The sequence below is a fragment of the Nonomuraea deserti genome (assembly GCF_004348685.1).
Classification (GTDB): Bacteria; Actinomycetota; Actinomycetes; order Streptosporangiales; family Streptosporangiaceae; genus Nonomuraea; species Nonomuraea deserti.
In genome coordinates, this window is the sequence record NZ_SMKO01000059.1 from 1 (window position 1) to 49,132 (window position 49,132).

General features: G+C 69.2%; 51 protein-coding genes and 4 pseudogenes. 23 read left to right on the forward strand and 32 right to left on the reverse strand.

The genetic code is table 11. From position 1 onward, the window contains the following. Positions 1 to 281: pseudogene (locus E1292_RS52770) on the forward strand (hypothetical protein); the annotation flags it as partial. Here the strand turns inward: E1292_RS52770 and E1292_RS51260 are convergent. Continuing rightward, on the reverse strand, positions 214 to 699 hold the full coding sequence (locus E1292_RS51260; protein ID WP_165974669.1) for a hypothetical protein: 486 nt from the start codon (positions 697 to 699) through the stop codon (positions 214 to 216). The pseudogene E1292_RS52770 and the gene E1292_RS51260 overlap by 68 nt on opposite strands. Positions 700 to 745: 46 nt before the next feature. On the opposite strand from E1292_RS51260, the gene E1292_RS22105 reads away from it, so the two are divergent. Further along, on the forward strand, positions 746 to 1,501 hold the full coding sequence (locus tag E1292_RS22105) for a Tn3 family transposase (protein ID WP_342775680.1): 756 nt from the start codon (positions 746 to 748) through the stop codon (positions 1,499 to 1,501). A 170-nt stretch (positions 1,502 to 1,671) separates the two neighbouring features. Here E1292_RS22105 and E1292_RS22110 read toward each other — a convergent pair whose 3' ends face one another. Continuing rightward, positions 1,672 to 2,322 (reverse strand): TetR family transcriptional regulator, encoded by a 651-nt coding sequence (locus E1292_RS22110; RefSeq protein ID WP_132597128.1) that lies wholly within the window; start codon positions 2,320 to 2,322, stop codon positions 1,672 to 1,674. Positions 2,323 to 2,389: 67 nt separating this feature from the next. Between E1292_RS22110 and E1292_RS22115 the strand changes: the two genes are divergently transcribed. The 3 genes from E1292_RS22115 (at position 2,390) to E1292_RS22125 (ending at position 5,198) form a co-directional block, all read left to right on the forward strand. Further along, positions 2,390 to 3,340 (forward strand): zinc-binding dehydrogenase, encoded by a 951-nt coding sequence (locus E1292_RS22115; protein ID WP_246090263.1) that lies wholly within the window; start codon positions 2,390 to 2,392, stop codon positions 3,338 to 3,340. A 634-nt stretch (positions 3,341 to 3,974) separates the two neighbouring features. After that, on the forward strand, positions 3,975 to 4,691 hold the full coding sequence (locus E1292_RS22120) for a tyrosine-type recombinase/integrase (protein WP_132597129.1): 717 nt from the start codon (positions 3,975 to 3,977) through the stop codon (positions 4,689 to 4,691). A 168-nt stretch (positions 4,692 to 4,859) separates the two neighbouring features. Beyond that, positions 4,860 to 5,198: a hypothetical protein gene (locus E1292_RS22125; protein WP_132597130.1), complete on the forward strand. Its 339-nt coding sequence runs from the start codon at positions 4,860 to 4,862 to the stop codon at positions 5,196 to 5,198. A 248-nt stretch (positions 5,199 to 5,446) separates the two neighbouring features. On the opposite strand, the gene E1292_RS52775 is transcribed toward E1292_RS22125, so the two are convergent. From E1292_RS52775 to E1292_RS22155, 6 genes are all read right to left on the reverse strand, one after another. Beyond that, positions 5,447 to 5,614, reverse strand: a complete 168-nt coding sequence (locus E1292_RS52775) for a hypothetical protein (RefSeq protein WP_220446993.1) — start codon at positions 5,612 to 5,614, stop codon at positions 5,447 to 5,449. Positions 5,615 to 5,758: 144 nt separating this feature from the next. After that, entirely contained in the window at positions 5,759 to 6,181 is a 423-nt protein-coding gene (locus tag E1292_RS22135; protein WP_132597131.1) for a YybH family protein, read from the reverse strand. Between the two features lie 29 nt (positions 6,182 to 6,210). After that, positions 6,211 to 6,675 (reverse strand): multicopper oxidase domain-containing protein, encoded by a 465-nt coding sequence (locus E1292_RS22140; RefSeq protein ID WP_246090268.1) that lies wholly within the window; start codon positions 6,673 to 6,675, stop codon positions 6,211 to 6,213. Between the two features lie 72 nt (positions 6,676 to 6,747). Continuing rightward, positions 6,748 to 8,223, reverse strand: a complete 1,476-nt coding sequence (locus tag E1292_RS22145; protein ID WP_132597132.1) for an FAD-dependent monooxygenase — start codon at positions 8,221 to 8,223, stop codon at positions 6,748 to 6,750. Positions 8,224 to 8,376: 153 nt separating this feature from the next. Continuing rightward, the gene (gene sigJ / locus E1292_RS22150; RefSeq protein WP_132597133.1) at positions 8,377 to 9,270 is read right to left on the reverse strand and encodes an RNA polymerase sigma factor SigJ; all 894 of its coding nucleotides are present in this window, start codon (positions 9,268 to 9,270) and stop codon (positions 8,377 to 8,379) included. After that, positions 9,267 to 10,430, reverse strand: a complete 1,164-nt coding sequence (locus E1292_RS22155; protein ID WP_132597134.1) for an NAD(P)/FAD-dependent oxidoreductase — start codon at positions 10,428 to 10,430, stop codon at positions 9,267 to 9,269. The genes sigJ and E1292_RS22155 overlap by 4 nt, the downstream gene beginning before the upstream one ends. A 237-nt stretch (positions 10,431 to 10,667) precedes the next feature. Between E1292_RS22155 and E1292_RS54985 the strand changes: the two genes are divergently transcribed. The 3 genes from E1292_RS54985 (at position 10,668) to E1292_RS51265 (ending at position 13,958) form a co-directional block, all read left to right on the forward strand. Continuing rightward, positions 10,668 to 11,624, forward strand: coding sequence for a tyrosine-type recombinase/integrase (locus tag E1292_RS54985; RefSeq protein ID WP_132597135.1), 957 nt, complete (start codon positions 10,668 to 10,670; stop codon positions 11,622 to 11,624). A 633-nt stretch (positions 11,625 to 12,257) separates the two neighbouring features. After that, a complete protein-coding gene (locus E1292_RS22165; protein ID WP_132597136.1) occupies positions 12,258 to 12,515 on the forward strand; it encodes a hypothetical protein in 258 nt (85 codons plus the stop codon). Between the two features lie 243 nt (positions 12,516 to 12,758). Next, complete coding sequence (locus E1292_RS51265) at positions 12,759 to 13,958, forward strand: coiled-coil domain-containing protein (RefSeq protein WP_165974670.1); 1,200 nt, start codon at positions 12,759 to 12,761, stop codon at positions 13,956 to 13,958. Positions 13,959 to 14,489: 531 nt separating this feature from the next. Here the strand turns inward: E1292_RS51265 and E1292_RS22180 are convergent. The 3 genes from E1292_RS22180 to E1292_RS22190 all read right to left on the reverse strand — a co-directional run bounded on the left by E1292_RS22180 (position 14,490) and on the right by E1292_RS22190 (position 16,959). Then, positions 14,490 to 15,767 carry a retropepsin-like aspartic protease gene (locus E1292_RS22180; RefSeq protein ID WP_132597138.1) on the reverse strand — a complete coding sequence of 426 codons (1,278 nt, stop codon included), beginning with the start codon at positions 15,765 to 15,767 and terminating at the stop codon, positions 14,490 to 14,492. Positions 15,768 to 15,984: 217 nt separating this feature from the next. Then, positions 15,985 to 16,491 carry a DUF488 domain-containing protein gene (locus tag E1292_RS22185; RefSeq protein WP_132597139.1) on the reverse strand — a complete coding sequence of 169 codons (507 nt, stop codon included), beginning with the start codon at positions 16,489 to 16,491 and terminating at the stop codon, positions 15,985 to 15,987. Positions 16,492 to 16,563: 72 nt separating this feature from the next. Continuing rightward, a complete protein-coding gene (locus E1292_RS22190; protein WP_132597170.1) occupies positions 16,564 to 16,959 on the reverse strand; it encodes a RidA family protein in 396 nt (131 codons plus the stop codon). Positions 16,960 to 17,092: 133 nt separating this feature from the next. On the opposite strand from E1292_RS22190, the gene E1292_RS22195 reads away from it, so the two are divergent. Next, a complete protein-coding gene (locus tag E1292_RS22195) occupies positions 17,093 to 18,067 on the forward strand; it encodes a helix-turn-helix transcriptional regulator (RefSeq protein ID WP_132597140.1) in 975 nt (324 codons plus the stop codon). Positions 18,068 to 18,208: 141 nt separating this feature from the next. Here the strand turns inward: E1292_RS22195 and E1292_RS22200 are convergent, their stop codons facing one another. Continuing rightward, a complete protein-coding gene (locus E1292_RS22200) occupies positions 18,209 to 18,946 on the reverse strand; it encodes an SDR family oxidoreductase (RefSeq protein WP_132597141.1) in 738 nt (245 codons plus the stop codon). A gap of 145 nt (positions 18,947 to 19,091) precedes the next feature. On the opposite strand from E1292_RS22200, the gene E1292_RS22205 reads away from it, so the two are divergent. Then, the gene (locus E1292_RS22205) at positions 19,092 to 19,664 is read left to right on the forward strand and encodes a TetR/AcrR family transcriptional regulator (protein WP_132597142.1); all 573 of its coding nucleotides are present in this window, start codon (positions 19,092 to 19,094) and stop codon (positions 19,662 to 19,664) included. A gap of 88 nt (positions 19,665 to 19,752) precedes the next feature. Here the strand turns inward: E1292_RS22205 and E1292_RS22210 are convergent, their stop codons facing one another. The 4 genes from E1292_RS22210 to E1292_RS22225 form a co-directional block, all read right to left on the reverse strand. Further along, positions 19,753 to 20,601 carry an ABC transporter permease gene (locus tag E1292_RS22210; RefSeq protein WP_132597143.1) on the reverse strand — a complete coding sequence of 283 codons (849 nt, stop codon included), beginning with the start codon at positions 20,599 to 20,601 and terminating at the stop codon, positions 19,753 to 19,755. Beyond that, positions 20,598 to 21,614 (reverse strand): ATP-binding cassette domain-containing protein, encoded by a 1,017-nt coding sequence (locus E1292_RS22215; protein ID WP_220446995.1) that lies wholly within the window; start codon positions 21,612 to 21,614, stop codon positions 20,598 to 20,600. The genes E1292_RS22210 and E1292_RS22215 overlap by 4 nt, the downstream gene beginning before the upstream one ends. Before the next feature lie 101 nt (positions 21,615 to 21,715). After that, positions 21,716 to 22,570 (reverse strand): AraC family transcriptional regulator, encoded by an 855-nt coding sequence (locus E1292_RS22220; protein ID WP_132597145.1) that lies wholly within the window; start codon positions 22,568 to 22,570, stop codon positions 21,716 to 21,718. A 114-nt stretch (positions 22,571 to 22,684) separates the two neighbouring features. Then, entirely contained in the window at positions 22,685 to 24,175 is a 1,491-nt protein-coding gene (locus E1292_RS22225) for a carboxylesterase/lipase family protein (RefSeq protein WP_220446996.1), read from the reverse strand. A 402-nt stretch (positions 24,176 to 24,577) separates the two neighbouring features. Here E1292_RS22225 and E1292_RS55840 point away from each other — a divergent pair, with 402 nt between their 5' ends. Further along, on the forward strand, positions 24,578 to 24,763 hold the full coding sequence (locus tag E1292_RS55840; protein ID WP_132597147.1) for a DUF4158 domain-containing protein: 186 nt from the start codon (positions 24,578 to 24,580) through the stop codon (positions 24,761 to 24,763). Beyond that, entirely contained in the window at positions 24,732 to 25,976 is a 1,245-nt protein-coding gene (locus tag E1292_RS54990) for a DUF4158 domain-containing protein (RefSeq protein ID WP_132597148.1), read from the forward strand. Before E1292_RS55840 ends, E1292_RS54990 begins: the two co-directional genes overlap by 32 nt. Positions 25,977 to 26,067: 91 nt before the next feature. Here E1292_RS54990 and E1292_RS22240 read toward each other — a convergent pair. Continuing rightward, positions 26,068 to 26,444, reverse strand: a pseudogene (locus tag E1292_RS22240) (M55 family metallopeptidase). A gap of 89 nt (positions 26,445 to 26,533) precedes the next feature. Here E1292_RS22240 and E1292_RS51270 point away from each other — a divergent pair. After that, positions 26,534 to 26,935, forward strand: coding sequence for a site-specific integrase (locus tag E1292_RS51270; protein ID WP_165974668.1), 402 nt, complete (start codon positions 26,534 to 26,536; stop codon positions 26,933 to 26,935). 92 nt (positions 26,936 to 27,027) lie between these two features. Here E1292_RS51270 and E1292_RS22255 read toward each other — a convergent pair whose 3' ends face one another. Beyond that, positions 27,028 to 28,272 (reverse strand): FAD-dependent oxidoreductase, encoded by a 1,245-nt coding sequence (locus E1292_RS22255; RefSeq protein ID WP_132597151.1) that lies wholly within the window; start codon positions 28,270 to 28,272, stop codon positions 27,028 to 27,030. A 101-nt stretch (positions 28,273 to 28,373) separates the two neighbouring features. Here E1292_RS22255 and E1292_RS22260 point away from each other — a divergent pair, with 101 nt between their 5' ends. Further along, positions 28,374 to 29,384, forward strand: a complete 1,011-nt coding sequence (locus tag E1292_RS22260) for a helix-turn-helix transcriptional regulator (protein WP_132597152.1) — start codon at positions 28,374 to 28,376, stop codon at positions 29,382 to 29,384. A gap of 41 nt (positions 29,385 to 29,425) precedes the next feature. Here the strand turns inward: E1292_RS22260 and E1292_RS22265 are convergent, their stop codons facing one another. From E1292_RS22265 to E1292_RS22320, 12 genes are all read right to left on the reverse strand, one after another. Next, complete coding sequence (locus tag E1292_RS22265; protein WP_132597153.1) at positions 29,426 to 30,253, reverse strand: DUF305 domain-containing protein; 828 nt, start codon at positions 30,251 to 30,253, stop codon at positions 29,426 to 29,428. A 110-nt stretch (positions 30,254 to 30,363) separates the two neighbouring features. Beyond that, positions 30,364 to 30,714 (reverse strand): DUF3703 domain-containing protein, encoded by a 351-nt coding sequence (locus E1292_RS22270; RefSeq protein ID WP_246090264.1) that lies wholly within the window; start codon positions 30,712 to 30,714, stop codon positions 30,364 to 30,366. 65 nt (positions 30,715 to 30,779) lie between these two features. Beyond that, complete coding sequence (locus tag E1292_RS22275; protein ID WP_132597154.1) at positions 30,780 to 32,168, reverse strand: phenylacetate--CoA ligase family protein; 1,389 nt, start codon at positions 32,166 to 32,168, stop codon at positions 30,780 to 30,782. A 76-nt stretch (positions 32,169 to 32,244) separates the two neighbouring features. Then, positions 32,245 to 32,982, reverse strand: a complete 738-nt coding sequence (locus E1292_RS22280; RefSeq protein WP_246090265.1) for a cation efflux transmembrane domain-containing protein — start codon at positions 32,980 to 32,982, stop codon at positions 32,245 to 32,247. After that, positions 32,979 to 33,449 carry an ArsR/SmtB family transcription factor gene (locus E1292_RS22285; protein WP_246090266.1) on the reverse strand — a complete coding sequence of 157 codons (471 nt, stop codon included), beginning with the start codon at positions 33,447 to 33,449 and terminating at the stop codon, positions 32,979 to 32,981. The genes E1292_RS22280 and E1292_RS22285 overlap by 4 nt, the downstream gene beginning before the upstream one ends. A 74-nt stretch (positions 33,450 to 33,523) precedes the next feature. After that, positions 33,524 to 33,781: a hypothetical protein gene (locus E1292_RS22290; RefSeq protein ID WP_132597155.1), complete on the reverse strand. Its 258-nt coding sequence runs from the start codon at positions 33,779 to 33,781 to the stop codon at positions 33,524 to 33,526. Between the two features lie 43 nt (positions 33,782 to 33,824). Further along, entirely contained in the window at positions 33,825 to 34,370 is a 546-nt protein-coding gene (locus E1292_RS22295; RefSeq protein WP_132597156.1) for a hypothetical protein, read from the reverse strand. 53 nt (positions 34,371 to 34,423) lie between these two features. Then, positions 34,424 to 35,470, reverse strand: a complete 1,047-nt coding sequence (locus E1292_RS22300) for a hypothetical protein (protein ID WP_220446997.1) — start codon at positions 35,468 to 35,470, stop codon at positions 34,424 to 34,426. Next, positions 35,467 to 36,090: a hypothetical protein gene (locus E1292_RS22305; protein WP_132597157.1), complete on the reverse strand. Its 624-nt coding sequence runs from the start codon at positions 36,088 to 36,090 to the stop codon at positions 35,467 to 35,469. The genes E1292_RS22300 and E1292_RS22305 overlap by 4 nt, the downstream gene beginning before the upstream one ends. A gap of 11 nt (positions 36,091 to 36,101) precedes the next feature. Next, positions 36,102 to 36,317: a hypothetical protein gene (locus E1292_RS22310; RefSeq protein ID WP_132597158.1), complete on the reverse strand. Its 216-nt coding sequence runs from the start codon at positions 36,315 to 36,317 to the stop codon at positions 36,102 to 36,104. A 117-nt stretch (positions 36,318 to 36,434) separates the two neighbouring features. Beyond that, positions 36,435 to 37,010 (reverse strand): DUF6262 family protein, encoded by a 576-nt coding sequence (locus E1292_RS22315; RefSeq protein ID WP_132597159.1) that lies wholly within the window; start codon positions 37,008 to 37,010, stop codon positions 36,435 to 36,437. Next, a complete protein-coding gene (locus tag E1292_RS22320; protein WP_165974673.1) occupies positions 37,007 to 37,957 on the reverse strand; it encodes a site-specific integrase in 951 nt (316 codons plus the stop codon). The genes E1292_RS22315 and E1292_RS22320 overlap by 4 nt, the downstream gene beginning before the upstream one ends. 306 nt (positions 37,958 to 38,263) lie before the next feature. Here E1292_RS22320 and E1292_RS22325 point away from each other — a divergent pair, with 306 nt between their 5' ends. The 3 genes and pseudogenes from E1292_RS22325 to E1292_RS22335 all read left to right on the forward strand — a co-directional run bounded on the left by E1292_RS22325 (position 38,264) and on the right by E1292_RS22335 (position 43,204). Next, positions 38,264 to 39,022: a reverse transcriptase N-terminal domain-containing protein gene (locus E1292_RS22325; protein WP_220446998.1), complete on the forward strand. Its 759-nt coding sequence runs from the start codon at positions 38,264 to 38,266 to the stop codon at positions 39,020 to 39,022. A 219-nt stretch (positions 39,023 to 39,241) separates the two neighbouring features. Beyond that, positions 39,242 to 39,880: pseudogene (locus tag E1292_RS22330) on the forward strand (transposase); the annotation flags it as partial. Positions 39,881 to 40,047: 167 nt separating this feature from the next. After that, a pseudogene (locus tag E1292_RS22335) lies at positions 40,048 to 43,204 on the forward strand (Tn3 family transposase). A gap of 243 nt (positions 43,205 to 43,447) precedes the next feature. On the opposite strand, the gene E1292_RS22340 reads toward E1292_RS22335, so the two are convergent. Next, complete coding sequence (locus tag E1292_RS22340) at positions 43,448 to 44,287, reverse strand: NAD(P)H-binding protein (protein WP_132597162.1); 840 nt, start codon at positions 44,285 to 44,287, stop codon at positions 43,448 to 43,450. Positions 44,288 to 44,560: 273 nt separating this feature from the next. Between E1292_RS22340 and E1292_RS22345 the strand changes: the two genes are divergently transcribed. The 5 genes from E1292_RS22345 (at position 44,561) to E1292_RS22365 (ending at position 48,482) form a co-directional block, all read left to right on the forward strand. Then, positions 44,561 to 45,442, forward strand: a complete 882-nt coding sequence (locus E1292_RS22345) for a sigma-70 family RNA polymerase sigma factor (RefSeq protein WP_132597163.1) — start codon at positions 44,561 to 44,563, stop codon at positions 45,440 to 45,442. A gap of 85 nt (positions 45,443 to 45,527) precedes the next feature. After that, entirely contained in the window at positions 45,528 to 46,001 is a 474-nt protein-coding gene (locus tag E1292_RS22350; RefSeq protein ID WP_132597164.1) for a carboxymuconolactone decarboxylase family protein, read from the forward strand. Positions 46,002 to 46,096: 95 nt separating this feature from the next. Then, entirely contained in the window at positions 46,097 to 46,483 is a 387-nt protein-coding gene (locus tag E1292_RS22355) for a DoxX family protein (RefSeq protein ID WP_132597165.1), read from the forward strand. Positions 46,484 to 46,837: 354 nt separating this feature from the next. After that, complete coding sequence (locus E1292_RS22360) at positions 46,838 to 47,800, forward strand: NADP-dependent oxidoreductase (protein ID WP_132597166.1); 963 nt, start codon at positions 46,838 to 46,840, stop codon at positions 47,798 to 47,800. A gap of 100 nt (positions 47,801 to 47,900) precedes the next feature. Next, positions 47,901 to 48,482 carry a hypothetical protein gene (locus E1292_RS22365; protein ID WP_132597167.1) on the forward strand — a complete coding sequence of 194 codons (582 nt, stop codon included), beginning with the start codon at positions 47,901 to 47,903 and terminating at the stop codon, positions 48,480 to 48,482. Positions 48,483 to 48,487: 5 nt separating this feature from the next. Here the strand turns inward: E1292_RS22365 and E1292_RS51275 are convergent, their stop codons facing one another. Beyond that, positions 48,488 to 48,655 (reverse strand): hypothetical protein, encoded by a 168-nt coding sequence (locus E1292_RS51275; RefSeq protein WP_165974674.1) that lies wholly within the window; start codon positions 48,653 to 48,655, stop codon positions 48,488 to 48,490. A gap of 104 nt (positions 48,656 to 48,759) precedes the next feature. Here E1292_RS51275 and E1292_RS22370 point away from each other — a divergent pair, with 104 nt between their 5' ends. Then, positions 48,760 to 48,999, forward strand: a complete 240-nt coding sequence (locus E1292_RS22370; protein ID WP_132597168.1) for a hypothetical protein — start codon at positions 48,760 to 48,762, stop codon at positions 48,997 to 48,999. Positions 49,000 to 49,132: the final 133 nt, after the last annotated feature.

Sequence of the window (49,132 nt, forward strand, 5' to 3'; positions counted from 1 at the left end):
AGTCGATCGAGAAGCTGGAGGAGCTGATCGTCCCCGACGACCCGGGTGCCGATGACGAGGACGAGGCAGACACGGGCGAGGCCAGCTCTTCGGCAGAGCGCGCCGCCGAGGAGGATACCGATTCCGGTGCCGGCGATGCCCAGGAGGAGGACACCGCCGACGAGGGCGACAAGGCCGAAGGCGTTGGGGGTGCGCGAGCGTTCCTGCAGGAGCTCAAGTCCGATCCCGACCCTTGCAGCTGGACACGCTGCTGGCCGAGATCGTCAAGCTGGAGCGCGTGAAGGCGATCGGGTTGCCGGAGGGCTTGTTCGAGGGAGTGTCGGAGAAGATCGTGGCCGGGTGGCGGGCGCGGGCGATGAAGATGTACCCCCCGACTTCGATGCCGCCCCCGACAGGGTGCGGCTCACGTTGCTGGCCGCGCTGTGCTGGACGCGCAAGGCGGAGATGATCGACGGCCTGGTCGAGCTGCTGATCCAGCTCGTGCACAAGATCAGCATGCGGGCGGAGAAGAAGGTCGAAAACGAGATCAGCACCGAGTTCCGCAGGGTGCATGGCAAAAACGGCATCCTGGTCAAGCTCGCCGAGGCGGCGCTGAAGCTGCCGGAGGAGATCGTGCGCAAGGCGCTGTATCCGGTGGTCGGCAAGCGCACGCTGGAGGACATCATCGGGTCCAGCCGAGATACGGGTAAAACCGGCCATGAGTCGATCTTGAGAACGTCAGGCGTGCCTACCGTGCGAAGGGCTGCTGGAGCAGGAGAGCGAGGCAGCCCCCAAGGAGATCCACGCCGATACCCAAGGCCAGTCGTTCCCCGTCTTCGGGCTGGCGCACCTGTTCGGGTTCGAGCTGCTGCCGCGCATCCGCAACTTCCGGGACCTGACCTTCCACCGGCCCGAGCCCGGCGTCCGCTATCGGCATATCGACGCGCTGTTCGGCGAGCCGATCAACTGGCAGCTGATCGAGAACCACTGGCAGGACCTGATGAAGGTGGCCATCTCCATCCGCGAAGGCGAGCTGTCGTCGATCACGCTGCTGCGGCGGCTGCGGCACGACTCCAAACGCAACAAGATCTACCGCGCCTTCCGCGAGCTGGGCCGCGTGATCCGCACCATGGTGCTGTTGCGGTACGTCTCCGACGCCACGCTGCGGGAGAACATCACCCGGGCCACCAACATGGTCGAGTCCTGCAACAACTTCTCAAAGTGGATCGGGTTCGGCAACAACGGGGTGATCGCCGAGAACGACCCGGAGGAACAGGAAAAGGCGATCAAGTTCAATACCCTGGTCGCCGACCTGGTCATGTACCAGACCACGCTGGACATGTCGCTGGTGCTCAACCAGCTGCGCAGCGAGGGCGAGGCGGTCCATCGCACCGACGTGGCCATCATGTCCCCCTACCAGGAAGACAACGTACGCCGCTTCGGCGACTACATCTACGATCTGAACGCGCCGCTGGAGGACATGGAGGTCCACTTGCACCTTGGCGAGGAGACTGCGGCGTAGATCTGTGCCGCGGGCTCGGTTGCAGCCTGCGGAGCCGAGGTTTGGGCTCTCATTGGGGCGGTGGGACTACGAGAGTCGCGGGTCTCGCCGCCGGCCAGGGGATCTGGCCTGAACCTCCTTTAGCTACGGTGAGCCGCCCCCTATCGTGGATTTCGCGTTGCACCCGCTTGTCAGGCCATGCTGAAGGTGAGTGCACCGGGGAGGGCCGCGAAGACCGACCGCAGTTCGGCCGCGAGGCCCGCGTGGGTAGGCGCGCCGGGTTTGGCTGTCCAGGCCCGCAGCGCGGCGTGGAACGATGCGACCACCAGGTCCAGTGCCAGCCTCGGCCGTGGGTCAGCAGGGTCCAGGCCCAGCCTGCGCTGCAGGGCCTCCTCGATGGCCGCGCTGGTGTCGTCGCAGTACTGAAGCCCGTACGCGGCGATCGACGGCGTGCGCTCGGCCAGTTCCCGGCTCCGCCGTACGTGGGTCACCCAGGCTCCGCCATCGTCCATGCGCGCGAGCGCCACGAGCAACGCCTCCTGCAGCACCTCCAAGACGGGCACGTGGCCGAATGCCAGGTGCTCGACGTCGTCCCGCAGGCCGTTCCACAGTGCCTCCAGCGGAGCAGAGGCGACCTGTTCCTTGCTGGCGAAATTCCGGAAGAAGGTGCGCTTGGAGACCTCGACGGCTTCGCACAACTCGTCGAGGGTCACCCCGTCGAAGCCGCGCTCGGTGAAGAGCGCGAGGGCCGTATCGACCAGCGCAGCCCTGGTCCTGAGCTTCTTACGCTCCCGCAGCGAGAGCGTTCCCGGCACGGAGGTGGAGGAGATGTCGGCAGCCATCCTCCAAGTGTAACGGGAACGCAAACGCCTTCCATAGGCTTATGCTCCTGAGTAGCACTTTGAGTGGATGTCTGAGGAAAGGATCGCCATGCGCGCCCTGATCGTTGATCGTTCCGTCCCCGGTGGCCTGCGGGTGGGGGAAGTGTCCGCGCCTGTGCCCGCCCCCAACCAGGCGCTGGTCCGAGTCACGGCCACCTCGCTCAACTACGGCGAGGTCAAACACGGCATCGAGACAGCCATGGAGGGGACGGTGCTCGGCTGGGACGCCGCCGGAGTCGTCGTCCAGGCGGCGGCGGATGGGTCAGGGCCGGCCGTGGGGACTCCCGTCGTGACCCTCGATGAGAGCGGCGGCTGGGCCGAGGTCCGCGCCGTGCGTACCGACTGGATCGGCGTGGCGCCCGAGCGCGCGGAGCCGGGCGCGATCAGCACCATCCCGGTCGCGGCCGGCACCGCGCTGCGCGCGCTCCACCGGATCGGGCCCATCTTGGGACGCCGGATCCTCGTGACCGGCGCCACCGGAGGCGTCGGCCGCTACGCCGTCCAACTCGCCCGGCTCGGCGGCGCACAGGTGATCGCCTCCACCGGTGACCCCGCCAAGCATGGCAAGGCGTTGCGCGCTCTGGGCGCCCACGAGGTGGTGACTGGTCCTGCGCAAGCCGGCGGCGGGCTCGACGGCGTGCTCGACATGGTGGGCGGCCCGCAACTCGTGGAGGCATTCGATCAGCTCGGTGAGGGAGGCACGCTGGTGGCGGTCGGGCACTCCACGGGTGATGGCGAGAGCTTCCCATTCGGCGCCCTGTTCAGCGGACCAGGACGTGACGATCGCTCGATCGTCACGTTCATGCTGCTGTTCTGCGACGGGCTGGACAGGGACCTGGCCTGGCTGGCACAGCAGGTCGCGGACGGAGTGCTGAGCCCCGAGATCACTTGGCGCGGCAACTGGAACGACGTGCCCGAGGCGGTGAGCGCTCTCATGGAACGCCGTCTGCACGGCAAGGCGGTGCTCGACCTCGCCTGACGGCCCTGCCGTCTCAGGAGCCGGCTCCGACCAGGTCAGGTCTGCGTAATGCGGTCGGCGCTGATCGGAGCCGGTCACGAGAACCGCAGGATTGTGGTTCCTTCCCTATTGGCTAGTGACGCCCGCCCACCACGGCCGAAACCCTCCGCAATGCGGCCTCCACCTGACTCACATCAACCCGAAGGGCTTCCGGAGCCGGTCACTCAGCGTACGTTTTCGTTCCGCCGCGCTTCGCCCGAGCCATGCTGACGTGGGCCACACCGGCCGTCGTCGCCTCCCGCCGTACCCATTGATCAACTGGGTGGCGGCCTGCCAGAGCTGTGGGAGTTCCGGGCCATGTCAGTGGCCCATGCGCAGGATGTGGCGCCCGCGGTCCAATCTCGTGCTACCCGCCGGGCTCCCAATGAGCAAGCGTTCTTGTCCGCGCCGGGCGATCCCGTACTTCCGAGATCAACACAATCTCGGAAGTATACTCCCAGGAGTGACTTCCTAGATTGCGCACTCCGGCCCTTCGCAGGCGCCCGGATCCGCTTCCGAGATTACGAAGCGCCGTCCGGGTGCCCGTCCCACCCAGCTGCCGGCGGCCAGCTATGCCGCCGATCCCCTCTCCGACCGGCAGGCCCGCGATTGGGCGGTGCGCGACTATCGCATGTGGCTGCTGCGCGACGGCCCGGCCAGGCGCAGCCGCGTCTACGTCAATTCCGTCCTGACCGCGCTGGACGACTTCCACGTCCGCCGCGGCCTGGGCAGGGCCGACGTCACCCGCGAAGACCTACCCAAGAGCGCGCCCCGCGCGCTGGAGGAGCGCGCCCGCATCCGCTGGCTGCGCGCCGTGGAGGCGCATCTGTCCCCTCGGGGCCGGTGCATCGCGCTGATCCCGTACTACGCCGGCGCCCGCATCAGCGAGGTCGTCCGCCTCGACGTCGACGACGTCCAGATGTCGGCCCGCAAGGGCCGGCTACGCCTGTACGGCAAGGGCGACAAGTTCCGCGAGGTCGATATCCATCCCACACTCCGCACCGAACTGCAGCTCTGGCTCGACGAACGCCCCAACTGGCCCCACGCCAGCGACAACCGGGCCCTGTTCCTCAACGCCAAGGGCGGACGGCTGACCACCCGCGCTGCAGGCGGCATCATCGCCGAGATCGCCCACACAGCCGGGCTGGACGATCCCACCACGGCACACGTCCTGCGCCACACGCTCGCCACCACCCTGGTCCGCGGCAAAACCGACCTGGTCCTGGTCGCCGAGATCCTCGGCCACGCCCGTCTGGAGACCACCCGCCGGTACAGCCTGCCGTCCGACAAGAATAAGGAAGACGCCCTCAAACTGATCACGGTCGACCGCTGACTGTACGCCTGCCTGCGGGAACGGGCGTCAAGATCGACTCATGGCCGGTTTTCCCCCTGATTTCGAGGACAACCGGGACGTGCACTACCGGGAGCTGGCCAAGCCCCGCGACCCCGAGGAGTTCCTGGCCGACTTGACCTGAACCTGTACGGCAAGCTGGAGCTGGACATGAGCCGGCACCTGGACCTGGAGCTGGAGGGGCAGGCGCAGGGCGAGGACCTGCGTGAGCTACGGCAGGGCGACGGCGATGCCGCGGCCGCCGAAGAAGGTGGCGAACGTCTCGATGGGCAAGACGGCGCGGCGGGCGGCTTCGGGGTGGCCGGAGGGGTTGTGCAGGTGGAGCAGGCCGTGGTCGCGTCACCGAGCAGCGTCATCGGCTGCCTGTCCAGTCCCGGTGAGGATCTCAACGCCGGTCGCCGGTACAGCTTCACCGCCTCCCAGCCCGCCGACGGGCTGCGGCCCCTGCGCGATCCAGCCCGAGCCGAGCCCGACGACATCGACGAGTAGGTCCCCGAGGGGACACGTGAGGCCATTAGCTGTCTGTTCTGCTCGAAGAAGGCCTCCCGGCCGAGGCTCTGACCCGGGGTCGTTGAGCCGGATCAGTGTCGCAGCGACCAGCGGCGGCTCTCGCGACGATTGATCAATCCGGCGGCCTCCAACCCGCCGCCGAGCCCTCGATTACACCAGCGCCGTCATGGACGGCGACACGGTCATTCTCCACCTGTGCTCCGGCCAGACGGCCCGCATCCAGCCGGTCAGTGGTGCCGAACTGGCCGAACTCCGCCGCGGTGATGGTGCCGAGCAGGGCCGCCGATCGCGACGTCGCGGATGAACCTGCCGTCCATCGCGGTGACGTCGTCATAGAGCTCGGCCCGCAGGATTGGGATGTCGTCCTCGTGCCCGACCTTGTTATTCCTTGGCATCCCAACCTCCTGACGTCACAACGCCACGCACGGTGCGTGCATACGAGCAACCTCCCGGCCAGGGCCGACAGATCCCGTTGAAGACCCGAAGTCAGTCAGGGCTGAGTCAGACCCGGTGGGAGGTGCTCACCGACATCATCTCTGTCAGGGTTCGAGGTCGGTCACTCCCTGGCCGCTCGGGATGTCGAGCGGAACGGAGATCTGGTCGTGCGTGATCAGCCAGGTGCCGGCGATTTCTCGGAAGCAGAATGTGCCTCGGACCCACATTCCGTCCGTCGAGGTCCCGCCTTTCAAGGTGCCGACGAGTCGGGCGAAGCAATGCCCGAACGCCACACCCTCGCCCACGGTGAGCTTCAGGCCGCGAACCTCATAGGTCACTTCCTCGAAGACCGCGAACACGTTCGCCCAGTTCTTCAGCTTCGCGTCTCTCCCTACATGCTGGAGTGGCGGCTCGACGTCGAAGGAGACGATGTCCGTGGCGTAGAGCTGCTTCAAGCCTGCGATGTCTTTGTTTCGGATGCCTTCGGCTAGCTTGTCGATGTGATTTCTGACTTCGGTTTCGCTCACTTGTCCTGGTTCCCTTCATTCGTTGTGGGTCAGATGACCTCAAGATCGGCCATCATTCCCATGTCCTCGTGTTCGGCGTTGTGGCAGTGAAAGAGGTAGCGGCCGCGGTAGCCGTCGAAGCGAGTGATGATCTCGGCTGCTTCGCCTGGCCGTAGCGAGATGGTGTCCTTTAGACCCGCATCGTGGGGCAGCGGGGCCTTGCCGCCGTGTGAGAGCACCCGGAAGCCGACCAGGTGCAGGTGGACGGGGTGGTGGATGTCGGCGATCAGCCGCCAGACCTCGATGTCGCCGAGGCGGGTGGTGACGTCGGTGCGGGCGGGGTCGAACGCCTTCCCGCCGCTGAGCCAGCCGTGACGTCCGTTCGTCCGGCCGGCGCGGAAGGAGAGGTCGCGCGTCCGGACGGCGTCCGAGCGGCGCCAGCTCGGCAGATCGGACGAGAGCTTTCTGGGGATACGGCTGTCGTCGGTGGCCTTGCGCGCGACGCGGAAGGCCATCACGTCGCGAGTGCGGCTTGTGCCCAGCCGGTTGATGATGCGGACGCGGCCGCCGACCGGGATCTTCTGCGGCTACCCATCGTGCGCACCGTGAGGACCAGCTGGGCCGAGCCAGGTCGTGAGGGCGGTCCGGAGAGCGTCAAGGTCTGGCTGCTCGCCGGCGCGGGTGACCCAGGCGACGTGTCCGTCGGGACGGATGAGTACGGCGTCCGCGCCGAGGCCGGAGCCCTTCGCAGGATGGGCGCGGACGAGATCGACTCGGTCCGCCCAGCCGATCACGACGGCGTCGAGCGGCGGGAGACCGCCGAGATCCAGCAGAACCGCGCGAGCGCGGTGCAGCAGTTCGTAGACGCGACCGTGTTCGAGGTCGAGATCCGGCATCCGCATGCCGAGGAGGTCGTCCGTCCCCGCCATCGGATACCTGATGTCGGTCGCCGTGATCATCCCGGCCAGGCGCAGCCGTACCTCATCGATGCCGATGAGATCACCCAGCACCTCGCGCAGAGCGGAGGTGTGATCGTCCACCCGCCAGAGGGCGGTCTGGGCGCGGGTGTTCTGCAGGACGCGGGCGGCGACCGGGTGGCGTTCTGCCTGGTAGGTGTCGAGCAACAGGGCCGGGGCCTGGCCGCGGACGACGGCGGCGAGCTTCCAGCCGAGGTTGACCGCGTCCTGCACGCCGGTGTTCAGGCCCTGCCCGCCTGCCGGGAAGTGGATGTGCGCGGCGTCGCCGGCCAGGAGGACGCGGCCCAAGCGGTAGCGGTCGGCCTGGCGTGCCGCGTCGCCGTGCCGGGAGAGCCAGCGCGGCGAGTGCATCCCGTAATCCGTCCCGGCGATCTTGAGCAGGGTCTTGCGGAGGGTCTCCAGGGTCACCGGTTCGTCCCGGCCAGCCACGTGATCGAACTCGTTGGTCAGCACCCGGTACCAGTCCGGACCGTAGGACAGCACCGAGAATCTGCCGTGCTCGCGTCCCTCCTGGAAGATGTCGGCGGCGGGCGGCTCGGCGAGCTCGACGTCGCCGAGCATCGCGGTCATCGTGGCCGGCGTGCCGGGGAAGGCGATGCCGGCGAGCGCGCGCACGGTGCTGCGGCCCCCGTCGCAGCCGACAAGGTAGTCCGCCCGGACGCGCGACCCGTCCGCGAGCTCCACCGTGGCGCCCGTCTCGTCCTGGGTGAACCCCGTCACCTCGGCGTCGCGGCTCAGCCGTACCCCCAACTGCGCCGCGCGCTCCTCCAGCAGCCGTTCCACCTCGGCCTGCAAGATGAGCAGAGCGTACGGATATCGCGTCGCCATATCGGATAGGTCGAGACCGAGTCCGGAGAAATGCACCTCCTGTCGCGGCCGTCCGCGCTCGAGGAACCCGTCGAGCAGACCCCGCTGGTCGAGCACCTCCATCGTGCGGATGTGCAGGGCTCCGGCCCGCGATTCCACCGTTCGAGGCTCCGCGGCCCGCTCGAGGACGAGCACATCGATCCCGGCGAGCCCCAGCTCGCACGCGAGCATCAGCCCGGTCGGCCCTGCTCCGGCGATCACTACCTGGGTATCCGTCATGGTCAACTCCTTGGTCATCTTTCAGTCGAATGGGTCACGCGCAGAGGAGACGGAGAGGCGTTCGTCGATCGCCTGCCGCCCCGCTTCTGCGGCGGCACCTTCGCTTGAGCCAGACGTCGCGATCGCGACTCACTGCGCTGCGGCTGCCGACTCCTACCGGCTGATCTGACGCGGAACCGTCAGTGCGAGGAGTTTGTCCGGGTTGCGGATGGCGTAGAGGTGGGTGATCTTCCCGTCGACGACATCGGCCAGGAAGACACTCTCCAGGTGGTCGCCGCTGTAGGCGGCCATCGCGGGCGCGTTGTTGCAGTTGACGATCTCGATACGCACTTCAGGCAACCGCCCCGGGCGGAACAGTTCCATGACGTGCGCGGCCACTTTCTCCGCGCCCACCACCGGCTGGCGCGTCGCGGTGACCTTGCCGCCGCTGTCGGTGGTCCACGTGACGTCCGGCGCGAGCAGCGAGAGTAGCTCTCCCATGTCACCGGTCGCCGCCGCGGACATGAACTGCTCGGTGATCCGCGTGCACGTCCCGGCGTCGACGGGGTCGAAACGCCTGCGCCGCGCCTGTACGTGCCCGCGGGCGCGGTGCGCCATCTGGCGCACCGTCACCACGGATCTGTCCACCGCTGCGGCGATCTCGTCGTAGTCGAACTCGAACACCTCGCGCAGCACGAACACCGCGCGCTCGTCGGGGGTGAGCGTTTCGAGAAGCACCAGCATCGCCATCGACACCGATTCGGCGAGCACCACATCGGCCGACGCGTCGTCCTCGCTGAGCAGCAGCGGCTCGGGCAGCCAGGAGCCGATGTACTCTTCGCGGCGGCGCTTACTCGCCCGCAGGGCGTTGAGTGCCTGACGGGTCACCAGCCGCGCAAGGTACGACTTGGTGTCACGGACCGTCGCCAGGTCCACTTCCGCCCACCGCAGATAGCTGTCCTGCAGCACGTCGTCGGATTCTGTCGCCGAACCGAGGATCTCGTAGACGATCGTGAACAGCAGTGGCCGCAGTACGGTGAACCGCTCGGCATGCTCGTCGGTTGTCACGCGGCCACCTGCACGGCACGCGGTCCCGGCTTATACCACACGATGGTGCCCGGGTTGTGGCCTTCCATGCCGATGCCCATCACCGTCTGGCGGCACTGCTCCTCCTTCATCTGCGCGCCCTCCTGCCCGTCGAAGTAGGTGTCCAAGGGAGTGTCGTCCGCGCGGACGAGCTGCTTTATACCGGCATGCCGGCCCAGGCTGATGCACACCCCCTTGAAACCCTGATCGATCACCGCCGGCGCGGTTCCCGCGATGCGGCTCAGTACGGCGTCGGCGGCCTGCACTCCGAGCGGTATCGCGGACTGGGAGCTCATCCGCAGCGGCCGCCCCGACGGTGAACCGGCGTCACCCGCCGCGACAATACGGTCGTCATCAACGCTCAGCAGCGTTTCGTCGGTCAGCAGCCGACCCAGCTCGTCCACGCGCAACCCGCTGGCAGCCGCCAAGCCCGGCACGCCGAAACCGGCCGTCCAGATGGTGAGCGCGCTCTGCCGTACCGCTCCATCGGTGAGGACGACCGCGTCCTGCCGGACCTCAGCCACCGCGCTGCCCTCCAGCACCGTGACACCGTTCTCGGACAGCCACGTCGCGACGGATCGGCGGCCAGGAGCGCTGAGCGTGGGGGCCAGGGTTCTCCCGGCGACCAGAGTGACCTTGCGCCCTTGTTCGGCGAGCTCCGCGGCGGTCTCGATGCCGGTCAACCCGCCGCCGACCACGGTGACCACGGCCTCCGCAGGCAGCTCCGCCAGCCTGACGCGCAGCCGCTGGGCAAACTCGAGCTCGGCGATGGAGTAGGCGAATTCGGCCGCGCCCGGCACCGAGGAGGGGACCGCGCCGGTGCTGCCGACCGCGTAGATGACGTAGTCGTAATCCAGCGCGCGGCCCGACGCCAGCTCCACCGTGCGGGAGGCGGTGTCGATCCGGGTGGCGTTGTCGACCACCAGCTCGATGCCGTCGCCGAGCATCGTGCCGTAGTCGACCGAGGCGTCGTAATTGCCGGCCACGAACTGGTGCAGCCGGATCCGTTCGACGAACGTCGGGCGGGAATTGACCAGGGTGATGTCGACGTCGTCGCGCAACTGGAGGTGGTTGGCCGCGGCCGTTCCCGCGTATCCGCCGCCGATGACCACGATCTTGTGTGAAGTGTTGTGTTCAGTCACGCCCTCAAGACACCGGGGACCGCAGCGACGTGACCGGAGGCGACGTGACGTGCGTCACTCCACTCATGAGCGCGGAACACGTGCTCGCGGCAGAGCCTTCGGCCCATCCCAGACTGTGACACAGAATATGTATCTGTCACACTGACCCTCGCGGCCGAAACTACGCCCAGCTCGCGGCGAGCCGGCCGGGACGCGACTCGGCCACATTATGTGTCACATCGACGTGCAGGAGCTGCAGTGACGGTCGTCTCCTTCCTCGCGCCGGGCGCCGATGCTCCGGCAGGCGGGCAGAGTGTCGCGGCCGCGGTCGGCCGCTTCCTCGACCAGGTGCAGGCCGCCACTACCCGCGCCGGCTACGCCGCCACCCTCACCCGTCTGACCGCGCTGGCCGGCACCCGGCCCACCGCGAGCCTGAGGCCCGAGGACTACGCCACGGTGATGGAGTACTGGAACACCGCGGCGGCCGCTACCTGGAACCGGCACCTGTCCGCACTGGTCTCCTTCACCGCCTGGGCCCAGCGCCAGGAACTGCTGGCCGCCAACCCCGCCCGCCGCCTGCAGCGCCGCAAGAGCGCCCGCCGCGGCGACCGCGCCATCCTGCGCACGCGACTGGAGGCCCTGTTCACCGACCCCGAGAGCGCTCTGCGCGAGCGCCTGCTGTGGCGGATGCTGTATGAGACGGCCGCCCGCGCCGAGGAGATCCTCACCTCGAACATCGAGGATCTGGACCTGGAGTTCCGCCGCGCCCGCGTGGTCTCCAAGGGCGGCGCGATCGAGTACGTGCACTGGGGCACCGGCACCGCCCGGCTCCTGCCCCGCCTGCTCAAAGGCCGCACCGCCGGCCCGCTCTTCCTGGCCGACCGACGCGCCCCCGCCTCCGGCTCCCGGGCGCCCGCGGCCGCCGACATCTGCCCGGCCACCGGACGCGGCCGATTGTCCTACCCGCGCGCCGAATACCTGTTCAAGCAGGCCAGCGCCAAGCTCGACCCGCACCAGAAAGGCTGGACGCTCCACCAACTGCGCCACAGCGCCCTGCAGCACCTGGCCGAGGGCGGCCGCAGCGCGCCCGAACTCCAGGCCAAGTCCCGCCACCAGCACCTGGCCAGCCTCGGCCGCTACGTCCGCCTCGGCGAGGAGACCTCCGCCCGCCTCACCACCGAAGCCGACCCGGCCGCCCGCCGCAAAAGCCGCTGAACTGTTCAAACGCCCCATGAATTGATTACGGAGAGTTACTTTCCCTCTGGTGGCATCAACCCGAGCGGTGGGCCTAGCAGTGTGGGCTCGCCGCCACCGAACCCGACTCCCAGGCAACCTTCCTGGTCAAGGTCGCTAAGCCAGCCAACGAGTGCATCAATGTTCAGGCGCCCAGGCGTCTTCGGCGCGTAGCAGTAGGAACAGCGCAGATCGCACGCGTTGCTCAGCGCCACCGAGATCTGCCGTGGCGCCAGCGACGGCGAACATGACCCGGTGCTCGACGGCTCCAGAAGGAGGTTGAGTCCGGTGCGCCGGTCAAACAGATGGACGCCGGATGAGGTCTGGCGAACCTTGAGCGGAAGCACCGAAATATCCTGCCAGAACCGACCTTGTGATGACCATGACGCACGGCTGCCGTCCGCGTTATGCGAGGCCGGTTGGCGGTGCGTCGCCCGGCTTGGGGCCGTCGGAGATGGGACTTCGATCGGATGACGGACGTGCCGATTCGGTGACATCGGTGGTAGGGGCGGGGTCACCTGTATCGGGGCCGGCGTGTTCGCGCAGGCGTGAGATTTCCTGCTCACGCAGCAGAGCCTGCGCCACGGCGGCGGCTGTGACGGCCTCCTCGCGCTGGTGCTGAGCGGCCTTGAGCGCGCTCGCGGCGGCCCTCAGTTCGGCGCGCAGCCGATCGGCCTCACCGGCAGCGTCGGACTGGGCCCGGGTAGCGGCCTCACAAGGCTGTTCGGCCACAGCGGCCGCGGTGACCGCCTGCTCGCGTCGCTCCTGCTCACCGGCCAGTGCTTGGCGGAGCCGATCAAGCTCTTCCGCGTGTGCGGCAGCGGCGCCGCGGGCCTGGTCGCGCTCGCGCTCGGTCTCGCCAAAGAAATTTAAGTGGCGGGTCCCAGGGATCCCCATAGATCGGCGTTTTCGATGTCAGCGAGCCTGCGCGTCACAGCACACCTCGAGGACAATTACGCGGCAATCCTCTCCGCGCGGCGACCCCAGATCGTCAGTGGGCGGCTCAACTTGCGGGAATTCTGCCTTCTCGCAAGTTGGAGACATCTGAGCGCGGCGCAAGCTATCGGATATTTCTATTTAGAATTTCTGGAAAATAAAAAATGCTAGACTACGGCTGTGACGCAAGAGACCAGCCTGGTGACGCCGTGTAAGCACTGTGGGGCACTGATCGAGCAGCGGCGGGGGAGGGGCCGACCCCGGGCGTACTGTCCTGAGAAGGACTGCCAGGCCGCCGCCAAGCGCGAGCGGGAGTTGCGGCGGGCCACGCCGGGACTCGAGGGTGCGCTGGCCAGGGCCGAGCAACTGTACGACCGGATGGAGAGCGGGCTGGCGTCGGCCATCGAGCCGCTGGCGCGGGCGCTGGCCGACGAGCTGAGCCCTGCGGGCGTCGAGGCGAAGCTGAGCGCGGTGCAGGCGGAGGCGCACACGCGGGTGGCGATCGCGCGCACGGAGCGGGAGCAGGCGTTCGAGCAGGTACGACTGGCACGTGAGGCCACCGAGCACGCTCGCCGGCAGACGGCCGAGATGCGGTCACGGCTGGAGGAGGCGGAGCACGAGCGCGACACCGCGCTGGCGGATGCCGAACGGGCCCGCGAGCAGGCGCTGGCGGCGCTACGGGAGGCGGCCAGCACGGAAAGGCAGGCGCTGCAGTCGGCCGAGGAGGCGCAGCGGCGCGCTGAGCTGGCCGAACGGCAGGCCACGGAGGCGGCCCACCAGGTGGAGCTGGCCGAGGAGGCCAGGGATCAGGCCGTACGGGAGCTCGCGGAACGGGTGGAACTGGCTGAAGGGCAGATCGCTGAGGCGCGGGCGCAGGCCGTACACGCTGAGCAGGCCGCCGGCCAGGCACGGACGGAACGCGACCGCGCGCGGGAAGAGACGGCGGCGGCCGTGCGTGGTCGGGAGCAGGCCGAACGTGCGGCGGTCGGCGCCAGGGCCCGGGAGGAGGCGGCGGCGCAGGAGCGCGATCGGGCAGTTGAGCGGGCCGTCAAGGCGGAGCGGGCCGCCGCGGCGGCCGAGCGGGACCGGGCAGTCGCGCTCCAGGAAGCGGCGCAGGCCGCCGGTGAGGTGGAGCGGCTGACCGCGAAGACGGCGGCACTCGAGGAGGAGTCGGCGGCCGCGCTGTCGCGGGAGCACAAGCTGGCCTCGCGGGAGAAGTCGCGGGCTGACGCGGCGGTCAAGGAGCGCGACCGGCTGCGGGGAGAGCTGCGGTTGGAGCGGGTACGGCTGGAGGATGTGCGGGCCGAACTGGACGCGGCGCGGGCGGAGGCGGCGCAGTTGCGGGAACGCGCGGTGGCGGCCGAGCTGCGTTCGGGCTAGGAGCCCTGAGGCGCGCCACATGACCCGCCGCTCTTGTCACGGCGGCGACCGGACCAGACCGGCGATGCCCAGCTCGCCCATCTGCCGCTGGATGGTGGGCGACCGGCAGGCCCTCGCGGCGGAGCTGATAGTAGATCTTGCGGGCGCCCGTAACAGGAGTAGTTGCCCTGGTGACACCGGTGGTCTCGGTCTTGAGGCGCTCATCGCGCACCCGCCCGCGCAGATGGCGGACGGCTCAGCAGGAGATCATCATCGGCCAGGCAGATACTCGGCGAGCGCACGTGCGTAGGCGTCGATCGTGCGGGGCGCCCGTCCCAGATCGGTCCGGATCCGCAGCCACCGGGCCGCTTGTTGGTGCCGCTCCAGGACGGGCCACTTCTTCTCGAGTACGACAGCGTCCGCCCCACCTACCGGCGAGACCGTACGGACAAGATCGCCCGGAAGGTCGCATTCCAGGTAACTGAGATCAAGGCGGGGCGGGCTGGGTGCGACTGCCACGCACTCCACGCCTTCCTCGGCGCTGCCAGCGGCTCATCGGCGGGTGATGACGAGGTTCATGCCGCTGAAGTCGAAGGTGACGGCGAAGGGTTTGAAGAACTCGTGGCTGAAGTTGGCGATGATCTCGAACCCGAACTGTTCGGCCTGGCCTGGACCGGGATAGCCGGGGAACGTCTTCTCGGCGGCGCTGCCGGGCACGTTACGCCGGATCGCCTTGCCCAAGCTGATCCGATCTGGCCTGATCGGGTAGACGGAGACGCCGTTCACCTCGTTCGGGTGATCGTAGTCCACCTTGATGTCGGCCCGCTTGGCGTACTGGACCGTCGTGTGGATGCCGGTGCCGATGCCGCCGGTGTCGAGGGTGACGATGTGTGGCCCATAGTCGCCCAGGCTTCCCCGCGTGCACGGGGAGTGGTCCCCGGCCAGCCATAGTGGGACCCGGTAGGTTCCCCGCTCTTGGACCGCGGACTTGGGCCGGAGCACCAGGGCTTGGCCGGCGTAGTCCATCGTGGTCAGGAAGTGGTAGAAGAGCGTCGTGCCAATGATGCCCTCCGGCTGGGCTCCGCCGGGCGGTGACTGCGTGTCGTGCCACTGCACCGGCAGGTTGCGGATCTCTATGTCGCCGATCCGGAACGACTCCAGGACGCCCAGGTGGATGGTGATCTGCTGGCCGCTGCCGATGCCTGACACGGTGGCCAGCGAGCGCAGCCCCGCCTCTTCCGCGATCTCCTGCGTGAGGCCGAGCGTCGCGCCCGTGTCGAGGTAGAACCTTCCCGCTCTGCCGTTCACCGAGGCCTCGATGGTGGGCAGCGGGTCCAGTTGCAGGAAGGGCACGCGGCTGCTCCGTGCGCCATGGATCTGCCAGGGCGTCCCGGTGATGTGGGCGTACAAGGTGGCGAAGGCGGCATCGCGCGGGCTGCCGGTCCTCTTGAGCAAGGGGACGGCGCGGGCGAATTTGTCCTGCCGCACGTAGCACTCGGCCAGCCGCTGGTGCGAGGCCACGTCGCCGGGGTCCAGCGCCGTGGCGGTGGACAGGAAGCGCTCGGCCGCGGCGAACCGGTTGGACAGCAGGGCTATGTAGCCCAGTTGGGCGGCGGCGTGCGCGTTCTTGGGATCCTTGCTCAGCAGACGTCGGTAACCTCGGGCGGCCTCGTCGAACTCACCCTTCCTGAACAGCTGGTCGGGATCCTTCACAGCGGCGGCCGCCGTGCCCATGGAGGGAAGGACCATGGGCACGGCGGCCGCCATCATGGCGGTTTCGCGCAGGAAGGCGCGCCGGCTGGAGGCAGGGAAATCGCCTGCAAGGGTCATGCTTGCTCCTGACGTTTCGTGGCGGGATGCCAGGCACCCAACACGAAACTCTGTTTCCGGAGCGTTTCTGGGCGAGTACTTCCTTGATGCGTCACTGTGAAGAAGATCCCGTTCTCGCCCCACCGACGACGTTGCCCGCAGCGTCATCGCTCGCCTCACCCCCGCGGCCTGCCCGGCCTGCCGAGCACGCCGAGATCCTCCTCATACTGCTCGTCGGTCACGGGCCCGGCGGTGGCCCGTCCAGCGGGCGCAGGTGCTCGATCGTGACGTGGTGTCGCTCGGTCAGCCGCTGGGCGATCAACGAGCGGTGGCATGCCTCGGGGTCGCGCTCGACACAGAGCAGCGCTGCGGTCCCGCTGGCCGGCAGCGCCGACACGATGGGCGTGAGGTCGGCGCGGTCGAGGATCTCGGTGGTGTAGCGGCGGGTGTACTCGGCGGCGAGTTCGCGCCGCGAGCGCCTGCCGACGCCTTGGCGGTCGTCCTCGGCGTACTGAAGCCGGCGCAACTCGGTGGTCGGGGCGAGCTCGGGGTGGTGCTCGTAGGCGATCCGGGCTCGGGCGAGGGCCGCCTGCAGCCGGCGCGCGTTCGCCCAGGCGTACTCGGGGCCGCGGACACCCCGGCGCTGGCGTACGTCGAACAGCAGGTGGGCGTCCGCGTGCCGCAGTCGTCGCAGGAAGGACTCGCCGTCGAAGCCATAGACGCCGATGGTCACCACTCTGAGCACCGCATTCACCCACCTGCCTGTCACTCGTGCCGGTTCAACCCCGGCGGCCCTGCCGGAAGCGGCGAGATCGCATCACGCGACGGCGGTCCCCTCGAGCTCGACCATCAGGGTGGGGATCGCCAGCCGTGTCACCCCGAGCATCGTGGTGGTCGGCGCCACCCCGGCGGCGCCCAACCGCGACGCCAGCACGCCGTAGTGCGCGAAGAGCAGATCGACGTCGGTGGTGTAGACGTTGAGCCGGACGAGGTCCGCCAGGGACATGCCGGCCTCGCCGAGCACCGCCTCCAGGTTGTCGAGGCTCAGCGCCAGCTGCGCCGCCATGTCACCGTCATGCTGGGGCTTGCCGTCGCCGCTCATCGCGGTCTGCCCGGAGCAGTACAGCGTCCGGGTGTGCCCGGAGACGATCTCACCCTGGTTGTACCCCATCTCGACCGACCACGCCCACGGGTTGACCGCCATTCGCTCCATCGCCACATCAGCTCCGTTCGATTCACCGGAAGTAGGGACGTCCATCGGCCCGGTGGCCGCCATCTGTGACGTCGTGTTAAGCCTCCCGGCAAATCACGACATCCTTTGTCGCGTATTCCGATAACTTCTTCGTATGCGCGCCGACCGGTTGGTCTCGCTGGTGCTGCTGCTGCGCCGGCACGGTCGGCTGTCCGCTGCCGCGCTGGCCCGCGAGCTGGAGGTGTCCACCCGCACCGTGCTGCGCGACATCGATGCGTTGTCCGCGGCCGGCGTCCCGGTCTACGCCGAACGCGGCCGGCACGGCGGGTTCGCGTTGTTGCCCGGTTTCCGTACCGAGCTCACCGGTTTGAACCACGACGAGGCCCTCGCCCTGCTGATCGCCGGATCGCGGCGCGGCGCGCAGGCATTCGGCCTGGGCTCGGCGCTCGCCTCGGCGATGCTCAAGGTGGTCGACGCGCTGCCGGAAAGCTATCGGGACACCGCGGCCGGCGCGGCCGAGCGATTGCTCATCGACCCGGAGACCGACCTTCTCTCGCGCCGGCTGGTCGCTGAGGAGGTGCCTGACGCCATAGTGGCCGAGGTCCGGCGCGCGGTGCTCGCCGGACACAAGCTGCGCATCCGCTACGCGGCCGTGGACCAGACCCCGAAGTGGCGCACGGTGGACCCGATCGGCCTGGTCACCGTCCGCGACCGGGGTTACTTGCTGGCCACGAGGTCTGGCGCGGACCGCACCTACCGGCTGTCGCGGGTGCTGGCCGCCGAGGAACTTCCCGAACCGGCACAGCGACCGAACCGGGTCGATCTGGACCGGGTCTGGCGGCAACGCAGCACGCAGTTTCGGACCGGCGGCGACCAGGTCACCGTACTGGTACGGGTGGACCCCGAACGGCGGGAGGACCTGGTGGGCACCGCGCTGGCCGTCCGCACCGAGGAAGCCGGCGCAGACGGCCGGTTGCGGCTGGAGGTGACCTTCCAGGATCCACGACACGCCGAATGGGCGCTGTGGCAGCTCAGCACCAACGCGGAAGCCCTGGCCCCGCAGTGGTTGCGCACCGCCCTGCGCGACCGCGCCGCCGCGATCGCCACCCGCTACGCGGTCCCATCCTGAGAGCCGGTCTCCTTCAGCGAGCCGCCGCCGACGCTGCTCGGTCCGCTCCGTACTGCGAGGTGCCAGGAACGACGCGTACGCAACGCGCGGCGCCGCCTTGCGAGCTTGCCGCTGATCTTCTCCTCCAACACCTTCCGGCGGTCAGGCCTGCACGGTGGGCCTGACGACGACCTCGCTGATGTCGACGCCGGCGGGCTGCTCGATCGCGAACCCGATCGCGGACGCGATGGCGGAGGGCGGGATGGCGATCTCGTCACGCTGCTGGATCAGCGCCGCCGCTGCCTCGGGACTTGCCCCCTTGCCCACGCCCTCGGTGTCGGTGAACCCGGGTGAGACGAGGGTGACGCGCAGGTCCGGCCCCGATTCCTGCCGCAGCGCCTCGGTCAGTATTTTGACCGCCGTCTTGGTGGCTGCGTAGACGCCCTGCGGGGATTTCACGACGTAGGCCGCGGTGGAGGCGACGTTGACGAACTGGCCGGAGCACTGCCGACGGAAGACGGGCAGGGCCGCCCCGATGCCGTTCAGCAGGCCGTTGACGTGCGTTGCGACCATCGTGTCCCAGTCGTCCTGGCGCAACTCGTCGAACGGTGACACCGCCATCGTGCCGGCGTTGGACACCAGGACGTCGAGCCGGCCGAACTGATGGACCGCCGTGTCCGTGAGGAGCTTCAGATCCTCCCGGCGCGTCACGTCAATGACGGCTCCGACGGCTGAGCCGCCGTGTGCGACGATCCGGTCCACCACCGCGTGCAGCCGGTCCCTTCTTCGTGCGCCGAGCACGAGCCGGGCCCCCTTCCCGGCGAGGTACGTCGCCGTTGCTGCTCCGATGCCGCTGCTGGCACCCGTGATCGCCACCACCTTGCCGGCGATTCCTGTCATGATCAGTAGTCCTTCCACGAGGAACAGGCGCAGGTCGGTCCATGACCTACAGTGGAAGTGGAGGCGCCACCACTTAATCGAGCTTAAGTGGGCACGCCTCCGTTTAGCAAACGGAGGAAGAGCACAAGGGGGAGGGCCGCCGCCGATGAGCAAAGACGCGGCACGCCCGTTGCGAGCTGACGCGCGACGCAATCGGGAGAAGATCATCACGGCTGCGGTGAGCGTGTTCGCCGAGGAGGGGCTGGACGCGCACCTGGAGCGCATCGCCAAGGAGGCGGGCGTGGGCACCGCGACCCTGTACCGCAACTTCCCCACGCGGGAAGCTCTGATCGAGGCGGTCTACCGCAACGAGGTGGCTCAGCTGTGCGACGCCGTGCCCGGCCTGCTCGCGGCACATCCGCCCTACGAAGCCCTGCGTGCTTGGACACGTCTCTTCCTGGACTACGTGACCGCCAAGCTCGGCATGGCCGACGCCCTGCGCGCCATCGTCGCTACGGGAGGAAACCCCTACGGCCACAGTCGGGACATGATTCAGGCCGCCATCACCGCCCTGATGGACGCCTGCGCGGCCGCCGGGACGATCCGCACCGACATCAGCCCGGCAGACATGGGTGCCGCCCTCGCAGGCATCGCCCTGACCTCGGCGAGGCCCGAACAACGAGAGCAGGCAGAACGCCTGCTCGATCTCACGCTGGACGGACTCAAGGCTCGTCCGTGAGGTCCCTGCAACGTCGGGCGTCAGGGCCGGTGAGCGGGTGCGCCGGGGACGCGAAGCGTCGCGCCTCCTGCCGGCGGCTCCGCACGCGTCAGCCCCGCCTGCTGTAGAGGTGAAGGGCGAGCGGCGCGCACACTGCGGTGATGGCGGCGGTCGCGACGAGTGCCCAGACGACAGACGCGCCGGTGCCGCCGGCGTCGTTCATCAGGCCCCTGGCCGCGGTCGCGACGTGGCTGAGCGGGTTGACCTCGACGAAGGCTTGGAGCCAGCCGGGCATGGTGCTGGGCTGGACGAAGATGTTGCTGGCGAACGAGAGCGGCATCAGCACGACGTTGGCGATGCTGATGACGACGGCGGGGTCGGGCACGAGCAGGGCGACCGCGGCCCACAGCAGGGAAAGGGAGAGCCCGAAGGCGACTACCAGGGCGACCGCGGCGAGCACACCCCCTGCGCCACCGTCGGGGCGATAGCCCATGACCAGTCCGAGGACCACCACGATGGCGGAGGCGAACAGGTAACGGGCGGCATCGCTGAGCAGGCCGCCGAACACGAGGGCGCCGCGCCAGGTGGGCAGCGAACGGAAACGGTCGAAGGCCCCGGTCGTCACGTCCTTGGCGAGGCGGGCACCGCCGTACATGGTGACGATCGCGATGCTCATGCTCAGCGTGCCGGGCAGGAGGACCTCGAGGTACTCGCCGGGCGAGCCGCTGATGGCGCCGCCGAAGAGGTACGTGAACAGCACGGTGATCAGGATCGGGATGGCGACCGAGTCCACCAGCTGCTTGGGGTCGTGTTTGATCTTGAGCATGGCCCGGCGGCCGAAGGTCGCGGAGGCGGCGAGTGCCCCGGCACGGCGACGGGCCGGGCTGCCGGCGAGGAGAAGGCCGATCCGGTCGGTCCCCGCCGCGGCGGGGCCTGTGACGGCGGCGGGGGTGCTCATCGGTTCACGTCCTCCTGGTCGGTGGTGGCTGGGCCGGCCGGGTGGCCGGTCAGGGCGAGGAAGGCCTCGTCCAGGCTGGGCTGGCCGAGAGCGACCTCGGCGATGCCCACCTGGGCTTCGGCGAGCCGGGTCAGGGCGTGCCCGACCAGCCGGCCCACGTCTGTCGCGTCGGCCGGGGTGGCTAGCAGCATGGACAGGGCGAGCGGGTCGGCGGCGGGATGGACGGTCCCTTCCAGGGCGCCGGCCAGGACCTGTTGCGCTTGCGCGCGCTGCTCGCCGTCGAGGAGCCGGACGTGGAGGGTGCCCGAGCCGACTCGGGATTTGAGCTGGGCGCTGGTGCCTTCGGCCACGATCCGGCCCTGGTCGATGACGGCGATCTGCTCGGCGAGCTGGTCGGCCTCCTCAAGGTACTGGGTGGTGAGCAGCACCGTGGTGCCGGCCGCGGCGATCCGGCGGACCAGCTCCCAGACCTGGTTACGGCTGCGCGGGTCGAGCCCCGTGGTCGGCTCGTCGAGGAACAGCAGGTCGGGGGTCACGATCAGGCCGGCCGCGATGTCCAGCCGGCGGCGCATCCCGCCCGAGTACCCGCCCACGGGGCGGCCGCCCGCGTGGGTCAGGTCGAAGGCGGCCAGCAGGTCATCGGCTCGCTGTTTGCCGGCGGCGCGGGACAGACCGTGGAGGCGGCCGAGGATGATCAGGTTCTCGTACCCGGTCAGGTCCTCATCCAGGGCCGCGAACTGGCCGGTCACGGCGACCCGGGCCCGGATCGCGTCGCGCTCGCTGATCACGTCGTGACCGAGGACACGGGCGACTCCGCTGTCGAACCGGGTCAAGGTGGCCAGGACGCGGATCGTGGTGGTCTTGCCCGCCCCGTTGGGTCCGAGAAACCCGAACACCTGACCGCGCCGGACCGTGAGGTCGATCCCGTCCAGCGCTCGGTTCTGGCCGAAGACCTTGACCAGGCCGTGCGCCTCGATCGCCGGCTGGTCCCCGGCCGTGCTGCTCTTTGACATGCGGTGAGACTCGTCCATCTCTCACGGCTTGTCTTGCAGAAATGTTCCGCCCTCGTGGCCGGCGCGACGGGCATCGGGAGCAGCCGTAGCGCTCGCCCACGTCACCTGCCGGATTGAGCCTTGGGAGGCCACGCGACATCGTCGATCGCGAGAAACGGCGAGAGCGCGACCGTGGCCGGCGTCATCCCGGCGAAGGCCACGACGTCCCTATGGAGGTGGGACTGGTCGGTGTAGCCGCTTTCCGCTGCTACCAGGGCGGCCCTGTGGCCGGCGGCGAGGCGGTGGGCCGCGTGGTCGAAGCGGATGAGCTGGGCGACACGCTTGGGGGTGAGGCCGATCTGGGCGCGGAAGCGGGACCAGAGGCGCTTGCGGCTCCATCCGATCTCGGCAACCAGCCGTTCGATGCGTACCCGCCCCCCGCTGGCCACCATCTGTCCCCAGCAGAAGGTGACTTCCGGATCGGCGGCCCGGCCCGCGTCGTATCGCCGAGCCAGCGCGGCCTCCACGATGGCGAATCGCTCCTCCCACGACCCGGCGGCACGCAATCGTTCGTGGGCTCGTACGGCCTCGCGTCCCCAGAGATCATCGAGGGCGGCCACCGTCCCGCCCAGCTCCGAGGAGGCGCCCAGAACCGCGTGCGCGACCATCGGCGGAAGCCGCAACTGGAGGCACTCGGAACTCCTGGCCAGCCCCCGCCCGCGGGCCCTGTGGGGCGCGAGTCCGGCGACGACGCGTTCGCGCTGCTGCGAGCCACGGCCGTCTTCGAAGACGAATGGCTGGTCGCCGAGGTCGAAGAGCACCGTAACCGCCGGATGCGGGACCAGCGCGACGTCGCGGAACTCGTTCGCTTGGTCGCTGAACCCTGCCATCACGACCCCGGGCAGCCGGCCAGGACGCGACGGGACCGTGATCTTCCATCGAGGCGTACCGGGGCGAACCGGCTCGGAGGATCCCACGCCGACATGGTAGGAGCCAGGTCGCGGTGGCGCGCAACGCGGCCCTTTTCCGGATATGTCAGGCGCGCAGCAACGCGCACCCCGATGCCCGTAAGGATCTCCGGCAACTCCCGATCAGTGTCGGCCGGCCCCCGGCCACCCTTCGGCACCGTCGGGGTCGTGCACGACGGTGATTCCCTCGTCGATCAGCGCGGTCGACCGGTCGGCCAGGTCGTAGCGGGGCCAGCCCGGGTCGCCGTCGGCGACGAAACGAACCCAGGCGCCGTGGGCCGTATCGGCCACGACCTGCGATCGTTCGTCGCCGATGAGGGCGCGGCTGGACTTCTCGTCGAGGAGGTCGAACACGTACGGGATCTCCACCGCATGGGCGGCGCCGAGGCGGCCGCCGAAGCTCGGCGACTCGTGGTCGAAGCGGTACATCCACGTGTCGGCTACGCCGGCCGCGCACCGTGCCTCGGCGACCTGGACCGTTGGAGTCCGAACGAAGCAGTCGGTGGTCACGGCAGCGAGCAGGTCCCCGTGGCCTGCCTCCGGCCGGGCTGCCCGGTAGCGCTCGACCGTCCCGTCGGGCGTGCCGAGGGCGCTCACGGCCGCGGAGAGGATGGACTCGTCGACGAAGTCGATCATGCCGGTGGGGACGAGGCCGATCCGGGTGTCGTCGCGGTTCCATCCGGCCAGGAGCCGCACGTCACCGCCGGCGCCCCTTCTCAACGCGTCGAGCGGGTGGTCGGGAAGGGTGTCGCCGTCGACGACAGGGGCGAAGGGGAGGCTTTCCCACGTGGCCGGATCGGCGGCGGTCTGGACCTCCCTGAGGAGGGCGGACGCCGCCCGGGTGAGCCGTTCGACCGGCACCCGGCCGAGGGCCTCCCGGGTCGGGGCGACCCCGAGAGACCCGGCCAGCCTCGAGGCCATGTCCGCGGCGGTCTCAGCCGTGAGTATCTGGGCCGCCGCCCCGCTCTGGGTGATCGCCTGGCGGAACAGGCCTCGGGCGCGGGGCATGGCCATGAGGGCGATGACGCTCACGGCCCCGGCGGACTGGCCGGCGACGGTCACCTTCCCCGGATCCCCGCCGAAGGCGGCGATGTTGCCCTGGACCCACTCCAGCGCGGCGATCTGATCCAGCAACCCCAGGTTGACGGTGCCGTCATCGAGGCGGAGAAAGCCCTCGGCACCGAGCCGGTAGTTGATCGTGACGCACACGACCCCGTCGCGGGCGAAGGAGGTGCCGCGGTAGCCGGCGACGGACCCGGACCCCTTCGTGAACATGCCGCCGTGGATCCAGACCAGCACCGGCAAGCCGGATCGCCGGGGATCGGGGGTCCACACGTTGAGGTTGAGGCATTCCTCGCCAGGGATCACGACCTCCGGAAACAGCGCTGAGCTCTCCGGCCCGTCGTTGGCTTTCGGGCAGGTCGGCCCGTAGTCGGTGGCGCTGCGCTCGCCTTCCCACCGTACGGGCGGCTCGGGAGGCCGCATGCGGCGCGGCCCGAAGGGCGGGGCGGCGTACGGGATCCCGAGGAACGCCGCCGCTCCCTCGTCCATCCGGCCCCGCAGGCGGCCACTCGCCACCTGAACCTCTGGTGCGCTGTCCTCGGTCTTCGTCATTCCCTCTCCTGTCGCTCGGAGCTCCGCGGCCTCCGCACGTGGAGCCGTGCCGGCCACGGGATCGAGCATCACAAGCTCAGGTCGGGGCGTCTTGCACGAATGTTCCGGCCCGGGGTGGTCCCGCCCCGATCGTCTCCATGCGGCGTCCTCACGCACCATGAGGGGGTCCCGGTAGCAATGAAGAAATTTCCAGCGAAATAGCCCCTGAACTGGGGAAACGGTTGCATTTGACGAGTTAGTGATCACTGCCGCTACGTTCGTTCCGGTTTCGTCCGATACGGCAGGTAGAGGTGGTGCGTTTGTCCGAGAAGATGTTCTCCGAGGAGCAGCTGGAGCAGCTGCGCTCGTACCCGGAGATCGCCAGCGATGAGTTGATCCGGCATTTCACGCCGACGGCGGCGGATGTGGCCTTCGTCGACCCGGGGAAGGCCACATCCGGTCGACCGGCTGGGCATGCTGGTCCAGCTGTGCACACTGCCCTGGCTCGGGTTCGTACCCGACGACGTGACCGCCGCACCGGCCGTGGCGGTGGCACGGGTGGCCGAGCGGCTGGGGGGTGACCCCGGCGGCGCTGCGGCTGTACGGTAAGCGCGATCAGACCCGCTCGGATCATCTGGGCCTGATCGCCAAGTATCTGGAGTGGCAGACAGCTCCGGCGGGCAGCCAGGCGATGAAGGAGCTGGAGCAGTTCCTGCTGGACCGGGCGATGGAGCACGACTCGCCGACGCTGCTGTTCAACCTGGCGCGCGAGTATCTGATGGCGGCCAAGGTGATCCGGCCCGGCGTGCTCATCTTGGCCAAGATGGTCGGCACGGCGCGCAAGGCGGCCTCTGATCTGACCTCGCAGCTGGTGGGGCACCTGCTGACCGCTGAGGTCCGCGCCGACCTGGAACGGATGCTGGTCGTGGATGCGGGGCTGGGGATGACTCGGCTGGAGTGGCTGGTCAGCCCGGCCCGGGACGCCTCGTCGACGTCGGTGAAGACCGCGATCGACAAGCTGACCTGGCTGCGCGCGATCGACGCCCACCAGATGGATGTGTCGGTGCTGCCGAACGAGCGGCGCCGGTTCCTGGCGCAGGTGGCGCGCCGCTCGACCAACCAGGGGCTGGAGCGGCGCAAGGAACGTAAGTTCCCGATCCTGCTGGCGTTCGTCGCCCAGGCCGCGGTCGACCAACTCGATGAGGTGGTGGCTCTGTTGGATCAGGCCGTCAGCGCGCGGGAGTCGCGGGCGAAGTCCAAGACGGATGAGGCGCTGGTCGAGCGGGCCAAGAAGGGTGAGGCCCGGCAGCTGGTGATGGACGTGATCCTTCCGGTGCTGGCCGATCCGTCGATCCCTGATGATGAGGTGGGCGGGATGCTGCGCGAGCGGATCGGCATGCAGCGGCTGCGGGAGATCACCTCTGATGCGTGGACGCCGCTGCCCCGGGACCACGGCCGGCTGTCGGAGCTGGAGTCCTCCTACACCTACCTGCGCCAGTTCACGCCGAACGTGCTGGCCGCGATCGACTTCCAGCCGCACCTGGAGCAGCAGACCGAGCAGGCGTGGTGCCTGACCCTGCTGACCAACTCCGTGGTCGCCTGGACGACAGAATATTATTCCAGAGCGGTGCTGGAGCTGCGCTCCCAGGGCCGGGAGGTGAGCGACGAGATCCTGTCGCACACCTCGCCCGGCCACAGCGACAACATCAACTTCTTCGGCGTCATCAATGTCGACGTGGAGGCGGAGCTGGCCAAGCTCGACACCAGCGGCTGGCGGCCGCTGCGGCCCGCGCAACTTCGCGAGCTGGGGCTGACGCCCTGACAGGTTCTGGGCCGCGCCTTCTGCAGGGAGAGGGCGCAGGCGGTTGATCGTAGGGGTGGCTTGCGCCGGGCGCGGGCCACCCCCTGGGTACCTACGGCCCGTTCTGGGTGAGCGCGGCGATGACGTGGAGCATGCCGTAGGCGGCCGTCATGGTCTCGGCGTCGAAGGCGCCGGTGCGCCCGCTCCGGGTGAGGCCGGACAGGAGAGCGGCCAGGTCCGCCGTGCGCGGCTGGTGCAGGTCGACCTCGAGGCGGGGCGGCTGTGGCACCGAGGCCGGTGCTGTGGTGGCGTGCGATCGCATCGCCTGGCTGGCGCCGCGCTGCAGGCGTTCGTGCGCTTCGTCGGGGTGCATGCCGTCGGCCGCGTGCTGGCCGAGACCGCGTTTGACCGGCACGGTGCGGCCTGGGGCGCCAGGGCTTTGAACTCCGCGTATGCCGCCTCATCGCCGCTGGCCAGCACGACGGGCACGCCGTAGGAGCCGGCCAGTAGCGTGTTGATACCGATCTCGCCGTGCGAGGTGCCGTTGTGCGGACGTCGAGGACGGCGTCGGCCATGGTGTGGGCGAGCACCGCGCCACCGGTGCCTGCACCCGCGGCCCGCTGTTCCTCACCGACCGCAAGGCCCCGGCCGGAACCCCGACACTCGACGTGTGCCCGGAGACCGGCAGGGCCCGGCTCTCCTACCGCCGCGCTGAGGAGATCTTCGAGGAGAACACCCGGCTACTGGCCAACCCCCTCGCCTCACCCGACGACATCGAGGACCTGGACGGCTGGACCCTGCACCGGCTCCGGCACAGTGCTCTGACGCACGACGCCGAAGACGGTACCTCGACCCCGATGCTGCTGGCCCGCTCCCGCCAGGCCTCCGTCCGCTCCCTGGAGCGATACGCCCGCCCCGGCGTCGACTCGGTCGCCCGGCACGTCGCCGAACGCGACCCCGCTGCACGCCGCCGCACGTAAATCCGAGCGGATCAGGGCTTCAAGATCATCTCGTTGCCCCTTTGGCACGTATCTCGGTCAGACCCCCCATACGGGCCAGGAAGGGATCGGGTTCAGCGCTGACGCCTGAGCTGGCTGACTGCCGCGATCACAGGGGCTGCCGCAGCAGTGACCGCCGCACCCAACGGAGTGTCGGTGGCCAGAATCCAGCGGACAGTCCGCATAGCCAAAATGAGAATCTCGCTGCCACGCACCCGCATGCCCGCCTCGAACTGGCTGACGGCCACGGGGAGGGTGCAGGAGCCGTCGATGACCTCACGCAGGTGCGTCAGCAGGCTGGCGGCATCGCGGATGGCAGCGCCCGCTCCCATGCCAGCGGTCGGCGGGGTGGCATGCACGGCATCACCCAAAGCGGTGATGCGACCGGCGGGCCAGGGAGCGAGGTCCCTCACGCGTGAGGAGGCGGCGTTGAAGCGGAACGCGGCGATACTGCCGGGATCGGCCTTGACGATGACCTCGAGGGGGCGTTCTCCCCATCCTTGGCGGCGGAATCTGGCCAGTAACGCATCCCGCAACTCCTCCCCGCGAAGTCCGCGTATAGAGTCGGTCTCGGCGGACTCGGGAAACATGGCGCCCCAGATGTAGGTGGGGCCGCTCGTGATCGCGGCACGCTGGTCGGGGGCATCGAGTACGGCATTGCCCACGGGGTCGAGGAAGCCGACGTAGAGTGCCGCGCCCCGAGGAGCGATGACCATTCCCGATCGCGTTCCGAGCCGCTGCTGCTCCGGCGGGCTCAGGTTCTCGGCCGCCGTCCTGCCGGAAAAGCCGACGATCCCGGCGGGTGCGCTCGTCGGGCCGCCAGCGAGGTGCCGGGCGACCAGCGAGTGGGTACCGTCCGCCCCCACCAGCAGGTCACACTGACGGATCGCCCCGTCGGCGAGAACGACCTGCGGTGTGCCGTCGTCGGCGTACCCGAGGCCGGTGACCGTCTGCCCTAGGTGGAGATCCTCGCCGACCGCTTCGGCAAGGAGGGTCCGCAACGTGATGCGGTCGATGTCCACGCTCGGGCTGTCGGCCAGCTGAGGCCCGTAGCCCAGGAGACGGCCGTGCCGGTCCCAGAGCGCGTCCGGGTCGCGTAGCCGGAGCGCCGATGAGGAGGCCAGCAGCTGTTCGACGATCTTCGGTGGGACGAGCTGGCGCAGGGCTTCTTGGGCCCGCCCGTCGAGGGTGATGTGGTAGCCCCCGGTTGCCGTGACATCGGTGTCACGCTCGAGGACCGCCACGTTGAACCCATGCCGGCGCAGCCCTGCGGCCAGCGCCAAACCGCCGATTCCGCCCCCGACGACGATAATACGCATTCTGAGCACGACTTCCCTTTAGCTCGCTGACACGGTCTTACTGGACACAGTGCCACCAGTAGTGGACACGGGATGGCCATCATCGGATGCATGATGGGCACGTGGCCGACACTTCACGACGCGCACTGCGCCTGCTGTCGTTGCTCGCGACCCCCCGATGCTGGTCGCTGAGCGAGCTCGCCTTGCGGCTGGAAGTCAGCGAGCGCACCGTCCGCCGCGATATCGAGACTCTGCGGGCCCTCGACTACCCCGTCGTCACCATCCACGGCCCAGCCGGCGGGTACCGGCTGGGCCCCGGGCGCACCCTGCCACCCCTGCTGTTCGACGACGAGCAGGCGCTCGCGATCACGGTGGCTCTGCAGACCGCGCCCAGCAGCATCTTCGGACTCGGCGAGGACGCGAGACGCGCTCTGAACACCATCGAACGCGTCATGCCGGCCAGGCTACGGACGGCCATGGAGTCGCTGCACGTGACCAGCCTGCAGAACTATTGGGAGTTCCCGGCGCCCCCCATCGGTTCCGAGAGACTCAAAGCCGCCGGAAGCGCGGTGCGCCACCGCCACCTCCTGATCGTCGACACGGTGAGAGCCGACGGCACCCGCCCGGCTCCGGGCGATGACGACTTCGCCCCCGCTCGCCGGATCGAACCTCATCACCTGGTGATCTGGGCTGGACGGTGGTACCTCGTCTCCTGGGACGTCGCCGACGGCAACTGGCGGGTACGCCGCCTCGACCGCCTCCACCTGCACCCGCCCACCGGCCTCCCCTTCACGCCCAGAGACCTGCCCGGCGGTGACGTCGCACGCTTCGTCATGACCAGCCACGACCGCGGCGATACCCCCGCCACCTGGCAGTGCACCGGTACGGCACGCCTGAATCTGCCCGCTGAAACCGTCGCACGCTGGGCACCCGGCGGATCGGTTGTTGAGCACCTCGGCCCCGATCACTGCCGCCTCACGATCGGGGCGTGGTCCTGGGCGGGTGTCGCCGGGCTTCTCGCCACCTTCGACGCCGATCTGGATCATGTGACACCCGTCGAGCTGAGACGAGCCTGCCGCCGGCTCGTGCGCAGGTGGCGAGCAGTAGCGACTGGCTCCGTCGAGAACGCGTGACGGCCTGACGGTCTGAAACTCCAACGGGTATGGGCTTCCCCTCAACGGCAAGGTGGTGTGGGAGCGGGACGTCGCCGCCGATGAGTGCGCCTGGCAGCAGACCACGATCGACCTGACGGCCAAGCTGACCGGGGCGACGAGCGCGACGCTGCAATGGCGGCTGTACGATGGTTATCTGGAGTATTCAAGCGTTCTAGCTGGTCAGCCGCTTGAACGTCTGTAAGCCATGTAAGGCAAGTAGGTAGGCCGCGGCCGCCGCCGTCAGCTGCCCATGGGGCAGGGCATGCCCGCGCCGCCGAACCAGTCAGCCAGATACTGCGCATCTGGAACATCTCGGCGTGCTGGTCGTCGCGCACCTTTGCGGCGAAGGTGGCGACCGGCTCGTGCTGGACGCCTCCGTGCATGAGCAGTTGCTGGGACATCATGACCGCCATCATGTGATGCGGGATCATGTCGCGCAGGAACGTCTCATCCAGCGCATCGCCGGACAGCTTCGACAGATCGCGCATCATCGGGTGGTAGTCGGTCGTCGGCGAATGCCCGCGATACCAGGTGGCCAGCCACTTGTTCATCGTGGCGATCTCGGCGCTTTGCGAGCTGACGATCGAGGCGCCCAAGGTGCGCATCTCGGCCCGGCCGGAGCGCTGCAGCTGCTTGGCCGCGGCCACCGCCTCCTGGTGGTGGGCGACCATGTGGGTCAGATAGTCGGCCTCATCTCTGACGTTCACCCCATGCATGGAGCTGGTCGACCCCATCATGCCCCAGCCGGTCGGCCCAGCGGTCTGCTGCCAGGCCGCCGCGATGCCGGTTCCCGCCGTGGCCGTCAGCACCGAGCCGGCCGTGATCCCCGCTAGCACCGAGCGTTTCATCTCGGCCTCCAACACCCTGCTCAGAGGGTCCCACTACCCTCCAGCCTGGGGTAACGCACCACATCCGCCCGTGGGGTGCCTGGTCTACTGATGTGCTCCTTGAGCTGGCTTCAGACGGTCCGGAGAACGGCGGCCAGGTCGTCGGGAACGGGCATGGGCTGGGTGAGGCCGACGCGGGCGCGGCCGGTGTTGCCTTCGGGATAACGGCCCAGCGCCGAGCCAGGCGCCGCGACGACGATGCGGATCACCTGGCCGAAGGCTTCGCGGCGGTCACGCTGGCGGACGGCGAGGGTGAACATCGCGATGTGGTTGGCGGTGTGCGGCCAGGGCCAGGGCTGGGACAGGATGTGGGCGCGCTCCAAGTGCCGCCAGCGCGCCTCGGCGTGCGTGGTGGTGCGAGCGGCGCGCATCTCGGCCTGGTAGGCCGCGCGGACCCGTGCGGGCATCCGGCCGACCATCATGCCTCCTTGATCGTCGTGTCGGTGGTCGTCGTGTCGGTGATCGTCGTGTCGGTCGTGCTCGTCAGTCATGTGCGTTCGGGACTGACCATGTCGGTCTCGGCTCTGGCCTTGGGGCCGGGGGCGGGGATGACGGTTCGCACTTTGCCGCCCGCGCTGTGCTGCGGCGGCTCGGCCGCGCGCTCGAGCCGCACGTGGCCGAGGCGGTGGCGGGCCAGCAGCTCGCTGAGCCGGGTCTGGGTGGACTGCCATAGGGCCTCGGGGTCGATGCCGGGCGCCGGGAGCAGCCGCAGCCGCAGCGTGGCGGGGCTGGTCTGGACGATCTGGAACAGCTCCAGGCCAGGCACCGCCTCCAGCAATGTGGCCAGCGGCAGCGGGGCCAGGGTGACCGGCCTCTCGTCCGGGCCGGGGAAGGTGAGCAGGTCGGCGGCGCGCCCCTGAACGCGCAAGGCGGGGCCTGGGTTGCCGCAGGGGCATGCATCCGGGCGGGCCACCACGGCGTCGCCGAGGTCGTAGCGCAGGATCGGCTGGACGTGGTTGGCCAGGTTGGTGAGCAGCACCGTGTGGGAGACCTCGCCCGGAGCCACTGGCCGATACTGCTCATCGACCGGTTCGACGATGGCCCAGTCGGCGTTGACGTGCATCCAGCCCTCGGCGCAGCCGTAGCTGAGGAAGGGGCATTCGTTGGCGGCGTAGCTGGTGCGCACCTTTGTTCCGCCCAGGGCGCGGCTGATTCGCGCATACTCCGGACCGGGCAGGCCCTCGGCGGTCAAGATGACCAAGGCCGGATTGATGCGCAGTTGTCCGGCTTCGGCCGCTCCGGCCAGCAGAGCGCCGACGCTGGCGTATGGCGCGAGCACCGCCGGGCGGAAGGCGTTGAGCGCCTCGATGAGCTCCTCCAGCGGCTGGTGGACGCTGAAGGCGGCCAGGCGGGAGCGGCCGCGTAGCCGGGCGGCTGCCACCGTGGAGGCGAAGTGCCCACCCTCCGGGATCACCAGCGCCATCCGCCCGCCCCCGGCCGCGATCCGGGCCACGTCGCCAGCGGTGAGCCAGCCGGTCAGCATGCGCGCCATCATCGCGCCGGTGACCGCGGTGGCGCGGGCGTCTTGCAGGAAGATGCCGTGCGTGCCGGTGGTGCCGGAGGTGGTGCTCAGCGTGTAGCGGCCGGCGAAGGGGCGGCCGATCACCGCGGGGTCGTCGGCGAAGGCGCGCGCCGCCTCCAGGGTAATGGCAGGGTCGGTGACCCAGTCGTCAAAGGCGTCCATCAGCCGACGCTTGTCGGTGACCGGCAGCGCGGCCAGGTCGCTCACGCCGGTGGGCACTCCCCATCCCCTGTAGAGGTGGCGGTAGTAGGGCGAGCGGGTGCGCGCGTGCGCGATGAGCGCGGCCAGCCGGGCCCGCTGCCGGCGGGCCATCGCCCGCTGGCCGCCCCGCTTGGCCGCCCAGGCATCGGCCATCAACCGCACTGTCGAGAGCTTCGTCGAGGTCGTCACCGCGGTGCCTGCTTGACGGGGGCGGGCATCGGACGGCCGATCATGAGGTGGTTCCCTTCGGCTGGATGGTCGTGGGGGCGCAGCAGCCGTCAGCGCAGTGCTCGTCGCTCTGCTGGTCGGCCTGCTGGTCGGCCTGCTCGCGGGCGCCGGCGATGGGGACGGCGCAGCAGGCGTCCCCGCGCCAGGCTTCGCGCCCTTCCTTGACCGCGACGGCGGCGATGACCAGGGCGGCGATCGGGTCGGCCCAGGACCAGCCGAACAGGCTGTTCAACGCCAGCCCCACCAGCAGGACCGCGGACAGGTAGGTGCAGAGCAGGGTCTGCTTGGAGTCGGCCACCGCGCTGGCGGAGCCGAGCTCGCGGCCGGCGCGCCGCTGCGCGGCCGACAGGAACGGCATGACGACCAGCGACACGGCGGCCAGGATCAGGCCGGGGGTGGAGTGTTCGGCCTCACCGACGCCGAGCAGGGCGCGGACGGCGTCGAAGGTGACGTAGGCCGCCAGCGCGAAGAACGAGATCGCGATGACGCGCAGCGCCGTCTTCTCGCGCTTCTCGTGGTCGGCGGCGGAGAACTGCCAGGCGACCGCGGCGGCCGAGGCGACCTCGACGACGGAGTCCAGGCCGAAGCCGATCAACGCGGCCGAGGAGGCGATGGTGCCGGCGGTGATGGCCACGGCCGCTTCGATCACGTTGTAGGTGATGGTCGCGGCGACCAGCAGCCGGATGCGGCGCTGCAGTAATGTCCGCCGGTCCGGGGCGGGCAGGTTCAGCGTGGTCATGACACCGCCTCCTCTGTCACGTTCTCGCCGTCTGCCGGTTCGCCGAGGTGCTCGAGGTCCTGGTCGAGCTCGGCTCGCAGAGCGCTGTGCGCGTCGGTTGCGCCGTGTGTGGTGCCGTGGACGGGGCAGAGCACCACGGCGTGTCCGGTGGCGGCCAGCAGGTGTTCGGCGGAGGCGAGTAGGTCCATCAGCTCGGGCCGGGTCAAGGAGTAGAAGGACTGGCGCCCTTCGGCGCGGTAGTCGACCAGGTCGCAGTCGCGCAGGCAGGCCAGGTGCTTGGACACGGTGGACTGGGCCAGGCCGAGTTCGGCGGTCAGGTCGACCACGCGGGCCTCGCCGCGGGCCAGCCGCTGAACGATGCGCAGCCGGGTCTCATCGGCCAGGGAGTGGAACAACGCTGCCGCCGGGGAGATGCCGGCGGCGATGTCGGTGCTGACGCAGCGGCCAGCATCACTATCAATCGCCATATAACGATGATAGCCCGGTTTGGTTATGTATTGGCAAGGGGTGGGCGCGAGACGGAATGTCGAGCAGTGGCTCCTCAGGCCAGAAGCCCCAGGGTTTCGGGCGTTTCCCAGGCCGTCAGACGCCGCTCAGGGTCGGTTTCCTGTTGCGCGCACTGGTTGATCAGGTCGGCGAGGACTTGCCGGTCCTGCTCGGGGAGATCCTGCAGCAGGGCGATCACTGGCTTCAGGACCTCCATCGCGGCCGTCGGCGTGATGGCGTCGTCGTCGCCGCCATCAAGCCTGATGACGACTTCGGTGAGGGCTTTGGCAAGGGTGCGTTCGAGCGGGGTCATGGCGGGGCTCCTGGCCGGGTCGTGGGGTGTGTGGTGGGTCCAGTCAGCCTGCCGCCGGTTCGGTGAGCCGGGCTTCCATCTCGGCGATCATCTGGGTGAGCAGGCTGGTGTTCTCTTGCCGGACCACTTGCGGACCGACCGTGTCGAGGCCGGCGACCTTGGTGATGCACTCGTCGGCGGCCTGGGCCATCGCGGCGAACTCGGTGCGGGCGATGGAGTGGGGGTTGGCGGCCTCGTAGGTGGTGGCGCGGTGCATGTCCTTGGTCGCCGTCATCGCCGCTCGGGCGGCGGACATGGCATCGCGGGCGCTGAACTCGTCGCCGTGCCCGGAGAGCATGTAGCGGGTGACGAAGACCCGGCGCCCGGCAGCGTCGCGCCGGGCGGGGTCGGCCGATGGTGCGAACCGTTGCAGGCGGTCGCCCCGGCGGGCCGCGATGTCGCGGACCACGCGGACGGCCTGGCGTAGCCGGGAACCGTCGGGGATGCGGACGCCGGCGGCGATGTCGGCGTAGCTGACCTCGCGCCCGTGGTTGCCGCGCAGCCAGAGCATCACGTCGGCGACGTCGTACTCGGCCGGCGTGAAGCCCATCGCGTCACGCCGTGAGCTGCGCCGGGCTCTGCGCTGGGTCGAGCGCTGCGGGCTCACAGCAGCCCGCCGCTGTCGTCCAGGAACGCCGCCAGCGCGGCGTCGTCCAGGTTGGAGCCGGTGGCCAGGTCCCGGACGGCGGCGATGGCCGCCTCGGTGCCGTCGCAGAGTTCGGCGATGGCCTGGGCGCGATCGGCGGTGAAGGCGATCTGCTGCTTGTGCAGCAGCGCCAGCGCCCGCGAGGCGGCCATGCGGATCTCGGCCATGGCGTTGAAGACGGCCATGGACGCGTCGGCTTGTGTTCCGTCGCGGGCCGCATGGGCCTGGGCGGCGATGTCGTCTCGCTCGCGTCGCAGAGCCTCGCCGTGTTCGTGTTTGTGTTCGCTGTCGTACTCGCTCTGCCGCCGGGCGGTGACGTCGGCCGCGGCGGCGCGGTCGGCCGCATCCGCGGCGGCCTGGCGGGCGTCGAACTCCGCCAGGGCCTCCCGGGCGGCCGCCCGGGCGCTCTCATCGGCCAGCAGCGCGGTCTTGACCGCCTTCGGATGTTCGATCACGTAGGTGATGGCCGCGGGGCGGGTTCCGGAACTGGCCGCCTCCCGCTCGATCGCATCGCGCCGCTCGTCGGAGATGGGCCGGGCGTCGGAACTGCGGTAGTAGCCCTTCTCGCCATAGAACGGATACTTCTTGACGTCGGGCAGTTCGACGTCCCGGTCCGGCTCCAGCGCCATCGCGTGGGGAACAACGCCTGTGTCAGCCAGGCGGTTCCAGGCACGCCAGAAGGCCAAGACTCGCCTGGCGCTGGTCTTTGCCTCGGAGGCGAACTCCCGGGCGCTGACGCGCCGGAAACGTTTCGGCCCGAAACGTTTCGTGGACTCTTGTTCGAATCCGATGCCGTGGCCGGCGTCAGGTTCGACCCGCCGGGCGACCAGGTAGGCCATATGCCACGGGCCTTCGAGCTCCAGCGTGACGAACTGGGCGATGTCCGCGCGCAGGGCATCCTCGCCGTCATCGCCGACACCGCCGCCGACACCGGCGCCGACACCGCCGCCGACACTGTCGCGGGCATCGCCGGGGCCCTGCTCGGGCGCCTCATCGCCCATCACGCGGTCACGCGCCTGCGCGGGGCGCGGCGCTGCGCCGGGACGGCCGCCGGGGGGATCGAGGCGGTCTGGCGCGCCCAGGCCAGGAACACGTCCAGATCGACCAGCGTGACCGCGGCGTCGGCCCGCTGCGCGGTGTCCATCTGCACCGGCCCCGGGAAGCGCTTGACGAGGCGTGCGGCCTGCCCGGCCAGAGCGAGGAGTTCGGCGACCAGCGCGGCGCCGGTGCCCGCCGGGGGGCGTGCCGCAGGCGGCTGGGGGCCGCGTCCGGCCCGCTGCTCGGCCTGCCGGGCCCGCTCGGCCTCCACGGCGGCGGCTAGCTCCTGGCGGGTGATCTGCTCGTCTCTGGCCAGGATCGCCACGAGCTGGTCGCGGTGAGGGCTGTGGTCCACCTCCGTGAGGTAGTCGCTGACCTCGTCCCGCTCACGTGCCACCGGGTCCGTGACCGCGGCCAGCGAGGGCGCCGTGCCCAGGACCGTCTGATAGGTGGCATGACCGACCCGGTCGATGCCCGCCCTCTTCGCATCCTCGATCAGGTGCAGCAGCTTGGCGTAGCCGGGATCGAACGCCTGGCCGCCCCGGGCGCGGGCGCCCTCACGCAGCACGGTGTAGGAGACGAACACGCCGCAGCTGTTCAGGTGCTCGCGCAGCGCCGGAGTGACCGCGGCCGCCGTGGCCCGCCACTCCTGGCGGTGCTCACCGACAAGCCGATCCGCTCGCAGAACTCCCCCAGAGCGGCGGCGTCCTGCGCCCACCCGGCGGCCAGGATGTCACCGATCGCGAGCTGACCGCCGCGGCAGAGGTTCATCAGGCGGCGGCCTTCGGTCACGTCGTGCTCTGTGAAACTCATGCGAACCCCTCACCGGAGCCGGGCGGACAGACGAGCACGCAGTGTAATCGGGCGCGTACGCGCCTGTGTGCCGAACGATCGCTCTGATGCACTACGCCGTCCGGCTCCGGCTCCTCATCAGTCGCGACTGGCCTCTTTGATCATCTTCTTCAGCTTCGCCCGGGCAGCGGTCAGGTTGTCTTCGGCTGTGGCCAGTTCGCTCTTCAGCTTCCTGTTCTCGGCCTCTGCGGCGCCCAGCTCGGCCGCCAGGCGCTCGCCGTGGGCCAGTAGCTCGTTGATCCGCGCCGTCAGCTCGGCGGTGCCGGCCGTCTCCAGCGCCGCCCCCAGATGCCGCTGGACGGCGGCCTTGAGCTGGTCCCGCTCGTCGCGCAGTTCCTTGAGCTGCGCGCGGGCCAGCTCCAGATCGCAGGCCAGCGACGCCGCCGAGGCGCTGCCCCCGGCCCTCGCGGCGCGCCGCGCCGCCTTGGCCTGCCCCGCCATCGCGGCCTCGACGTGCTCGCGGACACCTTGGGCATAGACCAGCCAGGGCGACACCCCGGCCGCCCGGGCGACGCCGCGGAACGTGATCGGCTCCCCGGCGGTCCTGAGCTCCTCCAGTACGGCCATCACCCGGCCGCGTTTGACCTGGCTGTCGGTATGCCGCGAGGCCCGCAGCACCTCACCCGGCGTGCGGCTTGAGGCGGGCCCGCTCACGCGCTCTCCTGCCCGCGCCGGCCCGGAAAGCGGGGCATGCCCAGATCGATGGCCCCGCTCCCGACGCCATCGCGCGCGTGTTTGGCCCGGACGATGCGCAGCACCTCGGTGGCCTCCTCCAGTGCGGCCCGCTCGTCGGCGGGCAGCTTCGCCAGCTTGGCCCGGGCGATGCCGGCGATCTTCTCCATGGCCTGGATGTTGTCGTCGAAGTTGCGGATCACGTACTCGTCGACCTCCCAGGCGATCGCCGTCTCCCGGTCGGCCCGCATCGCCGCGATCTGCTCGTCCATGGCCGGCAGGTGTGAGGGGTCAGGGGCGAAGAACTTGCAGGCGGCGCACTGAAAGCGGACCGCGCAGGCCTTCCCCCCCAGCTCTGATGTTGGCCGGCTCGGTGCAAAGGCCGAACGGCACCGCCACCGACCGCTCCTCGTAGGCGACGCCGGAACAGGCCGGCAGGGCCCGGCCTGTCCGGTCGAAGCTGTGGCGGCTGACCACCTCGACCGTTCCCGCTTCCGCTTGAGGGAGACGGTGTAATAGCCGGCGGTGGTCTCCATCGACGCGTGATCCATCAGCTCCCGCAGCACGTCGATCGGCACTCCCGCATCAGCGTGCCGCTGGCAATAGGCGTGGCGGAACGCGTAGGGGAAGATCAGCGAGCGGTCGAACGGCAGGGGCCGCCCGTCCGGGCCGAACTCCTCGGCCAGCAGTTGCGGGACCGCGTCGGCGAACGCCCGGATGATCGGCGAGATGTGGTCGGATTCCAGGTGCCGCACCTGCCCGAACTCGCCGGCGGGCGGGAACAGGAACCCTTCCGACCCGCTCGGCAGCTCAATCGTCTGCCGGACGGCCAGCCAGGCGTGGACGGTGGCCACCGTCTCGGCCAGGATCGGCAGCCGGCGCCCGTTGCTGCTGCTGACCTGCGGGAACTCCTTGAGAAACACGATCATGGGACGGCGGGCCCAGAGCCATCCATGCAGGTCCGAACCCATATCCGTTGGTTTTTCCGCGATTACTACTGGGACCCGGAGGAAGGCCCGATTCCCCAGCGGGCGCAGGATGGCCCGAAAAGCCAATGCCGGTGGCCGAAAAGCAGCGGGAAACCGGGACGTCATGGCCAGCTCCTCCGCTGGCCGTCTCGGATAACCGGCCGGATACGAGCGCTGCTCGAACCCGAAAGGGTGCTGACGCGGGCCAGGTGAGCCTGTGAAGAGGCGATGAGGACGACGTCGGAACCGAAGGGCAAGTTGGACGCCATGACCACTACGGCTGCGGCCGGCGACGGTGTGGCGAACGGACCGGAGGACGAACCCCTCGACTGGCCGTCGATCGACTGGCACACGGCCGAGGAGCAAGTACGGCGTCTGAGGCAGAGGATCTTCACGGCGACGCAGGCGGGCGACCTCAAACGGGTGCGCAACCTGCAGAAACTGATGCTCCGCTCACGGGCGAACACGCTGGTCAGCGTGCGCCGGGTGACGGAGATCAATGCTGGCCGCAAGACCCCCGGGGTGGACGGGCGGACTGCGCTGTTACCGCAGATGAAGGCCGATCTGGCCGACTGGGTGCAGTACCGCTCGTCGTCGTGGACGCCTCGGGAGGTCAGGCGGGTGTTCATCCCCAAGGCAGGCGGGAAACAACGTCCACTCGGGATCCCGGTGATCGTCGATCGGGTGCTGCAGGCGCGGGTGGTCAACGCGCTGGAGCCCGAGTGGGAGGCGCGGTTCGAGCCGAAGTCGTATGGCTTTCGGCCCGGGCGCGGCTGCCAGGACGCGATCTCAGCGATCTATCTCACGCTGAAGGGCAAGAACCCGCAGCGTGTGTGGGTGCTGGACGCGGACCTGAAAGCGGCGTTCGACCGCATCGATCATGACCATCTTCTCTCTCGGCTTGGCACTTTCCCCGGACGGGGAATGATCGCGGGCTGGTTGAGGCGGGCGTGCTCGACCGCGGGCAGTTCGCCCCGACCGAGGAGGGCGTCCCGCAGGGCGGGGTCGTCAGCCCTTTGCTGCTGAACGTGGCCTTACATGGGATGGAGGAAGCCGCCGGAGTCCGCTATCGCAAGCTCGGCACGCACGCCGCCGAGTTGGTCGAGGGCTCTCCGGCGCTGATCAGATAGCCGACGAGCAATGCTTAGGACCTGTGGATCGGTCGGGAAGGGGTGTACCTTCCCGATGATCATGTGAATCCTCAAGCATGACCGACGCGCCAACGTCGGTCGGGAAGGCACACCCGTGCTCACCGTAGTCCCTGACCCCGCCGACGGCGACCGCGCCGCGGCCACCTCCTCCCCGTCTCCCACGTTGATCGATGAGATCGTCCGCGAAGGCGCCCGCCGGATGCTCGCCGAGGCACTCAAAGCCGAGGTCGACGCCTACATCGGGCAGTTCGCCGACGAGCGTGACGAACGCGGTCGCCGCCTGGTGGTGCGCAACGGTCACCATGAGCCCCGGCAGGTGCTCACCAGCGCGGGTGCCATCGAGGTCCGCGCCCCGCGCGTCAACGACAAACGCATCGACCTGGCCACGGGCGAGCGCCGGCGCTTCTCCTCGTCGATCCTGCCGCCCTGGGCACGCAAGAGCCCGGCCATCACCGAGGTGCTGCCGCTGCTCTACCTGCACGGCCTGTCCTCCGGCGACTTCGTGCCCGCCCTGGGCCAGTTCCTCGGCTCCACCAACGGCCTGTCGGCACCGGTCATCACCAAGCTCACCGAGCAGTGGAAGGCCGAGCAGCGAGCGTTCGCCGAACGGGACCTGTCCGGCGTCGACTACGTCTATCTGTGGGCCGATGGCATTCACGTCAACATCCGCCTGGAGGAGCACAAGCTCTGCCTGCTGGTGCTGATCGGGGTGCGCGCCGACGGCCACAAGGAATTCGGGGTTGAGGAACCTGCGGACAGCCGTTGGCGGTACCCGCGAGTAACTTAGCTGGCCGTTTCAGCAGGTCGTCCTGCGGTTGATCATTTCCGTTCAAGATCTGGACTTGTGGTGTGTTTCCGGCTGTTACCGGGCGCTAGGTGGCGCGCCTACGGTCGTCGGTCATGCCTGCGGAGTTTTTGTCTGATGAGCAGAGGACGGCGTACTCGGCGTTCGGGGAGATGCCGTCGCTGCCGGACCTGGAGAAGTTCTTCTTCCTGGACGCCTTCGACCGGGAAGTGATCGCGCGCTCGCGCCAGGATTCGCATCGCCTCGGCGTAGCGGTCCAGATCGGGACGGTCCGGCACAAGGGCTTGTTCCTGGAGGACCCCCTGGAGGTGCCATGGCCGGTGGTGGACTACCTGGCCGAACAGTTGGGAATCGGGGATCCGTCGCAGGTGAAACGGTATGGCGAGCGGCCCAAGACGGTATACGAGCACGCGTAGATGATCCGGGCCGCCTACGGCTACCACGACTTCGACGATCGTGAGTCGTGGCAGGCGCGGGTGTTGGCGAAGCGGTTCCGGACGTTCCTGCACGGCCGGGCGTGGACACACGCCGAAGGGCCAACGGCGCTGTTCGATCAGTCGGTGGCATGGCTTCGCCGGCACCGAGTGCTGCTACCGGGGGTGACGGTGCTGGAGAGGCTGGTCGGCTCGGTGCGCGAGCGGGCCGATGAGCGCCTGTATGCGACTGTCGCACGCCAGGCGGAGCGCGCCGAGCAGGGGTTGCCGCGGGCACTGTCGGGCCTGCTGGTGGTTCCCGAGGGGGCGCGGATCTCGATGCTGGAGCGGCTGCGGCAGGCGCCCAAGCGGCAGTCGGGCACGGAGATGGCCAAGGCGCTCAAGCGGGTGGACGACATCGCGGCGTTCCGGCTGGGGCGGGTGCGGGTGGACAAGGTGCCGGTCCGGCGGATGAAGACGCTCGCCAAGTACGGGGCGGGTACCAAGGCGCCGCTGCTGGCCCGGCTGTCCGAGCCGCGCAAGACGGCCACCATGCTCGCGGTGACCCGGTCATTGGAGGCCGAGGCGATCGACGACGCCCTGGATTTGTTCGCGCTGCTGATGGCCACCAGGTTGATCTCGCCCGCGCGGCGCAAGTCGACGGGCGAGCGGCTGGCGATGCTGCCGAAGCTGGAGAAGGCCTCCAAGCTGCTGTCGCGGGCGGGCCGGGTGCTGGTGGAGCAGCTGGACCTGGTCGCCGAGGTGGACGCCGATCTGGATGTGGCCGCGTTGTGGACGGCGGTCGCCGCGCAGGCCGGCGCGAGCAAGGAACAGGTCCTGGCCGCGCTGGAGTCAGTCGAAGAGCTCGTGCCGGAAGACGACGGGGCCGCGGAGGCGGCGCTGCGCGCCGCGCTGGTGGACAAGTACAACACCGTCCGCCCGTTCTTGAAGCTGCTGGGCGAGTCGAAGGCGCTGGGGGCCGCGGCGGGCGGCCGCAAGGTGCTGGCCGCGGTGCGCAGGCTGCCGGAGCTGGCGCGCCGGCACGTCTCCCGCAAGCCCCTGCTGCCGAAGGAGATCGACGCCTCGCTGGTGAGCGCGGCGTGGAAACGGCCGGTCTTCGCCAACCCCGACCTGCCGGCGGGGACGGTCGATCGTGATGCCTATGTGGTGTGCGTCCTGGAGGCCCTGTTTCGGGCGCTCCAGGTGCGGGACGTGTTCGCCCGCGCCGTCGCTGCGCTGGGCCGACCCGCGCGCCCATCTGCTGGACGGCGCTGCGTGGGAGGCGATCAGCGAGGACGTGCTGGCCTCGCTGTCGCTGACCGACCCGGTCGAGGCGCACCTGGACGCCAAGCTGCTGGCGCTGGACGCGGCGTGGAAGCAGATGGCCGGCCGCCTGGCCGAGGCCGGTGACGACGCCCTGGTACGGGTGGTCACCCCGGCCGACGGGCACGCCCGGTTGTCGGTGGAAAAGCTCGGCGCGCTCGGCGAGAGCCCGTCGCTGAAGTGGCTGCGCGGCGCCTGCCAGGCGATGCTGCCGCGCATCGACCTGCCCGAGCTGCTGCTGGAGGTGCACTCCTGGACCGGTTTCCTGGACGCCTACACGCATCTGGCCGACATCTCCACGCGCATGCACGACCTGCCGCGATCGCTGGCGGCTCTGCTGATCAGCGAGGCCTGCAACGTCGGCCTCACCCCGGTGATCAAGGACGGGGACGAGGCGCTGACCCGCGGCCGGCTCTCGCACGTCGACCAGAACTACGTGCGCGCCGAAACCCATGCCGCCGCCAACGCGATCCTCATCAAGGCCCAGCGCGGCGTGCCGATCGTGAAGCTGTGGGGCGGCGGGCTGCTGGCCTCGGTCGACGGGCTGCGCTTCGTCGTCCCGGTCCAGACGATCAACGCCGCGCCCTCCCCGAAGTACTTCGGCTACAAACGCGGCCTGACGCTCCTCAACGCGGTCAATGATCAAGTGATGGGGATCGGGCAGATGGTCGTGCCGGGCACGCCGCGCGACTCCCTGTACATCCTCGACACCCTGATCAACATCGACGCCGGACCCCAGCCCGAGGTCGTCACCACCGACCAGGCCTCCGAGTCGGACATGGTGTTCGGGATCTTCTCCATGCTCGGCTACCGATTCGCGCCGCGCTTCGCCGACCTGGGCGACCAGCGGTTCTGGCGCGCCGATCCGCCCGACGGGAGCACGCCGACGTACGGACCGCTGGACGCGATCGCCCGCAACAAGATCAACCGGCAGAAAATCGCTACACATTGGTCGGACATGACCCGGGTCGCCGGATCGCTGGTCACCAACCAGGTCCGCGCCTACGACCTGCTGCGCATGTTCGCCCGCAACGGGCGCCCGGCCCCGCTGGGGCAGGCGTTCGCCGAATACGGCCGCATCGACAAGACCCTGCACCTGCTGTCCATCCTGGACCCGATCGACGACACCTACCGGCGCAAGCTGAACAAACAGCTCACCGTGCAAGAGTCCCGGCACCGGCTGGCCCGCAAGATCTGCCACGGCGCGAGCGGGCAGATCCGGAAGGCTTATCGGGAGGGCCAGGAGGATCAACTCGCCGCGCTCGGCCTGGTCGTCAACGCGGTCACACTGTGGAATTCGAGGTATTTGTCGGCCGCCGTCGACCAACTGCGGGCCCAGAGCGTGCCGGTCAAGGATGAGGACGCCGCCCGGCTCAGCCCGCTCGGCCACGCCCACGTCAACGTCCTGGGCCGCTACGCCATCGCCTCCTCCGCCCCGGCCGAAGGCCTGCGCCAGCTCGGCGAGATCCCCGACCTGCCCGACGGCGAGGGCACGGTGGAGGAAGAGCGCGTGTAGAGCTTTGGCTTTGCGGCGGCTGTCACCCCTGCCGGATCCGGCGAATCGTCCGCGGCGGGCGGCCTGGCTGCGCGCTTGCGGCCCTCTGCCGGTCTTTCAGAGGATGTGGGGATGAGCGAGGACAGGCACCCGGCCTTCGACACGTCGTCGACGAGCTGGACGAAGGCGAGCAGGAGGTGGGGGTCGTCATCGTCGAGCTCGTCCTCGGGACGTGCGCGGAGGCCGGCAGGTGCCGCCTATCCGTCAGGCCGACGCCGCGCCGAAGGCGGCGGCGTGGTCGGCAACCCACTGTGCGTAGGTGAAGGGCGGTCGGCCGGTGACCTGTTCGACCGTCGGCAGGGCCTCCGTGGGCTTGCCGACTCTCGCGGTGAGCAAGTTGACGTAATCGTCGATCCCCGGGGCAGGCATGCCGAGGCGGGCCATCTCGTCCCGGAACCAGTCCTCGGACTGCTCTTCCCACCGCAACGGCCGCCCGATGGTCTCCGCGATGACGCGCACGCGGTCGATCTGGGTCAGCGACTGCGGTCCGGTCACCGAGTACCCCTCGCCGGCACGCCCATCGAGGAGGCTGCGGACGGCGACCGCGGCGATGTCGCGCGGGTCGATCGGGGCCGTCTCGGCGTCGCCGTAGCGTCCGCGTACGACATCGCCCTCGATGATCTGGGGCGCCCAGACCAGGTCGTTGGTCGTGAGCCCGTCGGGCCGCACGAAGGTCCACGCCAACCCGGACGCTTCGACGGATCGTTCGAGCCGCAGGTGCACCTCGCCGACCCAGCCGGGCTCGGGCCACGTGACGGACACCGAGGACAGCATCACGACATGCCGCAGGCCGGCTCGCTTGGCCACGTCGAGGAATCCGTCGACCCCCTGGAAAACGGGGAACAGGAAGGCCCGCTCGATGCCGGACAGCGCCTCAGACAGCGTTTCCGGCTGGGTCAGGTCGCCGGTCACGACCTGGACCTGGTCAGGAAACGCATGGCCGCTGGGGTTGCGGGTCATGACGCGGACCTTCTCACCCTCCTCCAGGAGTTGGCGGACGACGTGGGAACCGACGTTTCCGGTGGCACCGGTTACCAGGATCATGGTGGGGATCTCCTTTAGTTTCTTGGTTTCTTTGAGCCGGGGGCCGGTCGGTGACGATCGCGTCACTCGACCAGCCGTCCGGTGGATTCGAGGTCAGCGGTAAGTTCCACGAGGCGCGTGGATCGTTTGCGCGGCGTCCTGACGACCATGAGGCGCCGGCGACCCGATCCCTGTGACATTGCGGTCTCCCATCAGGACGCACGCCGAACGGTTACCTCGGCACCTTCGGTCGCGTCATGACCATGACGGAATTCGCGCGAGGAAGGTAACAACATGGCCGGATCAGGTCCTCACGAAGCACTGGCGGGAGCCTTCGAACAGCAGCGCGAGCGCCTGGTGGCGGTCGCCTACCGGATGCTGGGGTCGCGGGTGGACGCCGAGGACGCGGTGCAGGAGGCGTGGATGCGGCTGGCGCGGCAGGACGCGGCCGGGATCGACAACCTGGCCGGCTGGCTGACCACGGTGGTCGGCCGGGTCTGCATCGACGTGCTGCGCTCGCGTAAGAACCGGGCCGAGCTGTCGTACGACGACTGGCTGCCCGAGCTGGTGGTGACGGTGGACGGCGGGGCGGCGCCCGAGGAGGACGCGGTGCTCGCCGAGTCGGTCGGGCTGGCACTGCTGGTGGTGCTCGACGCACTCACGCCTACCGAGCGGCTGGCGTTCGTCCTGCATGACATGTTCGCGGTGCCCTTCGCCGAGATCGGCGAGATCATCGGCCGGTCCGCCGACGCGACCAAGATGCTCACCAGCCGGGCCCGCCGGAAGGTGCAGGGCACGTCGCGGCCGGAGGAGGAGCCGCGGCGGCAGCGCGCCGTGGTCGACGCATTTCTTGCCGCGGCTCGGAAGGGGGACTTCGAAGGGCTCGTACGGCTGCTTGATCCGCAGGTGACCTGGCGCACGTACCACCCGCAGGGCGTGCTGACCACGGTCGGGGCGGCCGAGGTGGCCGGTCCGGTCCTGCGCGGCATCCGGTCGATGACCTCGGCGCTGGCGGTTCTGGTCAACGGCGAGCCTGGGTTCGTGGTCTGGGGTGCGAAAGGCAAGGTGCTCGGCGTGGGGGGGTGCACCGTGGTCGACGGCCGGATCGTCGAGCTCCTGACCGTGAGCGACCGCAAGCTCCTCGACGCCATGAATCTGCCCGCGCGACCCGAGTAGCGCACGTCCGTCGCATGGGGTTGTTACGTCTTGGCGGGGTGCTTCGTCGTAGTGGTGCAAGTATCCGAAGACGAAGGAGATTGAGATGGAAACTCGGATCAACTGGATGGGCACCGAGGTCGGGTCGAAGTGGGCCAAGTACATCATCTCGTCGAACAAGGTCATCACCGATTCTGCGCTGCCGAAGGCGGTGCAGGAGCTGGTGAAGATCCGCGCCAGCCAGATCAACGGCTGCGGCGGCTGCCTTGACATGCACACCAAGGACGCCGCGGCCGCCGGCGAGAGCATGGTGCGGATCAACCTGGTCGGGGCATGGCGGGAGACGACCGTCTACACCGAGGCGGAGCGGGCGGCGTTGGAACTCACCGATCAGGGCACCCGCCTCGCCGACTCCAGCGGCATCACCGATGAGGCGTGGGCGAACGCGGCCAAGCACTTCGACGAGGATCAGATGATGGCTCTGGTGGCCCTGATCTGCACGATCAACGCCTTCAACCGGCTGAACGTGATCACCCGGACGCCCGGCGGCGACTACCAGCCCGGACAGCAGTTCATCTGACGCGGACATTCCCCTCTCAGGCTCTCAGGCGGACCCGGGACCCCGGGTCCGCCCCGCGGCCGCCACCCCCAGACACTCTGCCAAAGAGAAGACTCATGAACATCGCACTGTGGATCATCACCGGCCTGCTGACCGCCCTCTACCTGTTCTCCGGCTTCGGGAAGCTGTTCGTGCCACGGGAGAAGATGGCCCAGATGGCCAACGCCGCGCGCTGGGTCCTCGACTTCAAGCCCGGCACCCTTAAGGCCATCGGAGCGCTCGAGGTCCTCGGTGCCGTGGGCCTGATCCTGCCCGCCTTGCTCGGCATCGCGCCGGTACTGGTACCGCTGGCGGCTAGCGGCCTGACGCTGCTCATGACCGGCGCCGTGATCATGCGGATCCGCCGTGGCGAGACCAAAGCCGCGCTGGTGGACGGGAGCTACCTTGCCCTGGCCGCCTTCGTGGCGATCGGCCGCTTCGTACTGGAACCCTTCACCGGCTGACCGGCCCGTCACCCGGGCGGGATGCGGGCCGCGATCCGCTCCTGCGCGCCCTGGTCGGCGACATGGCCGGGCTGCTGCGGTGAAGGAGCCAGGGATGACCACGACGCAGCGCTGCTGGCTGAAGATCGCATCGTCGAACTGCTGACGCGACTCAGTCGATCCCTTCCGAAGAGGTCAAGGCGCCCGAGATCGCCAAATGCCCACGAGAGCGTCTGGCCCCTCGCACCAAGGTGTGAGGAGCCAGTCAACATGCCTTACAAGCCTGAAAAGATCATCTCACTCTGACCTGCGAGAAGAGTCCAAGAACCCAACGATGGGCTGCGCACTCATTCCCGCTTTCACGAAGGTTCTCCCATGAGCGAAGACACGACGACGGCGCGGATGCGCGCGATCATTCAGGAGTCCGCGGGCGGCCCCGAGGTGCTGACGCTGGCCGAGGTTGACCGTGCTGAGCCGATGCCGACGGAGGTCCTGGTGCGGGTGCACGCGGCCGGCGTCAACCCCACGGACTGGAAGTCACGGACGGTCGGCAGGCTGCTGGGCGACCCGCCCGCCATCCTCGGCTGGGACGTGTCCGGGGTGGTCGAGGCCGTGGGCCTCGGAGTCACCCGCTTCCGGCCTGGTGACGAGGTCTTCGGCATGCCCCGCTTCCCGCACAAGGCGGGCGGCTACGCGGAGTACGTGACCGCCCCGTCGCGGCACTTCACCCGTAAACCGGCCGGCCTCGACCACGTGCACGCCGCGGCGCTGCCGCTGGCGGCGCTCACCGCGTGGCAGGTCCTGCACGACACCGCGAACGTGCAGCTGGGCCAGCGCGTGTTGATCCATGCCGCGGCCGGCGGGGTCGGCCACCTGGCCGTGCAGCTCGCCAAGCATCTCGGCGCGTACGTGATCGGTACCGCTCGTGGGTCCAAGCACGCCTTCGTACATGCGCTGGGCGCCGACGAGGTGATCGACTACACCGAGGAGGACTTCGCCGAGACGGTCCGCGACGTTGACCTGGTCATCGACAGCATCGGCGGCGACTACGGGGCGCGTTCCCTGCAGACGTTGCGGAACGGCGGCACTCTTGCCCAGCTCAACCCGGAGCCTGACGAGGACCTCCTTCGCCAGGCCGGGGAGCGCGGCATCTGGGCGGGCTTCGTCCTCGTCGAGCCGGACAACGCCGCGATGGCGACGATCGCCGAGCTGGTCGAGGCGGGACGGCTGGGCGTCGAGGTCGACACCGTCCTGCCGTTCGAGCAGGCGGCCAAGGCACATGAGCTCGGCGAGACCAACCGAACCACCGGAAAGATCGTGCTCACTGTCGCCGGATGACCGGCCGCGGAACACCGCCCACTGGGTTGCCGGCTTCGAGCTGTGGATGGGATGCAGGTGTCACGTTTGCCCGCTGACCCTTAAGAACGAACTTAACCCATTGCCGATTCGGGTCCTCATTGTCCGGCTGGGCATCCAGCGGAACCTGCACGCCGACATCGGCATCCAACAACGCATGAACGTACGTCGCCTCATATATTCGACCGCTCTGGCAGCCCCTGTCCTGTACGCCGCGGTCAACCTGATCGCACTCGAGCTGATCGCCCATCCGACGGGAAAGCTCAATCCCTGGTACGAAGAGCCATGGAATGACGCGTTGCTGGAACAGCTGGAGCAGGAGGTTGCGCATGCGCGGAATGTGACGTTCGGCATCACCCTGATCCTGGCCGCCGAGGCGGTTCTCATCGCCGTGCTCGACCGGCTGAACCATCGATCGCCCTCCAAGTCTACCGTGCCGACCGGCGTCTGGTTCATCCTGTACGAACTGACTCTCGTCGTGGCTGTGCTGCTCTCTCCCCTGACACGGTTTTGGCTGCTCAACGACGATCGCGATCTTGAAATGATGGCCCCTGAGTGGCATTCTCCCGCGTTGATCGCCATCCCCGTCCTAACCCTCATAGGCCTTATCGCCTGGATGTCCGGCCCGCCAGATGCCGCACCGGGTCCACGCGATGAGCGGTGAGGAGGTCAGCGCGCCTTGGGGAAGCCGGCGCGCATGTTGGATTCGTTGATGATGAAGGCGACCACGGCGATGGCGGCGATCGCAAACGGCATGACGATCGAGATGATGCACACGCGTACATGGGCCCATCGTGCTCCCCGTGCGGCCACGACCGTCGGCCAGTAGGTCAGCACGGCGCTCGCGATCACTCCGGCCGATCGGCCCCACATGACCGAGCCTCACGGCCGCCGTTCGCTACCTGAGGAGCCGCCGCGAATTCATCCACTACGACCAGGCGTTGGGGCGGGTGCTGGCCGATAGCCATCGGTGTCGTGAAGGGAACCGCCGCAATCTGGTCGGCGACCGCTTGGAGATTATCGGAGCCAGATGGGGACTGGCCGGAGCCGAGGCCATTTTGAAGCTTCGCGCCGTGATCGCCAACAACAATCTCGATCAATACTGGGCCTTCCACATCGACCGCGAGAGCCATCGCGTTCGCCAAAGCCGTCAGCAGGACGGATACACCTTCACAGCCTGATCAAACCAGTGTCGGGTAGCGGCGGCACGTTGCCGTGCCGCCGCCCCCTCAGAACCGGGCAAGCGGGCTTTCCCCGCACCACGGCTCAAGCAAGCCCCGAGGGCTCGGCGGGTGAGAATGTGGCCGGTCTCCT

What these genes read in the sequence shown, in the direction of transcription:
- E1292_RS51260 (WP_165974669.1), bottom strand. Translation starts at nt 699, where the DNA reads ATGGCCGGTTTTACCCGTATCTCGGCTGGACCCGATGATGTCCTCCAG.
- E1292_RS22110 (WP_132597128.1), bottom strand. Translation starts at nt 2,322, where the DNA reads ATGGCTGCCGACATCTCCTCCACCTCCGTGCCGGGAACGCTCTCGCTG.
- E1292_RS22115 (WP_246090263.1), top strand. Translation starts at nt 2,390, where the DNA reads ATGTCTGAGGAAAGGATCGCCATGCGCGCCCTGATCGTTGATCGTTCC.
- E1292_RS22125 (WP_132597130.1), top strand. Translation starts at nt 4,860, where the DNA reads ATGAGCCGGCACCTGGACCTGGAGCTGGAGGGGCAGGCGCAGGGCGAG.
- E1292_RS52775 (WP_220446993.1), bottom strand. Translation starts at nt 5,614, where the DNA reads ATGCCAAGGAATAACAAGGTCGGGCACGAGGACGACATCCCAATCCTG.
- E1292_RS22140 (WP_246090268.1), bottom strand. Translation starts at nt 6,675, where the DNA reads ATGGCCTTCCGCGTCGCGCGCAAGGCCACCGACGACAGCCGTATCCCC.
- E1292_RS22145 (WP_132597132.1), bottom strand. Translation starts at nt 8,223, where the DNA reads ATGACGGATACCCAGGTAGTGATCGCCGGAGCAGGGCCGACCGGGCTG.
- E1292_RS22180 (WP_132597138.1), bottom strand. Translation starts at nt 15,767, where the DNA reads ATGACCCTTGCAGGCGATTTCCCTGCCTCCAGCCGGCGCGCCTTCCTG.
- E1292_RS22190 (WP_132597170.1), bottom strand. Translation starts at nt 16,959, where the DNA reads ATGGAGCGAATGGCGGTCAACCCGTGGGCGTGGTCGGTCGAGATGGGG.
- E1292_RS22195 (WP_132597140.1), top strand. Translation starts at nt 17,093, where the DNA reads ATGCGCGCCGACCGGTTGGTCTCGCTGGTGCTGCTGCTGCGCCGGCAC.
- E1292_RS22200 (WP_132597141.1), bottom strand. Translation starts at nt 18,946, where the DNA reads ATGACAGGAATCGCCGGCAAGGTGGTGGCGATCACGGGTGCCAGCAGC.
- E1292_RS22205 (WP_132597142.1), top strand. Translation starts at nt 19,092, where the DNA reads ATGAGCAAAGACGCGGCACGCCCGTTGCGAGCTGACGCGCGACGCAAT.
- E1292_RS22210 (WP_132597143.1), bottom strand. Translation starts at nt 20,601, where the DNA reads ATGAGCACCCCCGCCGCCGTCACAGGCCCCGCCGCGGCGGGGACCGAC.
- E1292_RS22215 (WP_220446995.1), bottom strand. Translation starts at nt 21,614, where the DNA reads ATGTCAAAGAGCAGCACGGCCGGGGACCAGCCGGCGATCGAGGCGCAC.
- E1292_RS22225 (WP_220446996.1), bottom strand. Translation starts at nt 24,175, where the DNA reads ATGACGAAGACCGAGGACAGCGCACCAGAGGTTCAGGTGGCGAGTGGC.
- E1292_RS55840 (WP_132597147.1), top strand. Translation starts at nt 24,578, where the DNA reads ATGTGGCCTTCGTCGACCCGGGGAAGGCCACATCCGGTCGACCGGCTG.
- E1292_RS22255 (WP_132597151.1), bottom strand. Translation starts at nt 28,272, where the DNA reads ATGCGTATTATCGTCGTCGGGGGCGGAATCGGCGGTTTGGCGCTGGCC.
- E1292_RS22265 (WP_132597153.1), bottom strand. Translation starts at nt 30,253, where the DNA reads ATGAAACGCTCGGTGCTAGCGGGGATCACGGCCGGCTCGGTGCTGACG.
- E1292_RS22270 (WP_246090264.1), bottom strand. Translation starts at nt 30,714, where the DNA reads ATGATGGTCGGCCGGATGCCCGCACGGGTCCGCGCGGCCTACCAGGCC.
- E1292_RS22275 (WP_132597154.1), bottom strand. Translation starts at nt 32,168, where the DNA reads ATGGCCGATGCCTGGGCGGCCAAGCGGGGCGGCCAGCGGGCGATGGCC.
- E1292_RS22280 (WP_246090265.1), bottom strand. Translation starts at nt 32,982, where the DNA reads ATGACCACGCTGAACCTGCCCGCCCCGGACCGGCGGACATTACTGCAG.
- E1292_RS22285 (WP_246090266.1), bottom strand. Translation starts at nt 33,449, where the DNA reads ATGGCGATTGATAGTGATGCTGGCCGCTGCGTCAGCACCGACATCGCC.
- E1292_RS22290 (WP_132597155.1), bottom strand. Translation starts at nt 33,781, where the DNA reads ATGACCCCGCTCGAACGCACCCTTGCCAAAGCCCTCACCGAAGTCGTC.
- E1292_RS22295 (WP_132597156.1), bottom strand. Translation starts at nt 34,370, where the DNA reads ATGGGCTTCACGCCGGCCGAGTACGACGTCGCCGACGTGATGCTCTGG.
- E1292_RS22310 (WP_132597158.1), bottom strand. Translation starts at nt 36,317, where the DNA reads ATGAGTTTCACAGAGCACGACGTGACCGAAGGCCGCCGCCTGATGAAC.
- E1292_RS22320 (WP_165974673.1), bottom strand. Translation starts at nt 37,957, where the DNA reads ATGATCGTGTTTCTCAAGGAGTTCCCGCAGGTCAGCAGCAGCAACGGG.
- E1292_RS22325 (WP_220446998.1), top strand. Translation starts at nt 38,264, where the DNA reads ATGACCACTACGGCTGCGGCCGGCGACGGTGTGGCGAACGGACCGGAG.
- E1292_RS22340 (WP_132597162.1), bottom strand. Translation starts at nt 44,287, where the DNA reads ATGATCCTGGTAACCGGTGCCACCGGAAACGTCGGTTCCCACGTCGTC.
- E1292_RS22345 (WP_132597163.1), top strand. Translation starts at nt 44,561, where the DNA reads ATGGCCGGATCAGGTCCTCACGAAGCACTGGCGGGAGCCTTCGAACAG.
- E1292_RS22350 (WP_132597164.1), top strand. Translation starts at nt 45,528, where the DNA reads ATGGAAACTCGGATCAACTGGATGGGCACCGAGGTCGGGTCGAAGTGG.
- E1292_RS22355 (WP_132597165.1), top strand. Translation starts at nt 46,097, where the DNA reads ATGAACATCGCACTGTGGATCATCACCGGCCTGCTGACCGCCCTCTAC.
- E1292_RS22360 (WP_132597166.1), top strand. Translation starts at nt 46,838, where the DNA reads ATGAGCGAAGACACGACGACGGCGCGGATGCGCGCGATCATTCAGGAG.